This is a genomic window from Sarcina sp. DSM 11001, from assembly GCF_900101015.1.
In the GTDB taxonomy this organism is placed as follows: domain Bacteria; phylum Bacillota; class Clostridia; order Lachnospirales; family Lachnospiraceae; genus CAG-791.
Genome location: NZ_FNFZ01000026.1, coordinates 1 through 48206 on the forward strand (window position 1 = coordinate 1; position 48206 = coordinate 48206).

Sequence of the window (48206 nt, forward strand, 5' to 3'; positions counted from 1 at the left end):
AAATCAGAGCGGCCGCACATTTTGGGCTTTCTGTCAACCCCCCTAAGGGGAAAATTTTTCGGATTTTTACGATTTTTTTGAAACTGCCGTGGATGGAAAAAGACGGGCATGCGGTGCCGCCGACATTTGAGCAAGGGTGGGACCGCAGCGTAGAGAAAACTGCCGGATTTGGTGGGTGGGCGAAAATGGAGGCGGCATAAGTACGCAGGACGAATAGCAAACTCGTGAATGAAGCCAGAAAATTTGGGGTGGCCCCCCTACGGGAAACCACCCCTATAAACTAACTGATTGACATTGGGTCACACCCTGACCATGGTGTGACCGTGATACGTCCATTGTCTCATTTCCAGACAGCAGCTGGAAAAGTTATTGCAAACGTGCTTTTGCATTGTTAGAATAAAATCCTAAAGGCATTCACCGGGACAAATTCACTATTCCCCTGAGTGCCTTGTCATAATGGTGTTGTGCGGCAGCATTGCCAGAGCCTTGTTTTTGAGGGGCTTTGGCAGTTATGCTTTCACGGCGCCGAAGCTCCTCCGCATACATAATTACAATACATAATTACAGGAGGTGCAAATGACAAAGAAAATGACTACAAGCAATACAAACAGGACAGGGGCCTCAGGAGAAAAAGCGGCTGTGTCGGACTTCGACTCATCGCTTCCGTTTCAGCCGGGCGGTAACACTGCCGGAGCTCTGACACTGCGTGCGGTTTTTCCGAAGTACAAAGATCCTGCATCGATACAGGAAGAGATTGCTGCATCTCCGCAGTTGTCCGCCATTTTTCATTCATGGACACCTTCCCGTCAGCAGGAATTTCTGGACTTCTGCAGCGGAAACAGGGGAATACGGATCCTTTATGATTCCTATTTCAAATATGTGTTTAATCCTGATACACATGCTGCGGAGCTCTCACGTATGATCTCCGTCCTGAATGGGCAGGATGTGAAGATCGTGCAGATCCTCCCCAATGAGTCTCATCTCGGTGCTGACTATACTCTGGTCATTATGGACATAATCGTGGAAACAGCTGACGGAAGTGTGGTGAACGTTGAAGTCCAGAAAATCGGTTACAATTTCCCCGGGGAGCGGGCTGCCTGTTACAATGCAGATCTCCTGTTACGGCAATATCAGCGGATCCGGAAAGAATATTCAGAAAGTGATACCCCGGAGAAGGGCGTAAAAAGAGCAGAAAAGAAGGCAAAATTCAGCTACAAATACATCCGCCCGGTATATACAATAGTCTTTATGGAGACCTCTACAGAAGATTTCCACAAGTTTTCAGAGGATTACGTTCATACATTCTGTCCGATTTCAGATACCGGCCTGGAGCTGAATCTCCTGCAAAATTACATCTTTGTCCCACTCGATATATTCCGGAAGCATCTTGATTCTGTACTTCATCGGACGGATGACTGCTTCATAACCGAGAGAGAAGCCTGGCTTGCATTCCTGTCTTCAGACGATCCTCAGATCATTCTGCGTATCCTGGATCAGTTTCCCGGGACCTTCCGTCCCCTATATGACAGAATCTGCACAATGTGCAGAAACACGAAGGAGATGATCTATATGTTCTCAGAAGAACTCTCTATCCTGGACAAAAATACGGTCATGATGATGATTGAGGAACAGCAGGAAACGATCGAACAGCAAAAGAAGGAGCTCTCGCAAAAAGAAGAAGCTATCGAACAGCAAAAAAAGGAGCTCTCGCAAAAAGAAGAAGCTATCGAACAGCAAAAGAAGGAACTGTCACAAAAAGAAGAAACTATAGACCTGCAGAAGCAGGAGATCGAACAGCTTCGCAAAGCGTTGGCAGAAGCCAGAAAGAAAAGGTAAATCGGGAAAGAAAGAGAGCCTCTGACCCACCATTGCAGATACAAGGGGACGCAGATACAAGGGGACGGACCTTTTGTATCCGTCCCTTTGTTCATGCCAGTAGAAAAACATGGGGACAGACACAAAAGGACCATCCCCATGTCTCCGAAATACACAAAAAAGCATCGCAGGCGGATCGAGGATTGATCCGCCTGCGATGCTTTTTAGAGGCTGAAATGCCAGAGTGCTATGCTAATAGGATATCAGACAGCGAAAATGAAACATCATTCCGCTTTATTCGGGTCAGGATCGTATCGGTATAAGCGGTGCCTTAGTTAAACCGGAAGGTCCCTGTGTAATAGCTTGCGCTCGGCATCGGGACACTGCAGAAGACGCCGTTGCGGATGCGGCGCGTCACGACGCGGAAATAGTAGGTGGTGTGTTTTTTCAGCTTTGCGCCGCGGTATTTGCTGATGACAGCGCTGGTCGCAGTGGCCTTCGTGGCTGTGGACTGATTCCAGACCCAGGTTCCCCTCGGGTTGGTCGTCACAAATATGTTGTAGCCGCTGCATCCCTTGACGATATCCCAGGTGATCCGCTCCTGCAGATTGTTCGAGTTCGGGCTCACGTTTTTGAGCTTGTAGTCGTCCGGGGAAGGCGTGATAAAAGCAAGATTGGACCAGGCACCGTACTGTTTTCCTTTTGCAGTATTTTTATAGGCGCGTACCTTTACCATCCAGACATGATCATCATCAATATTATAGTAATTGATGCTGTCTTTTGACTTGCTCACGTTGTTCCATTTTGCGTGGCTTCCATCCGTCCAGGTGAGCACGGTCTGGTAGCCGTCCGCTCCGGACACTTTATTCCATTTGATGGTGCAGTCATCGAAATCATCGTTCTCGAGCCACTTTACAAACCTGCAGTTTTCCGGCTTTTTCAATGTCGCAGCTTCCGCATTCAGAGCAGGGACAAAACCCATGGCAATGACAGCGGCAAGGCAGACGGCGGCAAGGCGCTTGACGGTTTTGAGCATACTTTTTTTCCCTCCTTTTTCATGATTTTTTCCACTCCTCTGTTCGCAGGCTGATTCCTGATCCATTTAAAAGGCCTGCAGGACTCTCCTTTTGTTATCATTTATATCCTACATCAGTTTGATTAAAACTATATTAGAACAGCTGGTGTTTTCATTTTTTCCCAGAGGCTTGCGGGGACGGACCTTTTGTATCCGTCCCCTTGTTCATGCCAGTAGAAAAACAGGGAGACAGACACAAAAGGACCGTCCCCATGTCTCTCCCCCATGTCTCCCCTGTGCTCTACCCCTGGGTTAGTTTTTCCAGCCATTGTCCCATTTCCAGACAGCAACTGGAAAAGATATTGCAAACGTGGTTTTGCATTGTTAGAATAAAATTATCTAAAGGCATTCACCGGGACAATTTCACTATTCCCCTGAGTGCCTTGTCATAATGGTGCTGTACGGCAGTATTGCCAGAGCCTTGTTTTTGAGGGGCTTTGGCAGTTATGCCTTCACGGTGCCAAAGCTCCTCCGCATACATAATTACAATACATAATTACAGGAGGTGCAAATGACAAAGAAAATGACTACAAGCAATGCAAACATAACAGGTGCCTCAGGAGAAAAAGCAGCTGTGTCGGACTTCAACTCGTCGCTTTCGTTTCAGCCGGGCGGTAACATTTCCGGAGTCCTGACACTGCGTACGGTTTTTCCACAGTACAAAGATTCTGTATCGATACGGGAGGAGATTGAACAATCTCCGCAGTTGTCCGCCATTTTTCATTCATGGACACCTTCCCGTCAGCAGGAATTTCTGGACTTTTGCTGCGGGAACAAAGGTATACGGATCCTTTATGATTCCTATTTCAAATATGTGTTTAATCCTGATACGCATGCTGCAGAGCTTTCACGTATGATCTCCGTCCTGATCGGACAGGATGTGAAGATCGTTCAGATCCTCCCCAATGAGTCTCATCTCGGTGCTGACTACACCCTGGTCATCATGGACATAATCGTGGAAACAGCTGACGGAAGTGTAGTGAACGTTGAAGTCCAGAAAATCGGTTATAATTTCCCCGGGGAGCGGGCTGCCTGTTACAATGCAGATCTCCTGTTACGGCAATATCAGCGGATCCGGAAAGAATATTCTGAAAATGATACTTTGGAGCAGAGCGGGAAAAGAGTTGAAAAGAAGGCAAAATTCAGCTACAAATACATCCGCCCGGTATATACAATAGTCTTTATGGAGACCTCTACAGAAGATTTCCACAAGTTTCCAGAGGATTACGTTCATACATTCTGCCCTGTTTCAGATACCGGTCTGAAGCTGAATCTCCTGCAGAATTACATTTTTGTCCCGTTGGATATATTTCGGAAGCATCTTGATGCTGTACTTCATCCGACAGACGTCTGCATCATAACCGAGAGAGAAGCCTGGCTTGCATTCCTGTCTTCAGATGATCCGCAGATCATTCTGCGCATTCTGGACCAGTTTCCCGGGATCTTCCGTCCCCTATATGACAGAATCTGTACAATGTGCAGAAACACGAAGGAGATGATCTATATGTTCTCAGAAGAACTCTCTATCCTGGACAAAAATACAGTCATGATGATGATTGAGGAGCAGCAGGAAACAATCGAACAGCAAAAGAAGGAACTTTCGCAAAAAGAAGAAGCTATCGAACAGCAAAAGAAAAAACTCTCGCAAAAAGAAGAGACTATAGGCATGCAGAAGCAGGAAATCGAACAGCTTCGCAAAGCCTTGGCAGAAGCCCGGAAGAAAAGGTAAACTGGGAAAAAACAGAGCCTCTAACTCGCCATTGGATCAGGGGCTCTGTTCTTTTATTCTACGATTCCTTCATTACCTGTATACAAGGGGACGGACCTTTTGTATCTGTCCCCTTGTTTATACCAGCGAAAAAACAGGGGGACAGATACGAAAGGACCGTCCCTGTGTTTCTTCATATCCGAGTCAAGATTTAACGCAAGCTGTTGTATTTCCCTCGCTTCGTTCAATAATTCACGGTATATCCCCGATAAAGACTCCATCTGATTGTTTATTTTCAGTGTATCAACAGCAAAGTATGTCATTGCTTTATACCTCATGTGTTTATGGTGCATTTATAGGTTTTATAGGATTCATAGTAAAAATATACCATTAAAACAGGATCTGATAGAAAAAGAATGACAGACGGAGTCATTTCTTGATAAAATGTCTGTAATCCGGATATAAGGGGACAGATACGAAAGGACCGTCCCTGTGTTTTGCCAGATACCGGTCTGAAGCTGAATCTCCTGCAAAATTACATCTTTGTTCCGCTCGATATATTCCGGAAGCATCTTGATTCTGTACTTCATCGGACGGATGACTGCTTCATTACCGAGAGAGAAGCCTGGCTTGCATTCCTGTCTTCAGACGATCCGCAGATCATTCTGCGTATCCTGGATCAGTTTCCCGGGACCTTCCGTCCCCTATATGACAGAATCTGCGCAATGTGCAGAAACACTAAGGAGATGATCTATATGTTCTCAGAAGAACTCTCTATCCTGGACAAAAATACGGTCATGATGATGATTGAGGAACAGCAGGAAACGATTGAACAGCAAAAGAAGAAACTCTCACAAAAAGAAGAAGCTATTGAGCAGCAAAAGAAGGAATTGTCGCAAAAAGAAGAAGCTATCGAAAAGCAAAAGAAGGAACTGTCACAAAAAGAAGAAGCTATCGAGCATCAAAAGAAGGAATTGTCACAAAAAGAAGAAACTATTGACATGCAGAAGCAGGAAATCGAACAGCTTCGCAAAGCGTTGGCAGAGGTCCGGAAGTAAAGGTAAATCGGGATAGAGACAGGGCTTTGGATGAACAACAGAAACAAAAAAGGAGGCAAATTATGAAAAAGTGCGGAAACAGAATCATATCGGTAGTCATGGTCCTGCTGCTGGTCGCGGTTCTGGCGGCCTGCAGCGGGTCTGAGATCACAAGCGGCCCTAAAGGCGCAACCTTTAAACTCAAGAACCTGGAAAAGAGTGACCTGCTGGAAACAAGGGCAAAGTTTTCCTTTGATGATGGCCTTCTGAAAGTCGACCTGGAGAGCGGAACTGTGGATGTGGAAATCGTTACTATCATCCCTGATGAAGGGGATGATGCCCTTTATACAGAGCTGAGTACGATTTATACAGGTCAGGGGCTTAAGAATGGGGACGAGGTTGAAATCAGTGATCTGAGAGCAGAAGTTGTCATGCGTGTCACAGGCGAGAGCAAGGGCGGGACAGTTACTCTTTCTCCGAAGAAATGACTTGCGGGTGACTTGCGGGGGTGACTTGCGGGGACGGACCTTTTGTATCCGTCCCCTTGTTCATGCCAGTAAAAAAACATGGGGACAGACCCAAAAGGACCGTCCCCATAACTCGAAAAACATGGGGACAGACCCAAAAGGACCGTCCCCATGTCCCCCAAAAAACATGGGGACAGACCCAAAAGGACCGTCCCCATGTCTCCTACCCATGTCTCCTAAAAGGACCGTCCCCATGTCCCCCCCCATGTCCCCCCCATGTCCTCATGTCTCCTACGATGGACCCGCTTTTTTGACCTGGAGCAGGTAGTTGATCCTGGTAGAGAGGTGTTCTCCCATCAGTCTGGAGGCCGTGACAATGATCGGCATTTTTCTTCCGGGGATGACGATCATTTTTCCCCGGAGTGCCCCGTCCACGCCTTCCTTCGCGGCCTGTACGGCGGAGATCTGTTTTCCCGAGACGGCGACGCCGGAGTTGCGGTTAAAGGCGGTATCGGTCGGTCCCGGGCAGAGGCAGGAGACCTTTACGGGGGATCCGGCCCTGCGAAGCTCTTCGTGGATCGCTTCTGTCAGTCTGACTACGTAATTTTTGGAGGCGTAGTAGCTGGAGAAGGTCGGGCCGGCCATGAAACCGGCGCAGGATCCCACGTTGAGGAGGACGCCGCGGCCCTTTTTTACCATGTCCCGGAGGAAGAGCTTGCTGAGGATATGGACGGAGGTCACGTTGAGGTCGATCAGGTCGAGTTCTTTTTCCAGATCAGTCTCGAGAAAGAGTCCATAGACCCCCATACCGGCGTTGTTTGCCACAAAGCTGATTCCATCGTCTCCGGCCAGGGCGGAGGCATCCCGGTAGAGACGAAAACATTCTTCTCTGCGGGAGAGGTCCGCGGGCATCAGGTGAACGCTGCGGTCGGGGTATCTGCCTAGGATGACCCTGCGTGTCTGCTCCAGCCGGTTTTCGCTCCGCGCACTCAGGATCAGGTCATAACCCAGCGTCCCGAGATATTTTGCCATCTCCATGCCGATTCCGGCGCTTGCTCCGGTGACAAGTGCATACATGTATTTCCTCCTTTTCTGCGGATTTCAGGTCCCGCTCATTACCAGTTAGTTCAGTTCTTGTCCGGTTTTCGCCTGGCTCTCGTTGTTTATTTCTTCCTGCCGTGCGGCGGCAGGAACTGTTGCTGTGAACAGTCTTCATTTCATTAATACCACAGTTTCTTTTGCATTTGCAATACACTGCATTATACTTTCAGCCTGTAACGTTTCTGATTGCAATACATTTTCCAATACTACAAGATACTGCAAGATACAGTAAGGCCGGAAGCTGAGCAGATGCGGGTCATCTCAGCTTCCGGCCTTAACTGTGTATAACTTAACTGTGTATAAGAGGATGTAATAAACGTTGAATGGCAATTCATCTGGACCAGCAATTCATCTGGACCAGCAATTCATCTGGACCAGAAATTCATCTGGATCAGGAATTCATCTGGACCAGCAATTCCTCTGAATCAGGAATTTCTGCGAATTAAGAGTTCATTGATATTCAGAATTTGTCGACATTCTCTGCGGTGACGGGGACAAAGGGGAAGTACAGGGTGTAGGGGTTGTCAGCGGATACTTCACAGCCGGTGTCCTGTGCCAGGTCTTTTCCTTCGATGAGGTTGATGGCAGCCTGAACGGAACCTTCTGCCTGGCCGCTGGCGCTCTGGAAAACGGTCATTGCCATTTTGCCGCTGCGGATCTCTTCTTTTGCGTCTTCGGTTGCATCGATTCCGACGATCGGAACAGAACCGGCATCAAGGCCTGCGTCTTCCATGGCAAGGATCGCGCCTATTGCCATTGCGTCATTGTTGGCAATGATGCAATCGAAGTCGAGCCCGGGAAGAATAGTGTCCATTTCATGTTTAGCTGTATCCCTGTCGTAGTCTGCTTCGACGAAGGCTTTCTTTTCCAGCTTGAGACCTGCCTCTTCCATCGCGGAGATCACGCCTTCAGAACGAAGTGTCGTATGTACGAGACCGTCTGTACCTCTTAAGAGAACGTAGGAGACATCGGTTTTTCCGATTCCCTTAAAATACTCTGCCAGGTATTCGCCCTGAAATCTTCCGGAGGTGCGTTCATCCGAGCCGACAGCTGCCACGTTTTCATTCAGAAGACCGGGGTCATCCGGCTCGCGGTTGACGAAGATTACTTTCATATCATCTCCGGCTGCTTCGATACAGGCTTTTGCTTCTTCGGCAGCAGTCAGGTTAATCAGGACCGCGTCTTTTCCAGAGCTTTTTGCAGCTTCGACACAATCGATCAGCTTCAGGGTGTCGTCTCCGGAGTAGAGAACTTCCATATTGACTCCTTTTTTCTCCGCCGCCTTTTCAACCTCATCTTTCAGGAGGCCCAGCCATTCGTCTTCGACGGAAACGACATAGGCCATGTCATAGGCACCGTCCGCAGCCTGTGCACTATCGGTCTTAGCCGCGGTTCCTGTGCTTGTGCTGTTTCCACACCCTGTAATCAGGGCCATGGCTGCTGCTGCGCAGATCAAACCGGTCATCATTCTGTTCTTTTTTGTCATTTTCTTTGCCTCCCTTTTTGACTGGTAATCATGTTTTGGTGTTTGAGGGTTATTTCTGCTTTCTTTTTTGGGGGTTGTGTTTTGTAAGGAATGGATACCTGCTTTTGTGCACCGTACCTGTGGCCTGTAAGGAATTGATACCTGCTTTTGTGCACCGTACCTGTGGCCTGTAAGGAATTGATACCTGTTTATGTGCACCGTACCTGTGTTTTGTAAGGATTCGATCACTGCGTTTTGCGTATCGTTCCTGTGTTTTGTTATGCTCTGATTGTAGCGGAGAATCTCTCCGTGTTTTAGCGTATTTGATGACAGAAACTATCCTGATTTGGACATGTTCTGCAAGAGTAAAGGGAAGTAGAAAAGTCCTGGAAATGATGAAAAATAAGGGGACGATGGCTCTCTGAGGGAAAAAAGATGTGGTAAAATATCACTATATGGACATTGAATCAGGAGGATTTTGACATGATACAGTATTTGAAACGGAGTCTGACGCCTTTATCCACTGTCACGGAGCCCGCCTTTCTTCGCCCGACAAGGGGCGGCCGCAGAGAAGTTGCTGAAAAAAGCCATATAGTGACGAGCGCCCCTGATGTCCGTAGTTCTCAGGACAGGCTTCGGTATTTTACTATATACACAGCTGTTTTTATGACAGCGCTTTTTTTGTGTTTCGGTATTTACCTGATGGGGTATAAAAAGACCATTCTGCGGGAGACGGATACTTTTAACCAGCAGTATATTACTTTTATAAGAATCGGGCAGTGGATCAGGGAGATGATCCGGGAGCGCAGAGTGCTTGTCTGGGATCCGTCTATCGGCTATGGCGCGGATTTCTTTTTGACGCTTTCCACCAGTAATCAGGGAAGCATATTTGATCCCTTTATGCTGGTCAGCGTATTTACGCCGCCCCGGTATTCGGAGATTATATTTACGGCAATTGTGTTTTTGCGGCTGTATCTGTGCGGGATCACCTTCTCCCTGCTGGCTTTCCGCAAAAAAAGTGAAAATTATGCCGCGCTTTGCGGCGCGATGGTGTATACATTTTCCGCCTGTGCCTATGTGGGACTATATCAGACTCCTTTTATCGTGCCCATGTATATGCTTCCGCTGATCATTTACGGGGCAGAGGAACTATTTGAAAACGGAAATCCCCTTCTTTATTCGGCTTCTCTGACTGCGATGGCTGTATGGAGTTATTATTTCACCTACATGATCGCGTTTATGATCGCAGGACACATATTTCTGAGCTGGGCGTTTGGCGGTCCCGGAGAGCATACGCTGAGCCGATTTCTGGAAATTGCCGGCAGATTTTTGCTATATTCATTTTTATCGGCAGGCATGGCGGCTTTTATTCTGTTTCCGGTTGCAAAAAACCTCATGGGCATGGACCGATTCGGGCTCGAAACCTATATTCCGTTCTTGTATGACAAAACCTATTACGCCGGATTACTGGCCGGATTAACCTCCTCTTTCGATATGTTGAGACGGGACTGCAAGGTGGGGTGGTCTGTTCTTGTCCTGATCGCTTCTGCGGGTCTGTTCCTGACTCGGGAGAAAAAGTACAGACTTTTGAAAACGGAACTCATTATAATGGCGCTGGCGCTGTGCTTCCCCTATGCGGGATCTGTAATGAATGGATTCGCTTATGCAGCAAACCGCTGGGTTTTCGGCCTTTCGCTGGCAGCGGCTTATGCTGTCACTGTGATGCTTCCTGAAATACGGCAGATGGAACGGAAAAAGATTATAAAGATTACTGCCGTTATTTGCCTTTATTTTATGGCAGTATTGCTTTTCTGCGGCGTGGATCGTTTAAAGTATCTCGTGATTTTCCTGTTTACTCTGGCGGTATGTCTTATCCTTTCTGTGAGCGATAGAATTCCGGATCTGCATTTTAAGGGTTTGATGGTAATGCTCGTCTGCACATCCCTCGCGATTTCGTCCTATTATCAGTATTCGAAAGGGTACGAGAATGGTTTCGGGAGCGGCATTGAGGCCGGAACGGCATATGAACAGCTTACCAAAAGGGGCGGGCTCACTTTGCTGAAGAAAATCCCCTTCGCTGACGGGGAGAGGTACAATACGTACAAACTGGATGTGATCCGGAATTCCGGCTGGCTGTATCAAAAGAGCGGGATGAATTTCTATTTTAGCGGCTACAATTCCTTCATCAACCGCTTTCACAACAGTGTCGCGCTGAGGGCGTATGCTTATCCGCATGCATATAACGGTCTGGACCGGAGAAGCGAACTATTGGCGCTGACCTCAGTCGGACATTTTCTGGTTCCGTCCGGGAATCTGTATCGCCCCGTCGGTTTTGGAGAAGCCGAGGCGGAAGCGGATTCCTATGGCACAGCGGTGACTTCTTTGAAAGCAGATATCAGGCCATCAGCTTTTCTGAGATTTGATCAGGCGGTCTCTTATGAAGAGTATGAATCCTATACGCCTTATGAGCGGCAGCAGATTCTGATGCAGGCCTGCGTGGTTGAGGATGCAGAGAATATTTCCATTGGGAAAAAACTGCGGATTGAGGATGAATCGGTACCATACACTGTTGACAATCTGAGTGATGGCCTGAAGGTAAAAGGCAATACCATTGAAGTGGCTGAGGGAAGCGGAACGCTGGATCTCCTTTTTTCGAGCCAGAAAGATGCGGAACTGTATCTTTACTTTGATAACATCGAATTCGAAAACGGGCTCGAGTCGACCTATAATGTCGAGGCTGCCGGAATGCTCGGAGAGAAAGTCCTGGGAAACGTCAGGAACAGTTTCAGCGGGATGAATTACAGAAGCCACAGCGACGGGGGAAAAAGAAACTGGCTGATGAATCTCGGGAGGGTAAAGAAATCCTGCGACCGTATCCGTATAACATTTAATAATGCCGGAATCTATACCATTGATCATATCAAGGTCTATGCCAGACCCGTTGCAGGCATCCACAAAAACATCAGGGAACTGGGTCATGTTTATGGCGGAGTTGAATTCGGTACAAACACGATGTCCGTCAAAATAACGAGCGATCACCCGGAATATCTCTTCGCGTCAGTTCCTTATTCCGAAGGATGGACGGTCGCTGACAGGGGGGAGAAGCTGGATCTCCTGAGGGCAGATGAGGGTTTTATGGCTGTCCGGCTTGACGAGGGAAACCATGAGCTCAGATTTGCCTATCATACACCAGGGCTGAAAACCGGTCTGTTGATCAGCCTGTTTTCAGCTGCGTGCTTTTTTCTGACTGCTTTTTATCATTTGGTCGTCAAAAACAGTTTTACATCCGCCAAGCTGCCGCCCCGATGAAGACATGGATATGATCAGTATTGAAGACACGGATATGATGGGTATCATTCAGAACTCATTGACATTCAGAATTTGCAGACATTCACTGCGTGACGGGGATAAAGTTTGACGATCACGAAAGAATCATTTCCGGCTGCAGACATTCACTGCGTGATGGGGATAAAGGGAAAGTACAGGATAAGGCAGGAGGATTTTGACATGATACAGTATTTGAAACGGAGTCTGACGCTGGGGGATAACAGCGAGGAACTGCTGTCGGAGGAATCCGGCGGCCTTCCTTTTTTATGTTATTTTGATGAGAGCCGTCTGTTCACGGGGAACCATATTCCCTGGCACTGGCATGACAGGATCGAGCTGAATTATGTTGAGGAAGGTACTTTCCGGTTTCACTCTCCGGATGTGGAGTTTGAGGCCGGGCCGGGGGAAGTGGTTTTTATCAACAGGAACATCATGCATGCTTATGATTTCCCTGCACCGGTGAATTATTATTCTTATACTTTTGATTCCCGTTTCCTGGCGGGCGAATTCGGAGGGTATATTGACAGGAAATATTTTGCTCCCATCCTGCGCAGCAAGAGTCTTTCTGTCGTGCACCTGAAGCCTGATACGGCCCACCGGATCCGGATGATCGATCATATCCTGCAGCTCACAGAGTTGCTGCGCGATGAGCCGGAGGGGTATGAGCTGGCTGTCCGCGAGGTCATGAGCAGGTTCTTTCTTTTACTGCGGAAGGAGACGGAAGAGGTCCGGGCTGCAGAGCAGAAGGGAAATGAACGCGACCTGGATCGGATGAAGCAGATGCTTCAGTTTATTTACGCGCATTATGGCGAGCCGATCGGCCTCGACGAGATTGCCGGCGCGGCCGGAATCAGCCCGCGCGAGTGCACCCGTTGTTTTCACAGGGCGATCGACCGTCCTCCGGTCCGGTTCCTGATCGAATACCGTGCCCAGATGGCAGCCATGATGCTCGAGCGCACAGGGGACAGCATTTCTTCAATTGCGGAGCGGTGCGGTTTCCTTTCGGACAGCTATTTTGGAAAAATCTTTAAGGAGATCTACAGGTGTACACCCCGGGAGTACCGGAAAGCCCACAGGGAATAAGAACAGGGAATAAAAACAGGGAATAAGATCGGCGGCTTTTTCGCATTTTCAACCAGATTTTCTGATCACATTTTCGACTGCATTTTTCTTACACATTTTTCTGACTATTTGTAAATATAATCACTTTTCACCCTGTTTTTCGTTTATAATTAATATGGGATATTTCAATTTGGGGATAGAACATCAATGAAAGCTCCGGACTTTGTTGAGAAGGGTGCCGGTCTTCTTGAGATAAAAATTGTTGTCAATTTACAGGGTGCAAAAAGGAGGAAAAAGAGATGTATTTTAAGAGAGCATTGAGTATTCTGCTTTCCTGCGTCCTGACTTTTTCCACGATTTCATTTTCTGCTGTTTCCGTGTATGCGGAAGAAGGCGGGGACGAAGCCGTGGGAATCGTTCTGGAGGAAGAGGCGGCGGAGGAGCCGGAGGCTGTACCTGCAGCAGCTGCCGCTGTGGAGGAAGGCGAACCCGAAGAGGCCGACGATGATGCCATGTCGCAAGGCGAGGAGGGGGATTATTTTGTGATCCTCAACTGTGTGGACGGCCACGGGGTTGTCTGTCCGGGAGAGGAGGTCTTCCTGGAAGCGAAAGCCTGGCACTGGACGCCCCATGAAGTGATCCGGGATGGTTTCCTTTATAAGTGGGAGATCGTGAATATCGAGACAACCGGGGCCGGGAACGGCACGGTCTCGTTCAAAGACGGGATCGAGGGGAAAATCGGGGATTATCCGACCGCGACGCTGGAGTTCGGCGGGGTTCCCGATATGGAGGCCTGTGACCATGACGAGAGCAATTTTGAATACATTGTCACGGTCAGGGTGACAGTGTATGACGGAACGGACGAATCGGGGAATCCGATCGAGCGGGCCAGTGACGAGATCAGCGGCATTGCCCTGAAGGATGAATATTTCGAGATCACTCCCCATAATTTTGATCAGCTCCGGATCGGGGAGAGCGCAGTAGTACCGTTTTCGTTCATCTATTATTCTTACTATATCGCAGACAAGTACGGGCAGGTGTCTGACCTTTCCTGGTCCTTTGAATATGACGACACCGTCTTTGAGATCTTTGATCCTGAGGGGAATCTGGTGGATCCGACCGGGGAAAATGCCGTGCCCGCGTCTGAGGACGTGACTGAGTTCACGATCCGCCGCATTGCCCAGGGCGAATTAAACGGCCGCGTAACGGCCAATTTCACCTATGTCGATCATAACGGGACGCTGCACGACATCGGCGAGCAGTACAGTGAGGATGTCCATTACTGGCCTCTGAATGATGAAGATTATCCGATCAGCTTTGAAGAGTATGATGTGGATTTCAATTCGGATGCAGCGGAACCCGGAGAACTGGTCCTGAATACAGAAGGGCTGGGTGAGGACTGGCAGGAGAAGCTGGAGCTTGCCGTGACGGCGGGGCACTGGGATCATGAAGATGGAATCTATGTGGATCAACTGGTGGACAGTGCCTACACAGTGAATGTGAGTGAGGAGGGAGGAACTGTCCGGATCGCGTACACGAATGACTATCTGGAAGAGGTAAGAGCTCTTTCACGGGATGACCACGTACGTTTTTATGTGGATGTCTATCAAAAGGGCGCAGACCATACGGAAGCAAACCGGATCAGCAGGACCGACGGCTGGCTGCGCGTTCACCCGGCCGGGTCTTCGCAGTCTGAAGGTTCCGAATCCCATCTTTGGACCGGCAATCTGGAGCCGGGGCTGGAGGTCGGACAGGAGCAGGCTGTCACCTGCGAGGTCCGGTCCTATCCCGGCGCCGACGGGGCGGAGTACGACGTTTGTGACAACGTCAGCTATGACTGGTTCTATGATGACAAAGCGGTCAGGATCTATGATGAGAATGGAGTGCAGGTCAAAAATGGAAACGAGTCCCAGTCGTCCATGGGACCTGCCATCACCTGGGATGGTCCCCGCACCTTTACCATCTATCGGCGCAGACAGTGGGAGACAGATATCAGGCTGGTTGTCTGCTGGAACGTCGGGCAGGACGAACCGCGCTGGGAGAGCAAGGTCTTTCATCTCGACGGGAGGGATTATTTCCTCCGGATCGATGACATGGATGATGACCGCGTGTATAGTGACGGAAACCGCGCCTTCCCTCTTCAGACAGAGGGACTCCCGGACGGAGCAGTCTACGGGACGGATTATATGATCGACACGACGGTCGGTCTCCGGAACAGCGACGACTTTGAAGAGACCTTTACAGAGGGGGTGGATTATACCTGTGACGGGCAGAATCTGATCCTCTGCGGAGACAAAATCGCAGCGCGCGGACTTGAGGATGATCAGATGTTCAGCGCAGACCTGATGCTGAGCCTGAAGAGCACCCGGGCTGAAAACGGCTGGGAGAACGTCTGGGTCGAACCGCGCGACTTCCGCTTCCGTGAAGCCCGTGTCGATTATGAAGCGGACCGTGAGCGGGACCGCAGCATGCTGCCCGGCTGGGACGGCATGGTGAAAGCCTGCTACAGCTGCCGTATTGAAAACAGTGAGCACCCGGATGGAGAAGAGGTCTGGTACAGCGTCCGGGATGTCGAGGTCGTCCGGGATGAGCCCTGGGAGGGGGAAGACGGTGACGTGGTCACCGAGTTCCGCAGGAATCAGAATGACTATAATGCGGACGATTACAGCTGGTATTACCGGGTCGGGCACTGCGGCGAGGCGGACCTGAAGGTCACTTATGAGGACATTGACGGGCAGGAGCAGAGCTATGTCTTTACGCTCCATGTCGGGAGGGATGTCTACAATGTCTATATGGACAGCACAGGCCGTGAGCGGGACGTTCTCCCCGGCGCGACCATTGAGCTGTTTGCGGAAGCAAGCCGCGAATTTTTGGATGAAAATGATGACTATCACAGCTCCGGGGAGGGCATGGGCTATGCCTGGTCCTTTGAGTATGGCGGCGAGTACGCGGACATCGAGGTCCACGCGGACGATCCGTCCAGAGCGACCCTGCGTTTCACAGATCTGCCGGAAGAGGGGGACTGGGATCATTACGACGTCCGTGTCGGCGTGCGCGTCCTGGATGCGGAAGGAAATGAGACCGAAGGTTATGATGCCACCAGCTTCAGGATCTGCAGGGATTATGCGGTGGTCTGGCCGCTGCTTTTTGACCGCAATATGGAAGTGGGCGACTCTGTCGAAAACCAGAAGTTTGAGACGCGCTACTTTGCAATGGGGCAGGACGGCTACAAGCTGATCGATGATCATTATGATGTCAGCTATGAGTGGTTCTATGACGAGAATGCCTTCCGGATCACGGAAAATCAGAACGGGAATAACGTCGAGATCCACGACGGCGGGTCCGGATCCGGAAATACTTTTACCATTTTGCGGCGCGGAGACTGGGACAGCGGATTCAGCATCCGGGCTGTCTGGACCGATGAGGAAGGTAATCGCCAGGAGGCGCAGACAAACCACCAGGTGCTGCGCAGGGACTACAATATCCGGTTTGAGGAGCATGATGTCGATTTCTATACGGATGCGGCAGAAATCCCCGGGCTGGTACTTAATACAGAGAATCTCGGAGAGGGCTGGCAGGACAGGTTTGACCTGGTTATAACGGCCGGACACTGGGATTATGACCACTGGGAGGACATGCTGGATGAGAGCGATTACACAGTGACGGAGACAGACGGCGCTGTCCGGATCGCCCTGACAGAGGAATATCTGGCTTCTGTGAAGGACAACGACGATCCCCGCTTTGTCGCGGAAGTCTATCTCAAAGACGCGGAACACAACGAGGACAATCGCCTGAGTGATACAGACGCCTGGTACCACGTCAGGGAAGCCCGCGCTGATTATGACCGGGAGTGGGACCGCGACATGCTGCCCGGCTGGGACGGGACTGTGGGCAGCTCCTACAGCTGCCGGGTCGAAAACAGCCAGTATCCGGACGGGGAGGACATCTGGTACAGAGTCCTGAATGTCGAAGTTATCCGCGACGATCCATGGGAAGGCGAAGACGGAAAAGTCATTACGGATTTCCACAGGGATCAGAGTGACGATGATTACTGGTGGTATTACCGCGTGGAGCACTGCGGCGAAGCCGTCCTGAAGGTCACCTATGAGGACATCGACGGTGAAGAGAAGAGCTATGAATTTGCCCTTCATGTCGCTGGTGATGTCTACAGCGTTCACATGGACAGTGAAGGACATGAATGGAATGCCTTCCCCGGAGGGACCCTTGAGCTCTTTGCGGAAGCATATCGCGAGTACCTGGACGAAAATGGAGACCAGCACAGTACGACAGAGGGGATGGGCTATCTCTGGTCCATCGAGGAAGGCGATGCCTTTGCGTCCATTGAGCAGCATGCGGACGATCCCTCCAGAGCGACCCTGAGCTTCAATGAACTGCCTGCAGGCAGGGATTGGATCGATGAGGGTGTGCGGGTCGCAGTGAAAGTGCTCGATTCGGATGGAAACGAGACGGGCACCCGTCAGGACATGACCTTCTGGGTGCGCAGCGAGTATACGGAGATTTGGCCCCTTGAGCTTGACAGCAATCTGGACGTGGGTCAGAGCATCGAGGATCAGAAATTTGAAGTCCGCCGCTATGTCCTGGGCCAGGACGGCTACGAGGTTCTGGACAATGTCGGCTATCACTGGGAATTCATCGATAGAAGTGCCGTCCGCATTACGGAGATGAGGGACGGCGCCGCGGCAGAGCTCGACAACGGCGAGGCCGCCTCCGGCGATACATTCACCATCACCCGCCGGCGCGAGTGGCAGATCGGGTTTGAACTGCGCGCGGTCTGGAATGAAGACGGCGGAGAGAGAGAAATCCGGAATCGCTACCAGTTTGAAGAAAAACACTATGATGACATGTTTGAGAACGGAGATGACGACACGATTAACGACGACGAGGAGAAGACCTTTGCCCTGCATCCGCAGACAGTCGGCAATTTCGGCGGCGATGTGATCCTGATCGTCAACTACAGAGCGGCTGACAGCAGGGAAGACCTGGGAGACCGGCTGAACGGTCTGAACGAGGGGACAGATTATATCATTGACGAAGAAGGAGCCGTCTTTGTCAATATGACGGGAGAGGAGTACTCCTTCGGCCGGGATGGGAGATCCGTCATTGTCAACGGCGACCGCGTCGAACGCATCCTCCGCAGATCCGTCTGTGCCGACAGCAGATTTAAAAACGAATTTTATATCGGAGCCCTGCTGTTTAACGAAGGAGAGATGATCAGCCAGAGATGGTGCAGGGTCGAACTGAACCGGACGGGCAAGAGCATTCAGGAAATCTCCGCGAATAATGTCACGATGACCTTCTTTGACAGTCCGACGGCAAAGGTGACCGGAGCCAGGGGTGCCCTGTCCTTTGAGAGCAGTGACGAGCGCATCGTAAAGGTCGATCGCTCGACCGGTAAGCTCACGCCTGTCAGGGCGGGTACAGCTACGATCACAGTCAAGGCTGCCGCGACTAATGACTACAGGCTCGGACGCACTACCTTCCAGGCCAAAGTCACAAAGCTAAACCTGTCGAAGGCCAGGATCACGACAAATGCTCCTTCCACGGGCTACACCTATAACGGAAAAGTCCAGAAACCGTCTACGGTGACAGTGACCTACAACGGCCGTACCTTTGTCTCCGGTACGGACTATACCGTCGCTTATCCAAAGGATGTCACCTTCGCCGGCACGAAGACCATTACCGTCACCGCCAAGAGCAGCAAGCTCACCGGATCCGGGACAGTCACCTATAAGATCAACAAGGCTGCCCAGAAGCTCGCCGTGAAGACCGGCAGCACCACGGCGGCAGCGGCGGCAGCCACGAAGACCACGACGACCGTCACAGTGCCAGTCGGCGGAAAGATCGTCTGCGCCGTGACGGGCTCAAAGGCCAACATCTCTCCTTCCTCCGATAAAACCTATGCCACTACAGGATCGCTGGATCAGACGAAGAAGACCTTTGCCGTCAAGGGCGTCAAGGTGGGCTCCATCAAGCTCAAGATCACTTCCGCCGCCGCTGACAATTTCAACAAGACGACGCTTGAGGTGACCCTCAACATCGTCCCCGCCGCCACGTCGAGCCTGAAGGCGGAAAACCTGGCGACAGGTTTCAAACTCACCTGGGCTAAGGTGGCCGGCGCGACGGGCTATTATGTCTACCGCGGCAGCACTAAGATCGCCACCATCAAGAAAAACGCGACCGTGACCTACACCGACAAGGATGCCAACACCAACGGCACCAAGTACACCTACAAGATCGTGCCTTACGCCACCCTGGGCGGCAAAGCAGTTGCCAGCACGGCAACGGCAAGGACCTTGACGACCTATCGCCTGAGCCGGCCCGCGGCCCCCTCCCTCACTAACAGTGCAGCAGGAAAGATGACCGTCAAGTGGGCGAAAAATGCCAAATCCACCGGCTATCAGGTGCAGTACGATCTCAAGAGTGATTTCAGTAGTAAAAAGACCGTCAACATCAGCTCGGCAGCTACAGTGTCCACCGCTATAGCAAAGCTCACAAAGAACAAGACCTATTACGTCCGCATCCGCAGCGTGAAGAAGGTCGGTTCCACGACCTACATCTCCGCCTGGAGCGCAGTTAAGAACATCAAGATTACAAAGTGATGATAAGATACGGAGAGGCTTTTTGACGCAGATCTCGGGAAATCAGGCAAGCAAGATGTATAGATTAATTCGTGATAGCTCCTAAGCATTGCGGAAAAGCCGAGTGAACGTCGTGCCTGCACGAACGCTCTGAGGCCTTGACACAGCAGACCGCTTGCGGTCTGCTGTGTCCGCAGACATGAGGAAAGAGCCTGGGAAGTCATTATCTCAATGTCCGCAGATATGAGGAAGGAGCCTGGCAAGTCCTTATCTCAATGGGGACAAATATGCTGTGTCCGCAGACATGAAGAAGGAGCCGGGGGATGGAGAAGGATGAGGATACGTATCCACAGACAGGAAATAAACCGCATTCTGGGTGGAAAATACGGCAGCCTTCACAGGGAATTTCTGGGAATGGATATTTCAGGGCGGAGAATAGATCCCATCGACCGGAACGTTTTTTATGTCAGCTACAAGGATCCGGTCGGGTGGAACATGTTTCAAAACGATGCTCCCGCCCTGTGTGATTTCAGAAAAGGGTTTATCTACTGCTACCATGATCAGGGGCTGCCGCTGACAGAGCCCCGTCTGGTACATGAATTTGTCCACCGGGCAGCGAGGTTTCAGCTCTCGATCGGTGTGTGGTCCTCCGGGGTTCTGGTCAACGAAGCCTGGAGCCGGGTCAACGAGGCACTGACCGAATATCTGACAAGTCTCATCTGCGGAGAGCAATATGATAAACTGAAAAATCCTGAGAACAGATATCTGATCTATCTGCCGGCCGTGCGGGGAGTGGAAAAGGAAATGGGGAGAGATGCGCTTGTTCATGCCTATATGGACCATGACGTCAGGAAACTGGAACCCTTTATCACCCTGGCGGGAAACAGCGGGAAATTCAGATTCAAGTGAGTAAATGTTAAAATATCAGCATTAATGCGTACCCGCTGTGGTATAATAATACCGATATGTCTGGAGTTGAAGCGTCATGACACGCAGACGATTGCTGCGTTATGTTTCTTTGAAAGGAGGACTCGTATGAATCTGCTGCAATTACTTTTGGGGGCGATGACTACTCAGTCGTCAGTCGGCTCTGTTTCCGGAAAGACAGGTCTGTCCAACAAACAGATCCAGAAGCTGATGATGCTGGCGATCCCGCTTCTGCTCAAGTACATGACAGGCAATGCCACCAGCTCGGGGAGCGGCGCACTGTCCCTTCTGGGCGCCCTGTCCCAGCACACAAATAAAAAAGACATGGCCCAACAGCTCAATGACGCGGATGAAGATGACGGCGAAAAGATCATCGGCCACATCCTGGGCAATAACGAGAAGAAGGTGGAACACGATCTCGCAGCCCAGACCGGCCTCAATGAAGCCCAGATCAAGCAGGTGCTTTCCATCATGGCTCCCGCCCTCATGAGCGGCGTCTCCGAAGCCGCCACTGCTTCGGCCGCTTCCGGAAAGCCGGCCGCTGCTGCGGCCCCGGCATCTCCTCTGGAGGCTCTTGCAGGTTCCGGCATTTTCGGCGCCCTCTTTGGCGGTGGAAAGAAAAACGATTCCGCAAACCAGAAAGAGAATGACGGCGCTGCTGACGGGACAGCCCTCCTGCAGGCGCTGCTCAAAGCCGGCAATAAGAAATAAAGCCATCATTTTGTAAAAATCATATCCGTGCGTGCGCGCCCGGCGATCGTCTTAACGGTCGCCGGGTCTGTTTTTGGATCGATCCAGGCAGCCGCATCCCGGGCATTCAGAATCACCGGCATCCTGTCGTGGATGAAAAGGATCTCTTCGGCGGCCTCCCTGGTCAGGATCGTGAAGTGCGGGATGAGCATACCGTCTTTTTCTTCCATCCGATACATGCCTGCCAGAAGCGTGATCGTCTCCCCCTGCGGCTGGATCGTGTATCTGTCCCCGGTCTTTTTCTTTCCGTCCGGAGACTGAAAATGCTCCCACTCATAATACCAGGACGCGGGCACGATACAGCGCCTGCGCTCCCACGACTCGCGGAAGGTCGGTTTCTGCCCGGCTGTCTCGACCCTGGCGTTGAACAGCAGAGACGACCGTCCGGAAAATCCCCAGACCATGGGGAACACAGTCCTTTGACCATGCTGATTGGGAGCAGAGACAACAGCGATATCTGTCGGCCTCACCTCTCCGGACGTAACCAGCGGCCTTCCCAGCTGGCTGACCATCCTGCGCCCGAGCGCGGAATGGCGGGCGGCCTCCACAAAAGGCCTCAGCTCCGGTGATTCTTCCATAAAATATCGATAACACATACCTGTGATCCTTTCCCTGGAGACTACACACGGCAGTTGTGAAGTCACGATAATGCGACAGTAGTTTTTTCCGGCTCTTCCAGTGTCAGACGTACACGATGTCTGTGTCGCCTGAGACCCGGTTGAATGGGCAATCGGAGCTGTCGTGACCGGGTGTCAGAAGTACACGATATCCGCGTCGCCTGAGCCCCCCCCCAATCACCGTCATCGTCCTGAACATAGCCATGTGTCAGACGTACACGATGTCCGCATCGCCTGAGACCCTGCTCAGGATATAGTTTCTAACGAAGGACATGTCCTTAGGCGAGACATAGACGCGCATGGTCCCAAATCGTCCCTTCAGTTTGATGTATCTCGGCGTCAGAGTCACTTTTTTTGCCTTTTTGAAATAAAAATACTCCGAGGATTGACCTTCTCCCGTTTGTATAAAGGTGTCGCACATTGTATAAATCTCCCCGGGAGAATCGACCAAAAGCGTGCTGAGGCCGAAGACAAGGATGGAGATCAGCATGAAAACTGCCGCGCATAGGAAAAAGACGTATATGCTTGCCGGAATATCATTTAGAGTATAATTTATTGGAGTACCGTTAAATGTACCGTTAAATATGGAAAGGAATACCCCGAAGGCAAGAATAAACACTGCGATTATGGCGCATGCGGTAAATCCGGTTTTGAGGCGGCTCAGCTCATATTTCCTTTCTGTATCCTGTCTCCAGCAGTAGCAGCTGTCGCTCTGGAGAGTGACACGGTCAGTATACTGTCTGAATCTGGACATGGCAGTCCTCCCTTTTTAATGACCATACATTATTTGCCTGGTAAATCTTCTTAATTATACCATATCTGGGAGTCAGATGGCTGACTCTCCACTGTTCCGGATTGGCCTGATCATCATGAATGCCCATTTTATTCTTTGTTTTGACGGTTTCTTTATATAATTTCGTGTACAATAATTGTATAAATGAGTGTATGAGGGACCCTTTTTTTGATTGTATCCGTTGTGCGGACGCAGGACATTGTACGGAATGACGGGGTTAATAAGGAAAGTCAGAAAGTGTGTACGATGCACATCAGCGCCCGGCAGACAGAGGGATGCATTATGTTTAGTAAAGGGAAGTACAGGAGAAGGGCAGAGAAGCCGGATAATGATGAAGACGGATTCTGTTTCTTCTGCCGGTCTGTATTAAAAATAAATATGGAAATCACCGCATTTGTTGTGGTGTGTGCGATTATTTTTTCAATATTGACTCCGGGAAATCCTGTGTTGAACCGCTTCGCTCCGGTGCTGCCGGGGACGGAAGCGTGGGCTTATACTGGTTCAGGGTTCAACATTGGCAGTCAGACGGCTGCAGAGACGAACAGAGATATGAGCAGCCTTATGCAGGGAGATGAACAGGCTGCCAATAATCAGGCACCTGGAAATGTCGTGAACAGCGGTCAGGGTGAGAATATTGTGAATTCCCAGACTCCTGAGGGACTTGTGAACGGAGGTCAGCCGCAGGACGCTGTAAACGGCCAGTTCCCTGAGGGATACGTTAACGGAGGTCAGCCGCAGAATGCCGTGAATGGCCAGGTTCCTGAGGGATACGTTAACGATGGTCAGCCGCAGAATGCCGTGAATGGCCAGGTTCCTGAGGGATACGTTAACGATGGTCAGCCGCAGAATGCCGTGAATGGCCAGGTTCCTGAGGGATACGTTAACGATGGTCAGCCGCAGAATGCCGTGAATGGCCAGGTTCCTGAGGGATACGTTAACGATGGTCAGCCGCAGAGCCCTGTGGAGGAAACGGAATTTTTCGGGAGAGCAAAAAATCCCACTGCCCTGCGCTCGCAGAAAGCGTTTGAGTCCGGAGTAGGTATTATTTATGCTCTCGCCTGCATGATGATCCTGATCGCTGCCTGGACAATGTTTCTGCAGGATTCCGGCAGCAACGGGCGTTTCAGGAGAAAAAGCCGCCGCAGGCGGAGGTTTTGGAGACGGTAAGTAAGACGATTAAGCAAGCTCAGAAAAAAACGTAAGAGTGAGTAACAGCTTAAAATAAGAGTAAGAAATAGCTTAAAAAAAGAAAAAAGAAATCAGAAAAGGAAGAAAAAAGCAGACGGAAATATTCAAGACTCGCCCTGGAGTCTTGCGCAATGAAGAATAAACCATTGAAATCTTTCAAAAGAGCGCTTATAATAGCAAAAGATATGGTTTAGGTGTTTAAAAACACAAGAGGGGAGCTGGCAGTCAGCCGGCTGAGAGGAAACTGAGGATGTTTCGACCCGGAACCTGATTTGGGTAATGCCAACGTAGGGAAATAAATCGCAGTTATGCGGGATGCCTTGCGCGGGCATCCCGTTTGTTCATCTGTGAAACATTCATAAGGGCATTTGTGAAGCGTCTCAGGGGAATATCTGCAAAAGATTTGCAAAATGTCTGTAAGGGCATTTGCGAGATTATTGGAGGAGTATTTCCGAGGCGGCCGGGTGATTTTTTTCAGGATGTTTGGATGAACAGAATCTGACTCCCCCTGTCCGGACCAGACTTCAGTCTGACCGGAGTGGGGAAAAGGAGGATAAACCAGTAAGCGGCCGATTGGGGGCACCACTTTCTGCCGCTATAGAAATGTAATGCTGATTCCTGTGAGAGAAAGGAGGAAGACAATGAGGACCGCATTAACAATCGCCGGAAGTGATTCCAGCGGAGGCGCCGGCATCCAGGCAGATATCAAGACCATGACCGCGAATGGCGTTTATGCCATGAGCGCGATCACGGCTTTGACTGCACAGAATACGACCGGCGTTACAGATATTATGGAGGTCACTCCCGGATTTTTAAAAGAGCAGCTGGATCGTATTTTTACGGATATCAGACCGGATGCAGTAAAAACGGGAATGGTCTCATCCTCTGCTTTGATCGAGGTGATTGCGGAAAGGCTCCGTTATTATGGAGCGGAAAATATCGTTGTCGATCCCGTGATGGTTTCCACGAGCGGATCGAGGCTGATCAGTGAGGATGCGATCGGAACTCTGAAAAAGGAACTGCTGCCTCTTGCAGCGGTGATCACGCCCAATATTCCGGAGGCAGAGGTGCTCTCCGGCAGGACAGTACAGACAATGGAAGACATGGAAGCTGTCGCGAAGGAGATCTATGAGGCATATGGCTGCGCAGTGCTCTGCAAGGGCGGGCACAGTATCCAGGATGCCAATGATCTTCTTTATGACGGGAAGAAAATGACCTGGTTTTACGGGAAGAGGATTGACAATCCCAATACTCACGGGACCGGATGCACGCTTTCGAGCGCCATCGCATCCGGGCTGGCGAAAGGGTACGATCTGCCGACGGCCGTGCAGAGCGCCAAAAATTATATTTCCGGTGCGCTTTCTGCCATGCTGGACCTCGGAAAGGGAAGCGGCCCCATGAACCATGCCTTCGCGATCGACGGGAATTTTATTTGAAGTCCTGACTATAAAATCCCGGATTTCGGTAAACTCTTTTGAGATCCGGATTTTATAAGTAAAATGGACCTTCTTCAATTTTGTGTGTTTTACCGTAAATAATTTTGTTTTAAAGGGAAATACAACAGTTGCGATTCAAAGTACCGTAAAAATCCATATATTAAAACATTCTGTACTGTTTCGGGCGGTTCTCTGGCAGGGGGCATTTCGTGGAATCAAAAGGAGATGCACAATGAGTAATCAGTCAGCGAATGAACAGTCTGTCAATACCAGGAAACTTGCCTTAACAGCTATCTTTGCCGCCGTGGCGGTCGTGGGATCGATGTTTTCATTTCCTGTGCTGGGGTCAAAATGCGCCCCGGTGCAGCATATGGTCAATGTGTTGTGTGCGGTTTTTCTCGGGCCTGCGTGGGGGCTTGCCTCCGCTTTTATCGCGAGCCTGATCCGCAATCTGATCGGCCTCGGGACTCCCCTGGCTTTTCCGGGCAGCATGTGCGGCGCCCTGCTCTCGGGACTTTTGTACCAGAGGTTTAAGACCCTTCCGGCAGCATGGATCGGGGAGATCTTTGGCACTGCAGTGATCGGCGGGATTCTGGCCTATCCGGTCGCTTCCATGGTCATGGGAAATGCGGGAGCGACCCTCTTCATGTTCGTGGTTCCCTTCCTGATCAGTACCGTGGGAGGCACCCTGATCGCGGCTGTGGTCACACTGGGGCTGCACAGCCGCGGAATAATCGGCCGCCTGAGAGAAGAAGTAGGGTGATAGGTCATCTTGAGAGAAGAAGTGGAATAAAAAAGAACGGAATTAAAGAAGAACCGGAATTAATAGAAGGAACGGAGAACAGGCAGACCACAGGCGGGGAGCACAATACCTGTCTGTGGTCTGTTAATCTTTGTATCTGCCTGTTGAAATAAGACCGGCACATTCCTGCTGTTTTAGTATGTGAGGCTCCCGGTAACATCGGCGGGGCTTTGACAAGGCGGAGCTTTGTTGACACAATAATCGTAAGAAAAAACCTGCTGTTATTTTGGAAGTTATGAAGTAGCAGCGTCTGATACCGGTTATAAAAGTAAAGAGTATAGAGGGATGATGTGATGAGCTTGAAAGTGGAAAACTGTCTGTTATATGCAGTGACGGATACATCCTGGCTGCGCGGGAGGACTCTGGCGCAGCAGGTGGAGGAGGCGCTGCGGGGAGGCGCCACGATGGTGCAGCTGAGGGAAAAGGAGCTGCAGGGAGAGGCACTGGAGCAGGAGGCGCGGGAGATCCTGGCGCTCTGCAGGCAGTACGGGGTGCCCCTTCTGATCAATGATGACGTAATGCTGGCAAAAAAGATCGGCGCTGACGGTGTGCATGTGGGGCAGGACGATATGTCGGCGGCGAAGGCGCGGGAACTGCTGGGAGAGGACGCGGTCATCGGGGTCACAGCCAGAACGGTAGAGCAGGCGCTGGCGGCTCAGGAGGCCGGCGCGGACTATCTGGGGAGCGGCGCGGTGTTCGGGACATCCACCAAAAAGGACGCAAAGCCCATGGATCCCGCTTATTTCCAGCAGATCTGCGAAAGTGTCTCCATACCGGTCGTCGCGATCGGCGGGGTCACCCTGGACAATATCCGCGAACTGGAAGGCCGCAAAATGTGCGGTTTTGCCATTGTCAGCGGGATCTTCGCGGCCGAGGATATCGAGTCAAGGACACGGGATCTGTGGAAAGCGGCCCAGGAACTGTGCCTGCCGGGACAGGTCAGCAGGTTGAAAATGGAGATACTGCGCAGGCACCCTGTTGTCCAGTGCATCACCAACATTGTCACTGTCAACGACTGTGCCAATGCCCTGCTGGCTGTCGGGGCTTCGCCGACCATGGCCCATCATCCGGAGGAGATGGAGGAGTTCGCCGCAGTCTGCGACGCCCTGGTGTGCAACATGGGCGCGACGGAGTCGCTGGAAGCCATGATGGCAGCGGGAAAGGCAGATACCGCAGGGCCTTCAAGACCGGTGGTCATTGATCCCGTCGGCTGTGCCACCTCGGCCTTCCGGCGCCGGAAGTGTCTGGAACTGATCGACGCCGTGCATCCGGCCTGTATCCGGGGAAACGGGGCGGAGATCCGGGCGCTGGCGACAGACCACAGAACCGCCAGGGGAGTGGATGATTTATTTTTGCAGGAAAAAACAGAGGGCCCGGCGGATAAAAACGGACAGTCTCGCGCGGAGATATCTGAAGACCAGCCCTCCTCGGATTTTTCCTTGTCCGAAGAGACCGTGCGCTGTGCGCGGCAGCTTTCCCGAATGACCGGAGCGATCGTGATCGCTTCCGGGGAGACCGATTTTGTCGTCAGCGGGGATCGTGTCTATTCTGTGCATGGGGGATCAGCCTGGATGACGAGAGTCACTGGCACAGGCTGCATGCTGAGCGTGCTTCTGGGTGCCTTTCTCTCGGTAGAGAACAGCGCGTTGAGCGCAGCGGCCTGCTGCGGGATGATGAATGTCTGCGCGGAAAGAGCTCAGGAACACACTGCGGCGGAACACGGCGGGACAGGTACCTTCCGCGTTCATCTCATCGATGAACTCTCCGGGTCGATCAGACAGTAGAGGAAGTACAGACCTGTCTCTCTTCGGGTTTTTGCGATGGAAACTACGCAAAACGCTCGAGTTTCGAACCGGTCTGTCTGTAACGTCTGTACTGTAGCAGCAGCGGTTGGGTACACTGTGTCAGTTGCGCTGTGTGCGAATAAAGGCTAGAATAAAATAAAACTGAAAACCGGTTCTGGTGAAATGACAAAGAGGAGGTAGTTCAGATGAGTAAAATCCATGATTTTCTGAATGAGGCAGGGGTGTTTTTCCTTGCGACGGTTGATGGAGACCAGCCGAAGCTTCGTCCCCTTGGATTCCATATGGAAATGGAAGGCAAGGAGATGTTTGGTGTCGGCGATTTCAAGGATGTTTATAAGCAAATGACCGTAAATCCGAAGGTTGAGATCGTGGCAGCAAAACCCGATGGACACTGGCTGCGGTATACCGGCAGGGTCGTCTTTGACACAGATCCCAAATACGAGGCGGCAGGACTGGAAGTCATGCCTATGCTGAAGGATATTTATAATGAAAAGACCGGCCATAAGATGATGGTCTTCCATCTGGAGGATGCGACAGCTGTCGATATCCCCATGATGGGCCCCGGTGAGGATCTGCTTGCCTGATTTTGGGCAGTAAAAGTATTTTTGCCGGGCGATAGAACTTTTTTCGCCAGACGGCACACTGGTTTATTATGATGAAAAAGGGGATGGCCTCCTGGTCAGTCAGGAGGGACCATCCCCTTTGGCGTATTATTGGAAACCGAAAAATACTCAGCCCTCCGGAACGTCCCAGGAATAGGGGATACCCCAGGGGACTGCCTGCTGGTTGAGTTTGTGGGCTCCATGGAAGTCCGAGCCTGCAGTGAGGAGCAGGGTACGACCGCTTGTACGGAGGACCCGGTCAGCGAGAGCGAGGATCTGCATTGCGTCTTCAGGTGTGTTGTGCGGGTGAAGCAGCTCGAAGCCATCGACCCCGTTCTGCAGACAGTAGTCAAAGAAGGTCTGGAGCCTGGTCCCTGAAAAATGATATTCCCCGATATGGGCAATGACGGCAGCTCCGCTTCCGGCATGGATGGCATCGATTGCCTCTGCAACCGTGATGGTCTTGCGGGGAACGTAGTAGGGACATTTTTTGCCGATATAGACCTCCATTGACTCGCTTATGGAGGAGACGACGTTCAGATGCACGAGATAGCGGGCGATGTGGACCCGGTTGTAATTGCCGGAATCGCTAATTGTGTGCGCGTAGGCATAAAAGCCGTCCACCGTGACTCTGCCCTCTCCGATGCCGGCATCCTCCATTTTTTTTACAATGGCCTCATTGTGCCGGATCTTGGTCACTTTATATTCCCGGATCACTCTGCGCAGGGGCTCAAAAGCGGGAGAGGAAAAATCCGAGGAGGGCGGGAAATAACCCAATACGTGGATCTCAGGAGGTTCCGTGCCGGGGGAGGTGTCCTGCTCCGGCCAGCCTGTGCTCAGCTCGATCCCGTCTATTCCGGCCTGGTCGTACTTATGGCAGGCTTCGCGGAAGGCGTCGATCCCCGCGAGTGTGTTGTGATCCGTGAGGGCGATCAGACCGATTCCGGAAGCCTTCGCTTTTTTCACGAGCTGGTCGGGAGTATCTGTCCCGTCTGAAAAAGAGCTGTGCATATGCAGATCAATCTTTTCCATAGACATTTCTCCTTTTACTTATTATTTGCGTATGTTAGATTATTTTAAGTGTTTGTGATAGATTATTATAAATATTGTTGGATCAGTATAGATACAGATGAAGACAGAGCCGGATCATTTTTAGATTCAGATTGATTTTAATTCAGATTATTATATAACAGATCATTCCCAATTAAAAATTGTCAATTAAAAGCAATTAAGACAATTAAAATAAGAAAAAACTGACTACAAGGGCGATAAAGTGGAAAGGGGCTGCGCATGCGGACATTGGTTTTTGATAACAGCGTTTATGAAGATGGAGCCGGCCGGATCTATAACAAGATCATGAGCTGGACATTGCCCGGGCTTATTCTTGCAACGCTGGAGATTGCGCTGATCAATACAGGTATACTGAGGGTAGACAGTGTCCCCCCGGTATTGCTGAAGCTGATCGGTCTGTTGACTGTCATCTATGTCATTCCCTCGATTTTTGCTTTCCCGACAGTATGGTTTCTCTCCTATGGGAAGACGAGGCTGCTTAAGACGGGGTCGATCGACCTCTATAAAAAGAAAATCGTCTATCATCAGGCGGCTTCGATGACCATGGCGACTCCCCGTATGGTGGACTGGTCGGTGACTCAGCTGAAGCGGGTGGAGAAAAAGAGGGGCTGCTACATCCTCTACGGTGCGGTCACCAATGAGACTGCGGGCGGGAGTGATTCTCAGCTCAGGATTCCCGCCGCGTTTGAGGATATGCACCTGATCAGTGAGATGGCAAGATATCACTGAGGTTTTTTCAACAGGGAATCTTTTACAAAGACCTTCTAGAGGGGTCTGCTATAAAGAGCCTTTTACAGGGATCTTCTACTTCTATAAGATTCAATAAGAAAGATTCTTCTAAGAGTCTTTGGAAATATCGTCAGCTTTTATTCTTCAGGCGGGTGAGGATCCAGAAAGCGCCCATGGTCCTGGTCGGCTGATCTGTGACATCATCAGACAGATATTCCTGCAGGCCGACGGAGGCAGGGTCCCAGGAAAGAGCCTGCTCCTCGGAGGAATATTCAATTTCCGCGTACATGAATTCAGTTTTTCTGCCCTCGTCGACAAGGTTGACTTCCAGGTGGAGACCGTCGGGAAGCAGATAGGTGCGGCGGAGCTTGGGGATAAGTGGAATGCCGATCAGGTCTTCAAGTTCCCTGAATTTTTCCTCGCTGACGGATATTTCGATTTCCTTGCGGGCAAGGGTGCCTGAGGACTTGAAGCAGACAACGTAATCGGTGTCCCCTCCCATGACGGACTCCTCCCGGATCCGGACTGTGGGACGAACGGTGATATAGCCCTGCCGCATCAGTTCCTCTTTGAGCAGAGGAAGAGAATCGGTTTCCTGCGGCCAGTTTTTGACGATCCATTTGCGTTCTATTTCCATGATAATCAGCTCCCTGACTTTAGGACCTGTCACGTAATGACTTAGGAATACCTGCAAGTCTTTTCTTCCGATCACTGCGTTAAAAAGCCCCGGCGATGCCCATGAATCGAAGATCCATTATCGCCATGCGTTTTTTCCCTGTACTCCAAAGAAAATCCTGTGCGGCTTTCCTAAGGTATTTTCGGACAGTCCCTTACTTTCTGACTTTGATGCTGCGGTTTGTTCCTGTGATCGATCCTTTTCTTTTCAGGAATAACTGGAACTGATTCGAGTTTACCGTTTTTTTTAAAGATTCACAAGAGGATTAATGATATACTGATATGGCTGATATAGACAGGAGTTACTATACAGACCGGCTCGAAGCTCGAGGCGTTTTTCGCGGCTTTTTCGCGAAAAATCCGGGTTCAACGGTGCGAACACCCTCGCAGAGTGTGTTGCGCACAGCGAAGCGTATTGGATCCGCCGCGCGAAAGCGGTCCATGTCCACGCCCTTTGAGGGGGCGTGGACAGTAACAGACAAGAAAGCCGGAGGGACAGGCGGAAGGCTGGAGACGCTGGACATGATCCGAGGTCTGACGATCATCAGTATGGTCCTGTATCACGGGATGTGGGATCTGCTGTATCTGTCCCGTTTCGGAGCGGAAATGAGCACCGCGCGCACGTGGTATGAGGGGATCGGCGGGCATCTGTGGCAGCAGAGCATCTGCAGGTCTTTTATTTTGCTGGCAGGTTTTTGCGTGCCGTTTTCGAAGCATATTTTTCGCAGAGGTCTGCTGGTCAGTGCCTGCGGGATCCTGGTGAGCGCAGTGACCGTTTTTGCCATGTATGAGGAGAGGGTGCTCTTTGGAGTACTGACTTTTCACGGTGCTGCCATGCTGCTGGCCGGCGCAGGGCGGCAGATAAAAAAAGGGCGGTCAGAGCAGCTTTGCGGGTGGAGAACTGCGGAAGATGAGTTTTCAGGCGGGCCTGTCAAAACGGCTGCAGCCGTTGAATCAACAGGCGGGCTTACTAAACCGGCCGCAGGGGTTTTGCTCAGTGCCTTTTTCTTTCATGTGACAAGATGGGTGAACCGGGGATATCTGCAGCTGGGACCTGTTTTCCGCCTGGCGCTTCCTGCCTTTTTGTATAAGAGGGAAGGTGCAGGGGGCTGGATCCTGACAGCCGCGGGCTTTCCGATGAAAGGATTTTTCTCTACGGATTATTTTTCCCTGATTCCGTGGATCTTCCTTTTTCAGACAGGGATCTGTCTCTGCAGGCTGATGGAAAAGGGAAAAGTGTTTTCGAGGCCGGTTTTTCATCTGAGGGCACCGCTCCTGAACCTGATCGGACAATATTCCCTGCTGATTTATCTGCTGCATCAGCCGCTGCTGTATCTGCTGGTAAGTGTGTTTTCCTGAAAACTCCGGCAGCAGGCGGAAGCGGGAGCAGTAACGAAAACTATTTGTAAACCCGGAAACGGGAATCGGAAACATGAATTAGAAACAGGGATGCTAAAAAAAGGGAACAGAAAACGCAGGAAACAGGAGCTGCTATATTTTTCTGACAAATCCCGTGGGAATGTGTTATAATAACCGGGCTGGAGTAAGGCGATACTAACTAAGCCGGAGCAAGGCTGCTCAGTCTGGGCTGTCTGGTCTGTCTGTGACTTTTTTTACAGGGTCTGACAGGAAAACAGCTATGGAAAACAGCTATTAAGAAGTATTGTTGCCGCACTGTAAGCAAAGATTGCTGACTGATGGCAGGAGGTCTTTTGTTTGGAAGAAAAGAGGGACATTGAAACAAAGCTTGCCGTGAGCCTGAAAGGGCTTGTGACGAAAATGCCTTTTGAGAAGATTACGATCAAGCAGATCGCGGACGGGGCAGGTGTCATCCGTGTGACTTTTTATAATCATTTTCAGGACAAATATGATCTCCTTGCCTGGATCGTCCGCAGGGAGATCCTCGATCCAGTCCGGATCCTGATCTCCAACCGGATGTACCGGGAATCTCTGATCCTGATCTTCAGCAATTTTCTGCAGGACAAAGAGTTTTACATGCATGCGGTCAGGATCGAGGGGCAGAATTCTTTTTCCGAGATCGTGGAGGAATGCGCTTATGCCCTGCTGCTGGATATTTTCCGGGAAAACGGGGCAGAGAGGAGGCATCCTCGCCATGCCTGGATGAATCCGGAGAATCTGGCTCACTATTATGGGAATTCGATGTCTTATATTGTGCTCGAATGGATCCGGACGGGTATGACGATACCGCCTGAGGAGATGGCCACTATCTATGAATATATTGGCACCCGGTCCATGTGGGATATTCTGGAGGAACTTTAAAGGAAAAGGATATCGGTATACAAAATAGTCGGTTTGTATATTCACTTGCAACACGGATTCCGGATTGGATATTCTCATATTCAATCCTTTTTTCTTATTATAATCAAAGCGGTTTATCAAAACCGCAGCCAATTTAATGATATTTGTAACAGGATAGTATTTTCGAAAGCGGCAGGGTAGCAGCTCGAAAATGACACGATAGTATTTCGAAAGTGACAGGATTGTATTTCGGTAGTGACAGGAGAGTATTTCGAAATGAGAAAAAATCAGATTATTGCGATGGTTTTATCCGCTGTTCTTGCAGCAGGGTCCAATATGACGGCAGTGACCACCCTCGCGGCGGTCTGTGATCCTCAGGCGGCAGGCGGCAGCCCGGTCAGGTCTGCCGGGGCGGGCAGGGATGTGCTCTGGTCCAGTGCTGAGGGAGACGAAGAGGACAGTGGTGACAGCATTGATCTGGAGAAAGCCGTTACCGAGGCGGTCAGCCAGGTCTCCAGCGGGGCTTCCAAGGAGGAGACGGTTTATATTTTCACGGATGAATACGGGAACCAGAGGGATATTACGGTCTCCAACTGGCTCAAGAATCCCGATGGAAAGGACAAGCTCGAGGATCTTTCCGATCTGTCTGATATAGAAAATGTCAAGGGCGATGAGACCTATGACAGGAACGGGGAAGAGATCACCTGGAATGCCGGCGGAAAGGATATTTATTATCAGGGTACGACAACGCAGCAGCCTCCTGTCTCGGAAAAGATCACCTACTATCTGGACGGCAGGGAGATCGCCGCGAAGGACCTGGCAGGCAAGAGCGGAAAGGTCAGGATCCGCATCGAATATACCAATAATGTTCCTTATAAAAATGTCTACGTGCCTTTCGCGGCTGTGTCCGGCATGGCCTTTTCCAATGACACGGCGACCAATATCGATGTTGACAACGGTTCGGTGATCTCGGAGGGCAAAAACACGATCGTCGTGGGAATGGCTTTTCCGGGTCTGCAGGAGAGTCTGAACACAGTCCGCAGCGAATCCAAGGATATCGTTGAGAAAATCGGGGATGATGAGGAAGATAAACAGGATACCAAGAACCGGATCGATGAGGTCGATATCCCCGGAAGTGTCGAGATCACGATGGACGCTACTGATTTCAAGATGAGCACCTGCATGACAATGGTCTTTTCCAACCTCTTTGCCATGGACGAGGAGGATGAAAGGGATTTTGACGAGGATCATTCGGACGTGTTCAGCGACATGGATGATGCGGTCACGGATCTGGAAGACGACGGCAATGACCTCGCAGACGGCACACAGGATCTGGTGGACGGCGTTGAGGAGGCCAGGGACGGCGTGGACGAGCTCTCCGATGGAGTGGATGAGCTGGCGGACGGTGTCGAGGAGTACACGGACGGCGTGGACAAGGTCGATGACGGCGCGCACACCCTGGCAAAGGGGGCAAAGACCCTGACAGGGAATAATAAGACGCTTCGTAAAGGAGTAAAAGGCCTCGTCGATGGCTCAGTGAAGCTGGCGGAAGGCGCGGCAGCGGCGGCAAAGGGATCCTCTGATCTGGCCGGCGGAGTTAAGAAATACACGGCGGGAGCGGACCAGGCGGCTGACGGCGCGCTGGCACTCTCCCAGGGAGCCGGCAAGCTGACAGAGAAAGACAAAGACCTGAATGGCGGCATCTCGGATCTCACTTCCGGCGTAAAGACGATCGGGGAAGGGATGACTGCGCTCAGAGGCGGGCTCAAGGAGCTCGACGACAAGCTCTCTGTCTATACCGGAGCCGTTGCCTCCGTGAGCGAAGGACTCGGCGAAAGCAAAGACGGGGCGCGGACGCTCCGGGACGGCGCTGCGGCGCTGGCGGATGATGAACAGGGCGCACCCGCCTATGCGGACGGTGTGGGCAAACTGGTCGGGAGCGTCAGGAACGTGAAAGACAGCACAGAGCAGCTGGCGGATGGCGCTTCAAAGGTCACGGAGGGAGTCCGTTCTCTCTCCGGTAAGGTCGATTCCCTGGGAAGCGGGATCGAAGCGGCGGCAAAGACTGCGGGTTCGGCGGCAGAGCATGCCAAAGAAGCAGCCGGACATGCCGGAGACGGTGCCTCTGACGCGAAGGATTTTATTGAAAAAGCAGAGTCCGCCCGGAAAAAGATCTCCGATGCCTCGGACAAGGCGAAGGACGTGATCGATGCGGCTGAGGAGGCTGAAAAGGCCGGAAGCGGATTGAAGGACAAAACAAAGGGACTGAAGGATACCGCTGAAAAGGCAAAGGAGGATGCCTCCGGAGCCGGGGAAACGGCGAAAAAGAAGACGGATGCGGCGGAGGACAAGATCGATGCCGCAAAGAAAGCGGTCGAAGAGATCAGTTCCCCTGTCGACGGGATCCTGGACGCGGTCGGCGACGGTTATGGCAGCGATGAGGGAAAGGTCGACAAGGTGGACACGCCGGATGGAGACAGCGTCAGCGAGGATGATATCCGGAGCGCTGTAAAGGATGCTGTGGAGGACGCCATCGGGGATAAGCTCGAGGGTGTCGAAGGCGTGGACAAGGATAAGATCATCAGCGCGGCTGCTTCCAAAGCTGCCTCCGCAGCCTACGAAGAGGTCAAGGACCACTCCGGGTCCGGCGAATTCAAGGACGCGATCAAGACAGCCAATGATCATATCGAGGAAGCGAACGGCGTGATCGAGAGCCGGAACAAAAAGATCGCTTCCATCAAAGACAAGGCGGACGGTGCCGGCGACAGCCTCGACGACAAGATCAGCAAGGCGAAAAAAGCCCTTGACGAAGCCGGGGACAGCGTGGGCGAAGCCGGTTCGACGGTCGAGGATGCCGGTTCAGCCGTTTCCAAGGCGGCGGACAGCCTTACCAAAGGAGCCGGTGAGGTGGACAGCGCCGCGGAAGAGGTTGCAAAAAAGGCCTCCGCGGTCAAAACGGCAGCCAACGGCTTCAAGTCGGCAGCGGACGCGGCGGACGACCTGTCTGTCTCCGGTCTGAAGGATGCGGCGGACGACCTGAAGGAGGACGCCGGAACACTGGGCAAGGATGCCTCCGCGATTGGAAAAGCAGCGGAAGGGATAAAATCAGCCGGCGAAGCCCTGGAGGAGAGCAAAGATTCCATCGACGCCCTCAAGAACGGCGCGGAGCAGGTCAGCGGAGGGCTCGCGAAGCTCAACGGATCCCTGAGCGAAGCGGAGGATGACCTGGATACGCTCGAAAAGAGCGGGACCAAAGTTTCCCAGGGGGCAAAACAGGTGGACAGCGGCATCTCGCAGCTGTACGAATCCCTCTACGGAGAAGACGACCATTCCCTTTACAGTGTCCTCAGCAAGCTGAAATCCAATAACGGCGCGATCAGTCAGGGCGTATCCAACATCAGGGATGGAGCGGATCAGGTGGCTGAAGGTCTCGACAATGCAGGCTCCGGATCAGATACCCTCAAAGAAGGCGTAGCGGCTTATACAAAGGGAGTGGAACAGCTGGCGCAGGGAGCAGGTCAGCTGTCGGAAGGCACGGCGGAGCTGAAAAAGAATTCCGAAGCTCTAAACAAGGGAGCTGACGACCTCGCGGCCGGGACAAAGACTCTGTCTGACGGGACTATCGAGGCGAAGAAGGGCGTTTCCCAGCTCAGCAGCGGTATCGCCAAGTACCTCAAGGGAACCGAAGAACTCAAAAAAGGTACGGACAAGCTCTCTGACGGAACCCATAAGCTCAACAAAAACTCCGGAAAACTCAATGACGGTATGGATGAACTCCAGGACGGCGTCGGAGAATTCTCCGACGGCATGCAGGAGATGCTGGACGGCTGCATCGAGCTCAACGACGGCGTCATTGAATTCCGCGATGACGGGATCCGGAAGCTCGCGGATATCTACAGGAATAATATCCGGTCTCTGGACGACAGCCTGATGGAGGTCAAGGAGGCGGCCAAGGTCTACAAGACCTTCAGCGGCGCCCTGGAGAACGCGGACAACAATGTCAGGTTCATCATCAAAACCGACGGCGTCGAAGTCGATGAGGAAGAATGATTATCCGCAGGCCGCCGGTGTTGAAGCGGATGAGGAAGAATGATCATCCGCAGGCCCGCCGGTGTTGAAGCGGATGAGAAAGAATGATTATCCGCAGGCCCGCCGGTGCTGAAGCGGATGAGAAAGAATGATTATCCGCAGGCCCGCCGGTGTTGAAGCGGATGAGAAAAGAAGGGTTTGTTAAAGATTTTGTTACAGCGGTTTTCCCGCAGGAGGCAGGATAAATGAATATCCACACTCTGTTTATCCTATTGATCGCAATGGCTATGGCCTGTGATATTTTCGGCATAGTGGTGCAGAGAGGGGCAAATCTGGTCAGGATCGATGTCAGGACGGCACTGATGTCCCTGCTCTGGGCAGTATTTGAACTGCTGGCGATCTTGGCAGGTTACGCGGCGGGAAGCGGGCTCCTGGGACTGGAGTTGACGGAACACAGAAGCCAGTTCTGGGTGCACGTTATCTCCGGAGTGATCCTGGCTGCCATCGGTGTCCGTATGTTTATGCTGGCCTTCGGGAAAAGGATCATTCTGGAGCACCGCATGGAAAAAGTGGATTTCCGAACTGATATCCTTCTGGCCCTGCGCCTGTGTGTGCACGGGCTACTGGCAGGGATCGTCTGCGGCCTGCTCTGCTTCAGCCTGCCGCAGGTGATCGCGGCCGCCTTCCTCATTTCTGCCGCGTCAGCCGTGGCAGGCTACATTTCCGGCCGCGCCTGGGGCGTGTCTCCCAGCGGGACGGCCTATGCCATCGGCGGAGGGCTTTTGTGTGCGCTGGGCCTGGCCCTGCAGGTACTCCCATTTGGATGATTTGCATAAAGCAAGATGAACCCCGATAAAGAAAGCCGGGTCTGGATGAGGAAAGCCGGTCCCGGATAATGAAAGATGGATAAAAAAGGAATGAAGGCCTGTTTCGTCCCTGTTTCGCAAGGAACAGAATCGGGGCAGGCAATTGAAGCGGGTTGAATTTGACAAAACCTGTTAATACAGAAAGAAGAAAGCGCTGCTGCATTGCTGAAATTTCGCAATGCAGCAGCGCTTTTTATCTGTGCCTAATGTTGTAAATATACTTCCGGTATTCCTGTAAATGCCACTGTGACAGACAAGGGCATTTTAAAATGCGCCAGCGCGGTAAATGATCCGGCACGGTAAATGTGCCGGCGCGGTGTGCAGACAAAGCAGTCTGCCGGAAAGCCGTCTGTCTATGACACATCAGGAGAAGCCGTCTGTCTATGACTCATCAGGAGGAAGCTGTCTGTCTATGTCACATCAAGCGTCACATCAGGGCTGTGTCCCATCAGGAGAAAATGGGCTTGATGGCCTCGGAGAGGGCATCCTTTTCAGCCTGTGCGGCCGCGAGGTCTTTGCCCAGGGTGGTGTAGTAGGCCTTGATCTTGGGCTCTGTGCCGGAGGGACGGATCATGACCTTCGCGCCGTCCTCAAGGACATAGGAGAGAACGTTTGCCTTGGGCAGGCCGGTCTCTTCCGGTTTCGCGTAGTCGGTCACGGAGGCGACCTTCAGGCTGCCGAACGCGGCGGGAGCGTTGTCGCGAAGTCCGGCCATGATGTCGGCCATCTTCTGCATTCCGGACAGGCCGGGGAACTCGACGGTGTCGATCTTGTTGAGGTAGCGGCCGTACTGGGCATAGATTTCTTCCAGACGCTGCTTGATGCTGGAGCCGATGCTGCGGTAGTAGGCAGCCATCTCGCAGATCAGCATGGAGCCGATGATGGCGTCTTTGTCACGGACATAAGGGCCTGCCAGATAGCCGTAGCTCTCTTCGAAACCGAAGATGAAGCGGTCGACTTCGCCTGCTGCCTCGAGCTGGGCGATCTGGTCGCCGATCCACTTGAAGCCTGTCAGGGTCTGACGAAGCTCGACGCCGTAGTTCTCGGCGATCTTCTCTGCCAGAGGGGTGGAGACGATGGACATGACAGCGACGGGGTTCTTGGGCATTGTGCCCTTCTCGATGCGGCCCGCGCAGATGTAGTCGAGCAGCAGGGCGCCCATCTCGTTGCCGGAGACCAGCTCGTAGGAGCCGTCCGGGCATTTCATGGCGATACCGACACGGTCTGCGTCGGGGTCGGTTGCCAGCATGAGGTCTGCGCCGACTTCCTTCGCCAGATTCAGGCCTTTTTCAAGAGCAGCGAAGATCTCGGGGTTGGGATAGGAGCAGGTGGTGAAATAGCCGTTCGGATATTCCTGCTCGGGAACGATGGTGACATCGGTGATGCCCATATCCTTGAGGACGCGGGTCACAGGGACGAGGCCGGTGCCGTTCAGAGGAGAGTAGACCAGCTTGAGGCCGGCGGTCTTGCACAGACCCGGACGGACCTGGCGGGCTTCGATCGCCTCATAGAGGGCTTCTTTGCACTCGTCGCCGACGAATTTGATGAATCCCTTTTCCACGCCTTCCGCGAAGGACATGTATTTGGCGCCGGTCAGGACATCGGTCTTCTGGATCGCGTCGTAGACGACAGCGGCCGCGTCATCGGTCATCTGGCAGCCGTCGGGGCCGTAGGCCTTGAAGCCGTTGTACTGGGCGGGGTTGTGGGAAGCGGTGATCATGATACCCGCGTTGCAGTTGTAATAACGGGTAGCAAAGCTCAATGCGGGGACAGGCATCAGCTCGTCATAGATGCGGACATTGATGCCGTTGGCGGCCAGGACGCCTGCTGCGTCGCGGGCAAAGTTCCAGCCTTTCAGACGGCTGTCATAGCTGATGGCGACGGTCTGAGTGCCGCCCTGGGTCTTGACCCACTCGGCAACACCCTGCGTAGCCTGACGGACTACCCAGATGTTCATGCGGTTCGTGCCTGCGCCCAGTGTGCCGCGAAGACCTGCTGTACCAAAGGAAAGCGCGATCGAGAAGCGCTCTTTGATGGCGTCATCATCGCCCTCGATATTTTTGAGCTCAGTGTGAAGATCACAGTCGATCAGATCAGCTTCCAGCCAGCGTTTGTAATCATCCTGATACATACTTTGCACCTGCTTTCTTTAAACAATTAATTAATAATCCGGTAACAATCCCCGCTGCTGTCTGCCGTATTCTGTCGCTGTAAATCCCAGATCCTGCCGGAAACAGGCTGTCCCATGTGCCTGTGTGCGCAGTCCGCCTTGTGTGCGGACCTCAACAGGCAGTCCGCGCTGCCCGGCCGCCTGTGCATTCTGCCCGGCGGGTGCGGAAGGGGCTGTATACAGAACAAGGGACAAGTGATCCTCCTGCTCTGGCGGAAAGCCTGGCAGGCGGGCCGGTATCAGTTCCTAATTGGACAATGTGCTGTGTTTTCCGGCAAAAGCGGCGCAGGATACCAACAATATTCCTAAAGAAAAATATATCTTTTTTTGTGTATTATGTCAATCCGCAGTTCCTGTCTGCGCGCCTCTTGAAAATCATTTTAAAACAATCTTAACCGCTTTGAAATCGTATTGAAAAAACGAAGATTTATAATCGCCCGGGCGCTGACCTTACCTTACCTCAGGCTGGCTTTCTTTTGCATGTGACGAAATTGTGAACATCTTTGACAATCTATTGACGCTTTTTTTGCGTAGGCGATGATATAGTATATTTGTATATCTTTGTGTATCTATGCCCAGTTGGATTTATATGTTCTGCACAATAGTCCAGACTGCTGCATCTTACCTGTTCAGGACGGTTTACATTAAAAAATCAATACAAGACCATAGAATCCTATATTTGAAAAAGGAAAGTCGAAGAGATTTTGATCAGGTTTATTTGATCAGGTTTATTTGAAATTTTCGACCTGGACGGATGGACTGTCAGGACAGTTATAACGTTCAGGGGGTCACGTAGTGCTGCATTATTTTACAACAGGAGGTTTGTCATGAGAGCACAGATGAAACGGGTATTCGCAATGCTTTTGACAGCGATGCTGGTCATCGACTCACAGAGTTCGGCATGTTCGTCGCTCGTCTCTTTTGGAGCGGGCGCCAGAAATGTCCTTGCCGCAGACATCACGGAGGAAAACATCGATGATGTTGATCCGGGGTCTGTGGAAAATGTGGTCGTCACCGCAGGGGATACGGTCTCAGTAGACTTTGCGGATGGAGCCGCTGAAGATGACACTTCCTATAATGAAGGTAATGAAGCCGACGATAATAAAGGCGATGAGGACGCGGAGGATGCTGCGGACAATGAAGACGCCTCAGTGGAGGAAGATCAGTCCGTGAGTGAGGATCCGGTCTCCGCCAATGCTTTCGAGATCCAGGAATCCGACACAGAGATGACGGAGAGTGATCAGAGCGCGGCATCGGGACAGGAGGATCAGTCCTCAGAAGAACAGTTTGAGGAGCAGACGGCGGAGGGCAGTGAAGCTGCCGCCGCGGATGCTTCCGTTTCTGATCCGGAAAATACCGGAGATGAGCAGGACAATATCTCCATCGATATGCCTGAGCAGACGGATGAAGAGGATGCTGCCCCCGCAGCTGAGAATCCTGAAGGCTATGAAGATGGCGGATATTCTGAAGACTTTGAGGATGCCGGAAATCCTGAGGACACAGAGAACTATGAAGAGGCCGGAGATTCTGATGGTTCTGAGAACTATGAAGATCCCGATGCCTCCGGGGACTCTGAGAATTATGAGGATGCCGGAGATCAGGATGAATCCTTTGTTGAAAATCCGGATGAAGAACAGGAGATCCAGGACGATCAGATGATCGATGAGGATCAGCAGACAGACGAGGATCAGCAGATCGAGGAGGGGGAAGATACCTCCTCTGAAGCCGTGCCTGGAGATGAAGGCCAGAATGTTGAAGATAATCAGGACGGACAGGCTGTCGACGGCAGCGAAGTGCCGGGAGAGGAAACGGGGAATGAGCCTCCTGCGGACACCCTGGAAGAAACGACGGCACCTGAGGCCGGACAGACCGGAACAGAGGAGGCCGGAGCCGGACTGACGGTCGCACCTGAGACAGCTGAAGAAAATCTGGGTGCGGATTCCGTGCTCGTAACAGCTGTATTCGGAGACGACAACACTCCGATTAGTGAAGCCTATACAGGACTGAGCATCCCCGTAACTGAGGAAGGACTGGACCTGACCAAATCTCCCATTGAAGGAGACGTCACCAGGGCTGTGCCCGTGGAGGGGACCCAGCGGCTGTACGTAGAATCCTTCAAATATGACCGCGCAACGATCGACGGCGCGGAGATCACCTCCCTTGCGAAAAAAGACATTACAGAAAACACTGTCGTTTTTCTGCATTACAGCAGCACTCAGAAAAAGACAAAGTATGTTTATAATGATCAGGATATAAAAGTGGTCGCAGTTGTGCAGGATCCTGAGGCGATTCCGGACAATGCGATTCTTTCCGTGACCCAGATCACCGCGGACCAGAACAAAGTGGCATTTGATGCCTACATGACAGCTCTGAACAATAATTCTGACCAGATCGCGGAACAGGCAGCCCGCGAGGAGGTCAGTGAATATAATGCTGAAAACACACTGCTCTATGATATTGCGTTCCTTGTTCCCAAGGCCGACGAGGAGGGAAATGTGCTGGAGGGACAGTATGTCGAGATCCAGCCTGCCGGAAACGCGGTTTCTGTTAACATGCAGTTCAAAGGTAAACAGCTGAGTAAAGACTTAAAGGCAGAGAACACTGAAGATATTCAGATCGTTCATCTGCCTATTGCTGATGCCCTGGTGGGAGATGTTGACAAGACCCAGGATATCATCGAGGGAAGCGAGCAGAAACTCTATACCGGCGACGAGATCGCCGACAACATTACCCCCGAAGCCATGGGTGTGCGGAAGGCCAACCTCACCGAGAAGACGGAAAATGTCATCTTTGACGCGCCCACGTTCTCGGCCTATGCCGTGACGCTGGCGGGCGGGAATAATATTAACTTCAATGTCAAGGTGCGGTTTTGCGATGATGAGGGAAATGCTATTCCCCAAAGCAGCATCTCTTTAGACGGAAACTACTATCTTGTGGCATATGTGAACGATAATGTTACTATGTCTTGGGGAGTAGTAGAGAAGCATGACTATATATATGTAAAACAAATTGTGCCTGATAATAACTCGGAATGTTCTATGACAATTAATAATGCCACATTAGCACAGTTTCAGTCGTATTATTGGTGGGATTATCGTGGTGATTATCTATCAGGTCCTTATGATGGAAAAGTAGTAGAGTTTGCAATTGCAAAAGACGCGATTGGCAATTATGAAAATAATGAAATAAGAAATGGGCAGAACATAGGCGCATTTACTCTTGAGATGACCGGACCTGCGACCAGGACATTAGACGCCAGTGGCAGTACAGAGGATATCATAATAAATGCTGTAAAAGGCGGTTACAAGTATGAAGTGCAGTTTTTTGAAAATGACGGAGTGACTCCGGTCATTGATGACAAATGTGGACTGGAGAATACGTATTATGTAATTGCAAAAATCATTAATAATGATGATAAGACTTATGTGGACGGAGATGTAGCAAATGGAAATATCAGGTATTTTATAGAAAAGCTGAATACAGAGAACCTGAACGGGGGAAAACAATCAGGCTTTGTCGATACTTTTCGTGGGCAGTTCTGGCCTCCAAACGCTGTGTCATATGCACTTGAAGATGATGTAGTAGTGGAACTGGTCACTTCAGAAAATATGTTTGACGATGTAGATGATCCAGTTGAACCCCATTACAATTTTGGCGAAATCTTTTCGGTCGGCTCCTATTTGGAAGATAAATTTAAAGTTGAAAGTATTACGGTCAACGAGTCGAACACTAAGAGCATAGTCAAGCTGGTCAAGAATCCGGCATGTTATGTAAAAAAGGATATAGTCAAACTTAATAATGGAACAGAACTTGATACTTCTAACTATTATGTCCTTTCTGAGATGGAAAAATCTGATGGAACGATTTCCCGCTATCTGGAGAAGTGGGATGACATTCCGGCAGAAGGGTATAGGATTGGCGATGAAGAAGAAATAGAAGTGAGTAGTCAAAATGCGTCTTCCTATTCACCGAATAAAAATGTTACTGTAAAGCTTTTAAAAGCAAATGGGGAATTGACTCTCGGCGCAAATGGTGTGATTGGCACTTATCGAGAGGCGGCAGAGGGGCAGATGATGGATGGCTTCCAGGTGTCTTGTTCCGAGGAAAAGCCCGAGACAGGAAGCCATAGCAGGACCATTACGCTGACTGAATTGGAATCCGGACAGGATTATCCGGTAGAGATCAAATTCCTTGATCACTATGGTGAGCCGGATTCTCCCAATCTGACAGATGATTATTATCTTCTGGCAACATTGAAGCCTTCTGATGGGTCCGACAATCTAGTTGCATGGGCTTTGGAGAAGATTACGTGGGATGATTCGGCAACCACTTCTATCCTTCTGGAAAACAATAGCTTCAATGTCTGCGACACTGCATTTGAAGCGACCGGAGAGATGACAGGATTCAATCCGGATAATTTTACGATCAGCACTCGTATTTTCAGATCTATTGATGGTACGGAACTGAATTCCTATAATGACGTAATCGCAAACGGCCGTGATGACGTGTTAAATTATGACTTCGTCAGTAATGTACAGGAGTTTGACGGGGACAATAAGCCAATAAAATCAGTCATCACACTGAAGAATTCCACGAACAAGACATATACTGTGAATGTGGAAGGTACGGACAAACTGGCGACGTCAGGAAAGAAATACTATGTATTTCTGAAGGCGGAGCACGCATCTACTCCCGACACGTATGCTCTCAGCAATGAAATGACACTTACCGGGTCCTTCAGTGAGGTTATTCCCGATGAGAGCTGGGTTCTTGCCAGCGGTGCAGCCGGTGATCCTTTCACGGGCAATGAGACGATGAAGTATTACATCGTTGAAACTGCTGCAGATGCTGCAAAACCTGCAGAGACAGATGTGATCGCGGCTTTGAACGGCGGCGGATCCAATTCGATCCGCGTTTATGATCAGAATGCCCTGTTTGACGGAACAGCAGCAGCCAAGTTTGTCTTTGACTCCAGGGACAGGGTCGAGGATATCCATGATACTGAAGTCACAGATAAACTCGTGATCAAAGCGGCTACGGCTACTCGCGATTATGACCTTGAATCCATTATGGGAGCGGGTATGCTTTATGGAGTAACCGCTGACTTTTTTAACCCACAGGGACATTTGCAGACAAACTTTGCAGCCAATAGATTTAATCCCTGCATGAATGGAAATTATGGGTGGGTCCATCCGAACCTTGCGGGGAATCCAGGAACAATCGCAATGGCATCTATTGACGAAGGTAAAGACTTCCGCCTGGAAGATGATGAAAGTTTGACAGCGATTCCGATTATTATTGATCCGCTTTATAGGAGCCAGGTTAAAACACAGAATCATGATAATTTAGTTCCGCCAGGATATATAGTTGATTTGGATTCCAATCAGATCTCCAATCAGATTGTCAATCCGATTATCAATCACATGAAGCAGATTTCCCAGGAACTGCTGACTCATGAAGATACCTTTGCTCCTCCCATAGAGGAATACGCGGGGACAGCAACACTTTTCTTGAATTCAGAACATGAGAAGACAATTAATGTTACCTGTGCAGATCTTGATGTGACAGGGTTTGATGAGAATGCAACAATTTATATTGATGGCGAAAGGTATTTGAAATACCTTGCACAGCCTCAGGCATTGAACATTAAAAAATGGCCAAACCAGGTTGTAGTGTTCAATTTTGATAGTGCTACGAATGTAGATCTTAATACATTTCGTATTCAATATAAAAATGAGGATGATTCTTGGCAGGAACCTTTTTCTACTCAATCAGAATGGGATTTAAGTGCGGATCATAGGGAGCATACTATTGAAGTAAATGAAAAAGTGGGTTTCGCGGCACAGACTGTTGTTTTTAACTGCGCAAATGCAGAAAATGTCCAGACAGGTGGGGCTTGCGGAATGTTCCTCCTTCCAAAAGAAGAATCTGTTTTGACAATACAGTATGAGTCTGGTGCAGGTTGGATTGCCAGTGCCGGAACAGTTACCTCTGATAATACCTTCCTCAGAGAGAATGGATTCGATACAAACTGGTCGTGCTTTGAATGGCACGGACTCTATGCAGAAATGCCGGATGCGTCGAATGCTTCTCTCACTTTAAGAAAAACTGTTAACGGGGACGATGCCGATTCATCAGAACTCTTTACTTTTGAAATTGACAGATATAAAGAAGAACTTGGGCAGAATATTGACAATGAAGAGTATTGGGAGAAGGTAAAGGAGATAAACAATTCCGGCTCTTTAATCTTTTACACTGTTAAGAATCCTACTGGAGACCCCATCATTTATCGTGTAAAAGAAACAGAGGTGAAGTCTGCTGATGGTTCATATTCCTTTGATGATACAGTTTTTTATGCAAGAATCAAAAGGATTTTTGTGAGTGAAGGAAAATATGTTGCTACAGTTGACTATTATAATGATTTTGACAAGGCTTTTGCTGACAGTGTTGATGATAAGCTAACAACGACGCCAACTTTTAAAAACAAGGAATTGCCGGTCTACGGGCCAGTGCTAACAAAGAAACTGACCTATAATGATCAGTCAGGACATGTTGTCGAAAAAGAAAAATGGCCGAAAAATGGATTTGTATTTTCAATTGCTGTTGATACAGAGAATACAGACTCTGACCTTGTGAATCAGGCTGTCTACCGTGTTGTCGCCAACAGTACTATCACACTGGAGATTCCTGTAAACAATCTGGACGCATATATCAGCAATTTTGAAAGCAATATTGCTGATTATGAATTGACAGACAGCGAAAAAAATAATCTGTTAACTAAACTCGAAGCTCTTGCCAGCGCAAAAGCTAACATCGCGAATAATAAACGTGCAGCCTTCAAGGATATTACTTTCAGGAAGGCTGGTTCGTATGTCTTCACAATCACAGAGAATGTTCCGGAAGGTGCCGAGAACAATGTAAAGGATCATATCCAGTATTCACAGGATCCTGTGAAACTTACTGTAAATGTGGAGGATCAGGACGGCGTCCTTGTGATTGACTCTGTTTCTTATGAACAGGGGACGGAGGAAGTGGAGGCGGATACTGCTTCCGAAATTTCTTCTTTGTCATTTGAATACAAGAATATATATATAGAAGAAATTGTTCCTGTAACCACCGGAAAGCTCACCTTCACAAAGACCGTGACCGGAGGCGTGACCCAGGAAGAGGCAGAAGGAGCCCTGACCTTCACCATCCAGAACGAGACCACTGGCAAGTACCTGCTGGTGAGTGAAGAAGGCGAAGTGAGCTGGGTGGAAACTGAAACTGAGCTGTCCCTTGAAGTGCTAAGCAAGCTGACGACTGGCTATACAGTAACAGAAGACGCCGAGAACGGCTTCCTGTTCACAGTCGTGCTCGATGATGTTGAGCCCGGAACCTACACGATCACGGAGAAGAACTCTGCTATTCAAGGGTTTGGGATGAAGAGTTCATCTGTCACAACTGACAGCAATGAACTGGCAGCAGGCGAGGAAGTGGACATCGAGCTGATCGATGACTATGAGAAGCTCGGAACCCTCGAACTGACGAAGACCATCAAGGGCGAAGTGACGGAAGACGAGTACAACGGAGCCCTGACCTTCGAGATCACAACTACAGAAGGGGAAGGCGAGACCCAGAAGACCCTGTGGCTCGGAAAAGACGGGGAACTGAAGGAGGCCAAGGAAGAACTGACCCTGGCCGATTTTGAGGACCTCGGAAACAAGCAGTTCAGACTGGTCATCAATACAGAAGAGTACCGCGACTATACCGTAACCGAGACCGCGAAGGATATTGACGGGAACAGCGTGACCGTCTCCTATAAGGTGACCCAGGATGAGACCGAATCCGA

At 50.8% G+C, this 48206-nt stretch carries 30 protein-coding genes and 1 riboswitch; of the genes, 21 read left to right on the forward strand and 9 right to left on the reverse strand.

Features of this window, described 5'->3' with window-relative positions; genetic code table 11:
- Both BLT02_RS17565 and BLT02_RS13025 read left to right on the forward strand, forming a co-directional pair.
- Positions 1-200 (forward strand): hypothetical protein (locus BLT02_RS17565; RefSeq protein WP_207649412.1); only part of this gene is annotated, 200 nt, incomplete at its 5' end.
- A 376-nt stretch (positions 201-576) separates the two neighbouring features.
- Positions 577-1836: a hypothetical protein gene (locus BLT02_RS13025; RefSeq protein WP_092996344.1), complete on the forward strand. Its 1260-nt coding sequence runs from the start codon at positions 577-579 to the stop codon at positions 1834-1836.
- A gap of 310 nt (positions 1837-2146) precedes the next feature.
- Here the strand turns inward: BLT02_RS13025 and BLT02_RS13030 are convergent, their stop codons facing one another.
- Complete coding sequence (locus tag BLT02_RS13030) at positions 2147-2851, reverse strand: hypothetical protein (protein ID WP_139187617.1); 705 nt, start codon at positions 2849-2851, stop codon at positions 2147-2149.
- Positions 2852-3401: 550 nt separating this feature from the next.
- Here BLT02_RS13030 and BLT02_RS13040 point away from each other — a divergent pair.
- The 3 genes from BLT02_RS13040 (at position 3402) to BLT02_RS13055 (ending at position 6123) form a co-directional block, all read left to right on the forward strand.
- Positions 3402-4619, forward strand: coding sequence for a PD-(D/E)XK nuclease family transposase (locus tag BLT02_RS13040; protein WP_092996352.1), 1218 nt, complete (start codon positions 3402-3404; stop codon positions 4617-4619).
- A 476-nt stretch (positions 4620-5095) separates the two neighbouring features.
- A complete protein-coding gene (locus tag BLT02_RS13050) occupies positions 5096-5656 on the forward strand; it encodes a hypothetical protein (RefSeq protein ID WP_092996358.1) in 561 nt (186 codons plus the stop codon).
- 62 nt (positions 5657-5718) lie between these two features.
- Positions 5719-6123 (forward strand): hypothetical protein, encoded by a 405-nt coding sequence (locus tag BLT02_RS13055; protein ID WP_092996361.1) that lies wholly within the window; start codon positions 5719-5721, stop codon positions 6121-6123.
- Between the two features lie 270 nt (positions 6124-6393).
- Here BLT02_RS13055 and BLT02_RS13065 read toward each other — a convergent pair whose 3' ends face one another.
- Complete coding sequence (locus BLT02_RS13065; protein WP_092996367.1) at positions 6394-7179, reverse strand: SDR family NAD(P)-dependent oxidoreductase; 786 nt, start codon at positions 7177-7179, stop codon at positions 6394-6396.
- A 484-nt stretch (positions 7180-7663) separates the two neighbouring features.
- On the reverse strand, positions 7664-8689 hold the full coding sequence (locus tag BLT02_RS13070; protein WP_092996370.1) for a substrate-binding domain-containing protein: 1026 nt from the start codon (positions 8687-8689) through the stop codon (positions 7664-7666).
- 462 nt (positions 8690-9151) lie between these two features.
- On the opposite strand from BLT02_RS13070, the gene BLT02_RS13075 reads away from it, so the two are divergent.
- The 5 genes from BLT02_RS13075 to BLT02_RS13095 all read left to right on the forward strand — a co-directional run bounded on the left by BLT02_RS13075 (position 9152) and on the right by BLT02_RS13095 (position 21294).
- On the forward strand, positions 9152-11977 hold the full coding sequence (locus tag BLT02_RS13075; RefSeq protein ID WP_092996372.1) for a YfhO family protein: 2826 nt from the start codon (positions 9152-9154) through the stop codon (positions 11975-11977).
- Between the two features lie 198 nt (positions 11978-12175).
- Positions 12176-13078, forward strand: a complete 903-nt coding sequence (locus BLT02_RS13080) for an AraC family transcriptional regulator (RefSeq protein ID WP_175453836.1) — start codon at positions 12176-12178, stop codon at positions 13076-13078.
- 278 nt (positions 13079-13356) lie between these two features.
- Positions 13357-19677, forward strand: a complete 6321-nt coding sequence (locus tag BLT02_RS13085; protein WP_092996378.1) for a fibronectin type III domain-containing protein — start codon at positions 13357-13359, stop codon at positions 19675-19677.
- A 312-nt stretch (positions 19678-19989) separates the two neighbouring features.
- Positions 19990-20565 (forward strand): hypothetical protein, encoded by a 576-nt coding sequence (locus tag BLT02_RS13090; RefSeq protein ID WP_092996381.1) that lies wholly within the window; start codon positions 19990-19992, stop codon positions 20563-20565.
- A gap of 126 nt (positions 20566-20691) precedes the next feature.
- Entirely contained in the window at positions 20692-21294 is a 603-nt protein-coding gene (locus BLT02_RS13095) for a DUF937 domain-containing protein (protein WP_175453837.1), read from the forward strand.
- 5 nt (positions 21295-21299) lie between these two features.
- On the opposite strand, the gene BLT02_RS13100 is transcribed toward BLT02_RS13095, so the two are convergent.
- Both BLT02_RS13100 and BLT02_RS13105 read right to left on the reverse strand, forming a co-directional pair.
- Positions 21300-21929 carry an SOS response-associated peptidase gene (locus BLT02_RS13100; protein WP_092996387.1) on the reverse strand — a complete coding sequence of 210 codons (630 nt, stop codon included), beginning with the start codon at positions 21927-21929 and terminating at the stop codon, positions 21300-21302.
- 229 nt (positions 21930-22158) lie between these two features.
- Entirely contained in the window at positions 22159-22704 is a 546-nt protein-coding gene (locus tag BLT02_RS13105) for a hypothetical protein (protein ID WP_092996389.1), read from the reverse strand.
- A gap of 321 nt (positions 22705-23025) precedes the next feature.
- On the opposite strand from BLT02_RS13105, the gene BLT02_RS13110 reads away from it, so the two are divergent.
- From BLT02_RS13110 to BLT02_RS13135, 5 genes are all read left to right on the forward strand, one after another.
- On the forward strand, positions 23026-23910 hold the full coding sequence (locus BLT02_RS13110) for a hypothetical protein (RefSeq protein ID WP_139187619.1): 885 nt from the start codon (positions 23026-23028) through the stop codon (positions 23908-23910).
- 222 nt (positions 23911-24132) lie between these two features.
- A riboswitch (TPP riboswitch) is annotated at positions 24133-24242 on the forward strand.
- 330 nt (positions 24243-24572) lie between these two features.
- Complete coding sequence (gene thiD / locus BLT02_RS13115) at positions 24573-25367, forward strand: bifunctional hydroxymethylpyrimidine kinase/phosphomethylpyrimidine kinase (RefSeq protein ID WP_092996395.1); 795 nt, start codon at positions 24573-24575, stop codon at positions 25365-25367.
- Positions 25368-25599: 232 nt separating this feature from the next.
- Positions 25600-26130: an energy coupling factor transporter S component ThiW gene (gene thiW, locus BLT02_RS13120; RefSeq protein ID WP_092996398.1), complete on the forward strand. Its 531-nt coding sequence runs from the start codon at positions 25600-25602 to the stop codon at positions 26128-26130.
- Between the two features lie 332 nt (positions 26131-26462).
- Positions 26463-27953 carry a thiamine phosphate synthase gene (gene thiE, locus BLT02_RS18255; RefSeq protein WP_347474988.1) on the forward strand — a complete coding sequence of 497 codons (1491 nt, stop codon included), beginning with the start codon at positions 26463-26465 and terminating at the stop codon, positions 27951-27953.
- A gap of 206 nt (positions 27954-28159) precedes the next feature.
- A complete protein-coding gene (locus BLT02_RS13135; protein WP_092996401.1) occupies positions 28160-28558 on the forward strand; it encodes a pyridoxamine 5'-phosphate oxidase family protein in 399 nt (132 codons plus the stop codon).
- Positions 28559-28705: 147 nt separating this feature from the next.
- Here the strand turns inward: BLT02_RS13135 and BLT02_RS13140 are convergent, their stop codons facing one another.
- Positions 28706-29608 carry a PHP domain-containing protein gene (locus BLT02_RS13140; protein WP_175453838.1) on the reverse strand — a complete coding sequence of 301 codons (903 nt, stop codon included), beginning with the start codon at positions 29606-29608 and terminating at the stop codon, positions 28706-28708.
- 258 nt (positions 29609-29866) lie between these two features.
- On the opposite strand from BLT02_RS13140, the gene BLT02_RS13145 reads away from it, so the two are divergent.
- Positions 29867-30376: a hypothetical protein gene (locus BLT02_RS13145; protein WP_092996406.1), complete on the forward strand. Its 510-nt coding sequence runs from the start codon at positions 29867-29869 to the stop codon at positions 30374-30376.
- Positions 30377-30506: 130 nt separating this feature from the next.
- Here BLT02_RS13145 and BLT02_RS13150 read toward each other — a convergent pair whose 3' ends face one another.
- Positions 30507-31013 carry a CYTH domain-containing protein gene (locus BLT02_RS13150; protein WP_092996426.1) on the reverse strand — a complete coding sequence of 169 codons (507 nt, stop codon included), beginning with the start codon at positions 31011-31013 and terminating at the stop codon, positions 30507-30509.
- A 434-nt stretch (positions 31014-31447) separates the two neighbouring features.
- Between BLT02_RS13150 and BLT02_RS13155 the strand changes: the two genes are divergently transcribed.
- The 4 genes from BLT02_RS13155 (at position 31448) to BLT02_RS13170 (ending at position 38166) form a co-directional block, all read left to right on the forward strand.
- Positions 31448-32410: a heparan-alpha-glucosaminide N-acetyltransferase domain-containing protein gene (locus tag BLT02_RS13155; RefSeq protein ID WP_175453839.1), complete on the forward strand. Its 963-nt coding sequence runs from the start codon at positions 31448-31450 to the stop codon at positions 32408-32410.
- A gap of 357 nt (positions 32411-32767) precedes the next feature.
- Positions 32768-33331 (forward strand): TetR/AcrR family transcriptional regulator C-terminal domain-containing protein, encoded by a 564-nt coding sequence (locus BLT02_RS13160; protein WP_242869813.1) that lies wholly within the window; start codon positions 32768-32770, stop codon positions 33329-33331.
- Between the two features lie 255 nt (positions 33332-33586).
- The gene (locus BLT02_RS13165) at positions 33587-37360 is read left to right on the forward strand and encodes a hypothetical protein (protein WP_092996412.1); all 3774 of its coding nucleotides are present in this window, start codon (positions 33587-33589) and stop codon (positions 37358-37360) included.
- Positions 37361-37584: 224 nt separating this feature from the next.
- Positions 37585-38166, forward strand: a complete 582-nt coding sequence (locus BLT02_RS13170) for a manganese efflux pump (RefSeq protein WP_092996415.1) — start codon at positions 37585-37587, stop codon at positions 38164-38166.
- Between the two features lie 487 nt (positions 38167-38653).
- Here the strand turns inward: BLT02_RS13170 and BLT02_RS13175 are convergent, their stop codons facing one another.
- Together BLT02_RS13175 and BLT02_RS13180 are read right to left on the reverse strand one after the other, a co-directional pair.
- Complete coding sequence (locus BLT02_RS13175) at positions 38654-40336, reverse strand: phospho-sugar mutase (protein WP_092996417.1); 1683 nt, start codon at positions 40334-40336, stop codon at positions 38654-38656.
- A gap of 30 nt (positions 40337-40366) precedes the next feature.
- Complete coding sequence (locus BLT02_RS13180) at positions 40367-40570, reverse strand: hypothetical protein (protein WP_092996420.1); 204 nt, start codon at positions 40568-40570, stop codon at positions 40367-40369.
- Positions 40571-41202: 632 nt separating this feature from the next.
- Between BLT02_RS13180 and BLT02_RS13185 the strand changes: the two genes are divergently transcribed.
- On the forward strand, positions 41203-48206 hold a 7004-nt coding region (locus BLT02_RS13185; protein WP_139187621.1), incomplete at its 3' end, for a hypothetical protein.

Excerpts from the sequence above, each read along its gene's own strand:
- BLT02_RS13040 (WP_092996352.1), top strand. The coding sequence starts at position 3,402 with ATGACAAAGAAAATGACTACAAGCAATGCAAACATAACAGGTGCCTCA.
- BLT02_RS13110 (WP_139187619.1), top strand. The coding sequence starts at position 23,026 with ATGTTTAGTAAAGGGAAGTACAGGAGAAGGGCAGAGAAGCCGGATAAT.
- BLT02_RS13135 (WP_092996401.1), top strand. The coding sequence starts at position 28,160 with ATGAGTAAAATCCATGATTTTCTGAATGAGGCAGGGGTGTTTTTCCTT.
- BLT02_RS13065 (WP_092996367.1), bottom strand. The coding sequence starts at position 7,179 with ATGTATGCACTTGTCACCGGAGCAAGCGCCGGAATCGGCATGGAGATG.
- BLT02_RS13175 (WP_092996417.1), bottom strand. The coding sequence starts at position 40,336 with ATGTATCAGGATGATTACAAACGCTGGCTGGAAGCTGATCTGATCGAC.
- BLT02_RS13090 (WP_092996381.1), top strand. The coding sequence starts at position 19,990 with ATGAGGATACGTATCCACAGACAGGAAATAAACCGCATTCTGGGTGGA.
- BLT02_RS13150 (WP_092996426.1), bottom strand. The coding sequence starts at position 31,013 with ATGGAAATAGAACGCAAATGGATCGTCAAAAACTGGCCGCAGGAAACC.
- BLT02_RS13055 (WP_092996361.1), top strand. The coding sequence starts at position 5,719 with ATGAAAAAGTGCGGAAACAGAATCATATCGGTAGTCATGGTCCTGCTG.
- BLT02_RS13170 (WP_092996415.1), top strand. The coding sequence starts at position 37,585 with ATGAATATCCACACTCTGTTTATCCTATTGATCGCAATGGCTATGGCC.
- BLT02_RS13075 (WP_092996372.1), top strand. The coding sequence starts at position 9,152 with ATGATACAGTATTTGAAACGGAGTCTGACGCCTTTATCCACTGTCACG.
- BLT02_RS13105 (WP_092996389.1), bottom strand. The coding sequence starts at position 22,704 with ATGTCCAGATTCAGACAGTATACTGACCGTGTCACTCTCCAGAGCGAC.
- BLT02_RS13145 (WP_092996406.1), top strand. The coding sequence starts at position 29,867 with ATGCGGACATTGGTTTTTGATAACAGCGTTTATGAAGATGGAGCCGGC.
- BLT02_RS13140 (WP_175453838.1), bottom strand. The coding sequence starts at position 29,608 with ATGGAAAAGATTGATCTGCATATGCACAGCTCTTTTTCAGACGGGACA.
- BLT02_RS13095 (WP_175453837.1), top strand. The coding sequence starts at position 20,692 with ATGAATCTGCTGCAATTACTTTTGGGGGCGATGACTACTCAGTCGTCA.
- BLT02_RS13100 (WP_092996387.1), bottom strand. The coding sequence starts at position 21,929 with ATGTGTTATCGATATTTTATGGAAGAATCACCGGAGCTGAGGCCTTTT.
- BLT02_RS13030 (WP_139187617.1), bottom strand. The coding sequence starts at position 2,851 with ATGCTCAAAACCGTCAAGCGCCTTGCCGCCGTCTGCCTTGCCGCTGTC.
- BLT02_RS13080 (WP_175453836.1), top strand. The coding sequence starts at position 12,176 with ATGATACAGTATTTGAAACGGAGTCTGACGCTGGGGGATAACAGCGAG.
- thiD (WP_092996395.1), top strand. The coding sequence starts at position 24,573 with ATGAGGACCGCATTAACAATCGCCGGAAGTGATTCCAGCGGAGGCGCC.
- BLT02_RS13165 (WP_092996412.1), top strand. The coding sequence starts at position 33,587 with ATGAGAAAAAATCAGATTATTGCGATGGTTTTATCCGCTGTTCTTGCA.
- BLT02_RS13025 (WP_092996344.1), top strand. The coding sequence starts at position 577 with ATGACAAAGAAAATGACTACAAGCAATACAAACAGGACAGGGGCCTCA.
- thiW (WP_092996398.1), top strand. The coding sequence starts at position 25,600 with ATGAGTAATCAGTCAGCGAATGAACAGTCTGTCAATACCAGGAAACTT.
- BLT02_RS13085 (WP_092996378.1), top strand. The coding sequence starts at position 13,357 with ATGTATTTTAAGAGAGCATTGAGTATTCTGCTTTCCTGCGTCCTGACT.
- thiE (WP_347474988.1), top strand. The coding sequence starts at position 26,463 with ATGAGCTTGAAAGTGGAAAACTGTCTGTTATATGCAGTGACGGATACA.
- BLT02_RS13070 (WP_092996370.1), bottom strand. The coding sequence starts at position 8,689 with ATGACAAAAAAGAACAGAATGATGACCGGTTTGATCTGCGCAGCAGCA.